Annotated in this window: 54 protein-coding genes and 1 tRNA gene (1 of these 55 only partly in view); 27 read left to right on the top strand and 28 right to left on the bottom strand. The window is 66.6% G+C overall.

The genetic code is table 11. The annotated features are described in order from the left end of the window. Positions 1 to 206 precede the first annotated feature (206 nt). The 5 genes from guaB to AB9O74_RS13620 all read left to right on the top strand — a co-directional run bounded on the left by guaB (position 207) and on the right by AB9O74_RS13620 (position 7,956). The gene (gene guaB, locus AB9O74_RS13600; RefSeq protein ID WP_123729717.1) at positions 207 to 1,664 is read left to right on the top strand and encodes an IMP dehydrogenase; all 1,458 of its coding nucleotides are present in this window, start codon (positions 207 to 209) and stop codon (positions 1,662 to 1,664) included. Positions 1,665 to 1,776: 112 nt separating this feature from the next. Beyond that, positions 1,777 to 3,342, top strand: coding sequence for a glutamine-hydrolyzing GMP synthase (guaA, locus tag AB9O74_RS13605; protein ID WP_282263967.1), 1,566 nt, complete (start codon positions 1,777 to 1,779; stop codon positions 3,340 to 3,342). Between the two features lie 635 nt (positions 3,343 to 3,977). Beyond that, positions 3,978 to 4,829, top strand: a complete 852-nt coding sequence (locus AB9O74_RS13610; protein ID WP_369349614.1) for an RHS repeat-associated core domain-containing protein — start codon at positions 3,978 to 3,980, stop codon at positions 4,827 to 4,829. 20 nt (positions 4,830 to 4,849) lie between these two features. Continuing rightward, positions 4,850 to 5,227 carry a hypothetical protein gene (locus AB9O74_RS13615; protein WP_369349615.1) on the top strand — a complete coding sequence of 126 codons (378 nt, stop codon included), beginning with the start codon at positions 4,850 to 4,852 and terminating at the stop codon, positions 5,225 to 5,227. 110 nt (positions 5,228 to 5,337) lie between these two features. Next, the gene (locus AB9O74_RS13620) at positions 5,338 to 7,956 is read left to right on the top strand and encodes a M20/M25/M40 family metallo-hydrolase (RefSeq protein ID WP_369349616.1); all 2,619 of its coding nucleotides are present in this window, start codon (positions 5,338 to 5,340) and stop codon (positions 7,954 to 7,956) included. Between the two features lie 180 nt (positions 7,957 to 8,136). Here AB9O74_RS13620 and AB9O74_RS13625 read toward each other — a convergent pair whose 3' ends face one another. Next, a complete protein-coding gene (locus AB9O74_RS13625) occupies positions 8,137 to 8,586 on the bottom strand; it encodes a helix-turn-helix domain-containing protein (RefSeq protein WP_346488996.1) in 450 nt (149 codons plus the stop codon). A gap of 229 nt (positions 8,587 to 8,815) precedes the next feature. On the opposite strand from AB9O74_RS13625, the gene AB9O74_RS13630 reads away from it, so the two are divergent. Both AB9O74_RS13630 and AB9O74_RS13635 read left to right on the top strand, forming a co-directional pair. Beyond that, positions 8,816 to 9,268 (top strand): hypothetical protein, encoded by a 453-nt coding sequence (locus tag AB9O74_RS13630; protein ID WP_369349617.1) that lies wholly within the window; start codon positions 8,816 to 8,818, stop codon positions 9,266 to 9,268. After that, complete coding sequence (locus AB9O74_RS13635; RefSeq protein WP_369349618.1) at positions 9,265 to 10,635, top strand: MFS transporter; 1,371 nt, start codon at positions 9,265 to 9,267, stop codon at positions 10,633 to 10,635. Before AB9O74_RS13630 ends, AB9O74_RS13635 begins: the two co-directional genes overlap by 4 nt. Before the next feature lie 131 nt (positions 10,636 to 10,766). Here the strand turns inward: AB9O74_RS13635 and lpdA are convergent, their stop codons facing one another. Genes lpdA through AB9O74_RS13655 form a run of 4 tightly spaced genes read right to left on the bottom strand, consistent with a single transcriptional unit; the run spans position 10,767 to position 15,811 of the window. Beyond that, on the bottom strand, positions 10,767 to 12,173 hold the full coding sequence (gene lpdA / locus AB9O74_RS13640) for a dihydrolipoyl dehydrogenase (RefSeq protein WP_369349619.1): 1,407 nt from the start codon (positions 12,171 to 12,173) through the stop codon (positions 10,767 to 10,769). Between the two features lie 3 nt (positions 12,174 to 12,176). Further along, positions 12,177 to 13,508 (bottom strand): dihydrolipoamide acetyltransferase family protein, encoded by a 1,332-nt coding sequence (locus AB9O74_RS13645; protein WP_369349620.1) that lies wholly within the window; start codon positions 13,506 to 13,508, stop codon positions 12,177 to 12,179. A gap of 3 nt (positions 13,509 to 13,511) precedes the next feature. After that, complete coding sequence (locus tag AB9O74_RS13650; protein WP_070427218.1) at positions 13,512 to 14,555, bottom strand: alpha-ketoacid dehydrogenase subunit beta; 1,044 nt, start codon at positions 14,553 to 14,555, stop codon at positions 13,512 to 13,514. A gap of 5 nt (positions 14,556 to 14,560) precedes the next feature. Further along, a complete protein-coding gene (locus tag AB9O74_RS13655) occupies positions 14,561 to 15,811 on the bottom strand; it encodes a 3-methyl-2-oxobutanoate dehydrogenase (2-methylpropanoyl-transferring) subunit alpha (RefSeq protein WP_369349621.1) in 1,251 nt (416 codons plus the stop codon). Positions 15,812 to 16,073: 262 nt separating this feature from the next. Here AB9O74_RS13655 and AB9O74_RS13660 point away from each other — a divergent pair, with 262 nt between their 5' ends. Next, positions 16,074 to 16,985: a LysR substrate-binding domain-containing protein gene (locus AB9O74_RS13660; protein WP_176989816.1), complete on the top strand. Its 912-nt coding sequence runs from the start codon at positions 16,074 to 16,076 to the stop codon at positions 16,983 to 16,985. Here the strand turns inward: AB9O74_RS13660 and AB9O74_RS13665 are convergent. From AB9O74_RS13665 to AB9O74_RS13700, 8 genes are all read right to left on the bottom strand, one after another. Further along, positions 16,955 to 18,151, bottom strand: coding sequence for a hypothetical protein (locus AB9O74_RS13665; RefSeq protein WP_369349622.1), 1,197 nt, complete (start codon positions 18,149 to 18,151; stop codon positions 16,955 to 16,957). The two genes, AB9O74_RS13660 and AB9O74_RS13665, sit on opposite strands and share 31 nt — an antisense overlap. Then, positions 18,148 to 19,152: a class A beta-lactamase gene (gene bla, locus AB9O74_RS13670; protein WP_369349623.1), complete on the bottom strand. Its 1,005-nt coding sequence runs from the start codon at positions 19,150 to 19,152 to the stop codon at positions 18,148 to 18,150. The genes AB9O74_RS13665 and bla overlap by 4 nt, the downstream gene beginning before the upstream one ends. After that, positions 19,149 to 20,192: a DUF1611 domain-containing protein gene (locus AB9O74_RS13675; protein WP_176989819.1), complete on the bottom strand. Its 1,044-nt coding sequence runs from the start codon at positions 20,190 to 20,192 to the stop codon at positions 19,149 to 19,151. Before AB9O74_RS13675 ends, bla begins: the two co-directional genes overlap by 4 nt. Before the next feature lie 159 nt (positions 20,193 to 20,351). Continuing rightward, on the bottom strand, positions 20,352 to 22,547 hold the full coding sequence (locus AB9O74_RS13680; protein ID WP_369349624.1) for a TonB-dependent receptor: 2,196 nt from the start codon (positions 22,545 to 22,547) through the stop codon (positions 20,352 to 20,354). A gap of 433 nt (positions 22,548 to 22,980) precedes the next feature. Continuing rightward, a complete protein-coding gene (locus AB9O74_RS13685; protein WP_369349625.1) occupies positions 22,981 to 24,312 on the bottom strand; it encodes a peptide MFS transporter in 1,332 nt (443 codons plus the stop codon). A 19-nt stretch (positions 24,313 to 24,331) separates the two neighbouring features. Continuing rightward, positions 24,332 to 26,332, bottom strand: coding sequence for a serine hydrolase domain-containing protein (locus tag AB9O74_RS13690; RefSeq protein ID WP_369349626.1), 2,001 nt, complete (start codon positions 26,330 to 26,332; stop codon positions 24,332 to 24,334). Next, complete coding sequence (locus tag AB9O74_RS13695; protein ID WP_369349627.1) at positions 26,329 to 27,327, bottom strand: dipeptide epimerase; 999 nt, start codon at positions 27,325 to 27,327, stop codon at positions 26,329 to 26,331. The genes AB9O74_RS13690 and AB9O74_RS13695 overlap by 4 nt, the downstream gene beginning before the upstream one ends. 33 nt (positions 27,328 to 27,360) lie before the next feature. Beyond that, complete coding sequence (locus tag AB9O74_RS13700) at positions 27,361 to 29,343, bottom strand: serine hydrolase domain-containing protein (protein ID WP_369349628.1); 1,983 nt, start codon at positions 29,341 to 29,343, stop codon at positions 27,361 to 27,363. 324 nt (positions 29,344 to 29,667) lie between these two features. On the opposite strand from AB9O74_RS13700, the gene AB9O74_RS13705 reads away from it, so the two are divergent. Continuing rightward, positions 29,668 to 30,303 (top strand): helix-turn-helix domain-containing protein, encoded by a 636-nt coding sequence (locus tag AB9O74_RS13705; protein ID WP_176989825.1) that lies wholly within the window; start codon positions 29,668 to 29,670, stop codon positions 30,301 to 30,303. Positions 30,304 to 30,390: 87 nt separating this feature from the next. On the opposite strand, the gene AB9O74_RS13710 is transcribed toward AB9O74_RS13705, so the two are convergent. From AB9O74_RS13710 to AB9O74_RS13725, 4 genes are all read right to left on the bottom strand, one after another. After that, complete coding sequence (locus AB9O74_RS13710; protein WP_369349629.1) at positions 30,391 to 30,852, bottom strand: SRPBCC family protein; 462 nt, start codon at positions 30,850 to 30,852, stop codon at positions 30,391 to 30,393. Between the two features lie 2 nt (positions 30,853 to 30,854). Then, positions 30,855 to 31,169, bottom strand: coding sequence for a helix-turn-helix transcriptional regulator (locus AB9O74_RS13715; RefSeq protein ID WP_176989827.1), 315 nt, complete (start codon positions 31,167 to 31,169; stop codon positions 30,855 to 30,857). A gap of 222 nt (positions 31,170 to 31,391) precedes the next feature. Then, positions 31,392 to 34,511 carry a discoidin domain-containing protein gene (locus tag AB9O74_RS13720; RefSeq protein ID WP_369349630.1) on the bottom strand — a complete coding sequence of 1,040 codons (3,120 nt, stop codon included), beginning with the start codon at positions 34,509 to 34,511 and terminating at the stop codon, positions 31,392 to 31,394. Between the two features lie 97 nt (positions 34,512 to 34,608). Next, positions 34,609 to 35,511 (bottom strand): LysR family transcriptional regulator, encoded by a 903-nt coding sequence (locus AB9O74_RS13725; protein ID WP_369349631.1) that lies wholly within the window; start codon positions 35,509 to 35,511, stop codon positions 34,609 to 34,611. A gap of 83 nt (positions 35,512 to 35,594) precedes the next feature. Between AB9O74_RS13725 and AB9O74_RS13730 the strand changes: the two genes are divergently transcribed. Beyond that, a complete protein-coding gene (locus AB9O74_RS13730) occupies positions 35,595 to 36,374 on the top strand; it encodes an NAD(P)H-dependent oxidoreductase (protein WP_369349632.1) in 780 nt (259 codons plus the stop codon). A 126-nt stretch (positions 36,375 to 36,500) separates the two neighbouring features. Then, positions 36,501 to 37,529, top strand: a complete 1,029-nt coding sequence (locus AB9O74_RS13735) for a phosphotransferase enzyme family protein (RefSeq protein WP_369349633.1) — start codon at positions 36,501 to 36,503, stop codon at positions 37,527 to 37,529. Positions 37,530 to 37,565: 36 nt separating this feature from the next. Here the strand turns inward: AB9O74_RS13735 and AB9O74_RS13740 are convergent, their stop codons facing one another. The 8 genes from AB9O74_RS13740 to AB9O74_RS13775 all read right to left on the bottom strand — a co-directional run bounded on the left by AB9O74_RS13740 (position 37,566) and on the right by AB9O74_RS13775 (position 44,855). Continuing rightward, a complete protein-coding gene (locus tag AB9O74_RS13740) occupies positions 37,566 to 38,435 on the bottom strand; it encodes a DMT family transporter (protein WP_176989909.1) in 870 nt (289 codons plus the stop codon). Positions 38,436 to 38,485: 50 nt separating this feature from the next. Next, positions 38,486 to 39,535: a UDP-N-acetylmuramate dehydrogenase gene (gene murB / locus AB9O74_RS13745; protein ID WP_176989834.1), complete on the bottom strand. Its 1,050-nt coding sequence runs from the start codon at positions 39,533 to 39,535 to the stop codon at positions 38,486 to 38,488. Then, on the bottom strand, positions 39,532 to 40,587 hold the full coding sequence (locus AB9O74_RS13750; RefSeq protein ID WP_346478032.1) for a quinone-dependent dihydroorotate dehydrogenase: 1,056 nt from the start codon (positions 40,585 to 40,587) through the stop codon (positions 39,532 to 39,534). The genes murB and AB9O74_RS13750 overlap by 4 nt, the downstream gene beginning before the upstream one ends. Before the next feature lie 9 nt (positions 40,588 to 40,596). Further along, a complete protein-coding gene (locus tag AB9O74_RS13755; RefSeq protein WP_369349634.1) occupies positions 40,597 to 41,367 on the bottom strand; it encodes a class I SAM-dependent methyltransferase in 771 nt (256 codons plus the stop codon). A gap of 7 nt (positions 41,368 to 41,374) precedes the next feature. After that, positions 41,375 to 41,659 (bottom strand): DUF4190 domain-containing protein, encoded by a 285-nt coding sequence (locus AB9O74_RS13760; protein WP_176989837.1) that lies wholly within the window; start codon positions 41,657 to 41,659, stop codon positions 41,375 to 41,377. 50 nt (positions 41,660 to 41,709) lie between these two features. Then, entirely contained in the window at positions 41,710 to 42,495 is a 786-nt protein-coding gene (locus AB9O74_RS13765; RefSeq protein ID WP_369349635.1) for an SDR family NAD(P)-dependent oxidoreductase, read from the bottom strand. Next, a complete protein-coding gene (locus tag AB9O74_RS13770) occupies positions 42,495 to 44,027 on the bottom strand; it encodes an aldehyde dehydrogenase family protein (RefSeq protein ID WP_176989839.1) in 1,533 nt (510 codons plus the stop codon). The genes AB9O74_RS13765 and AB9O74_RS13770 overlap by 1 nt, the downstream gene beginning before the upstream one ends. 183 nt (positions 44,028 to 44,210) lie before the next feature. Further along, on the bottom strand, positions 44,211 to 44,855 hold the full coding sequence (locus AB9O74_RS13775) for a phosphatase PAP2 family protein (RefSeq protein ID WP_369349636.1): 645 nt from the start codon (positions 44,853 to 44,855) through the stop codon (positions 44,211 to 44,213). A 147-nt stretch (positions 44,856 to 45,002) separates the two neighbouring features. Between AB9O74_RS13775 and AB9O74_RS13780 the strand changes: the two genes are divergently transcribed. Together AB9O74_RS13780 and AB9O74_RS13785 are read left to right on the top strand one after the other, a co-directional pair. Beyond that, positions 45,003 to 45,079, top strand: a tRNA-Arg gene (locus AB9O74_RS13780). Between the two features lie 226 nt (positions 45,080 to 45,305). Further along, the gene (locus tag AB9O74_RS13785; protein WP_369349637.1) at positions 45,306 to 45,596 is read left to right on the top strand and encodes a hypothetical protein; all 291 of its coding nucleotides are present in this window, start codon (positions 45,306 to 45,308) and stop codon (positions 45,594 to 45,596) included. A gap of 66 nt (positions 45,597 to 45,662) precedes the next feature. Here the strand turns inward: AB9O74_RS13785 and AB9O74_RS13790 are convergent, their stop codons facing one another. Together AB9O74_RS13790 and AB9O74_RS13795 are read right to left on the bottom strand one after the other, a co-directional pair. Then, positions 45,663 to 45,827 (bottom strand): hypothetical protein, encoded by a 165-nt coding sequence (locus AB9O74_RS13790; protein WP_369349638.1) that lies wholly within the window; start codon positions 45,825 to 45,827, stop codon positions 45,663 to 45,665. A gap of 16 nt (positions 45,828 to 45,843) precedes the next feature. Beyond that, positions 45,844 to 46,215: a hypothetical protein gene (locus AB9O74_RS13795; RefSeq protein WP_369349702.1), complete on the bottom strand. Its 372-nt coding sequence runs from the start codon at positions 46,213 to 46,215 to the stop codon at positions 45,844 to 45,846. A 156-nt stretch (positions 46,216 to 46,371) separates the two neighbouring features. On the opposite strand from AB9O74_RS13795, the gene AB9O74_RS13800 reads away from it, so the two are divergent. The 10 genes from AB9O74_RS13800 to AB9O74_RS13845 all read left to right on the top strand — a co-directional run bounded on the left by AB9O74_RS13800 (position 46,372) and on the right by AB9O74_RS13845 (position 52,910). After that, complete coding sequence (locus tag AB9O74_RS13800) at positions 46,372 to 46,860, top strand: DUF421 domain-containing protein (protein ID WP_369349639.1); 489 nt, start codon at positions 46,372 to 46,374, stop codon at positions 46,858 to 46,860. Positions 46,861 to 46,951: 91 nt separating this feature from the next. Beyond that, on the top strand, positions 46,952 to 47,191 hold the full coding sequence (locus tag AB9O74_RS13805; RefSeq protein WP_369349640.1) for a hypothetical protein: 240 nt from the start codon (positions 46,952 to 46,954) through the stop codon (positions 47,189 to 47,191). Positions 47,192 to 47,377: 186 nt separating this feature from the next. Next, complete coding sequence (locus AB9O74_RS13810) at positions 47,378 to 48,541, top strand: zinc-dependent alcohol dehydrogenase (RefSeq protein ID WP_369349641.1); 1,164 nt, start codon at positions 47,378 to 47,380, stop codon at positions 48,539 to 48,541. A 1-nt stretch (position 48,542) separates the two neighbouring features. After that, complete coding sequence (locus AB9O74_RS13815) at positions 48,543 to 49,535, top strand: acyl-CoA dehydrogenase (RefSeq protein WP_369349642.1); 993 nt, start codon at positions 48,543 to 48,545, stop codon at positions 49,533 to 49,535. Next, on the top strand, positions 49,523 to 50,281 hold the full coding sequence (locus tag AB9O74_RS13820; protein WP_369349643.1) for a PIG-L deacetylase family protein: 759 nt from the start codon (positions 49,523 to 49,525) through the stop codon (positions 50,279 to 50,281). The genes AB9O74_RS13815 and AB9O74_RS13820 overlap by 13 nt, the downstream gene beginning before the upstream one ends. Further along, positions 50,278 to 50,865 carry a class I SAM-dependent methyltransferase gene (locus AB9O74_RS13825; RefSeq protein ID WP_369349644.1) on the top strand — a complete coding sequence of 196 codons (588 nt, stop codon included), beginning with the start codon at positions 50,278 to 50,280 and terminating at the stop codon, positions 50,863 to 50,865. Before AB9O74_RS13820 ends, AB9O74_RS13825 begins: the two co-directional genes overlap by 4 nt. After that, a complete protein-coding gene (locus AB9O74_RS13830; protein ID WP_369349645.1) occupies positions 50,862 to 51,575 on the top strand; it encodes a glycosyltransferase family 2 protein in 714 nt (237 codons plus the stop codon). Before AB9O74_RS13825 ends, AB9O74_RS13830 begins: the two co-directional genes overlap by 4 nt. Continuing rightward, on the top strand, positions 51,575 to 51,844 hold the full coding sequence (locus tag AB9O74_RS13835) for a hypothetical protein (RefSeq protein WP_369349646.1): 270 nt from the start codon (positions 51,575 to 51,577) through the stop codon (positions 51,842 to 51,844). The genes AB9O74_RS13830 and AB9O74_RS13835 overlap by 1 nt, the downstream gene beginning before the upstream one ends. Positions 51,845 to 52,013: 169 nt before the next feature. Beyond that, positions 52,014 to 52,463, top strand: a complete 450-nt coding sequence (locus AB9O74_RS13840) for a PA2169 family four-helix-bundle protein (protein WP_019183020.1) — start codon at positions 52,014 to 52,016, stop codon at positions 52,461 to 52,463. A gap of 159 nt (positions 52,464 to 52,622) precedes the next feature. Then, positions 52,623 to 52,910: a hypothetical protein gene (locus AB9O74_RS13845; RefSeq protein ID WP_046272599.1), complete on the top strand. Its 288-nt coding sequence runs from the start codon at positions 52,623 to 52,625 to the stop codon at positions 52,908 to 52,910. Between the two features lie 54 nt (positions 52,911 to 52,964). Here the strand turns inward: AB9O74_RS13845 and AB9O74_RS13850 are convergent, their stop codons facing one another. Further along, on the bottom strand, positions 52,965 to 53,453 hold the full coding sequence (locus AB9O74_RS13850; RefSeq protein ID WP_176989864.1) for a GNAT family N-acetyltransferase: 489 nt from the start codon (positions 53,451 to 53,453) through the stop codon (positions 52,965 to 52,967). 89 nt (positions 53,454 to 53,542) lie between these two features. On the opposite strand from AB9O74_RS13850, the gene AB9O74_RS13855 reads away from it, so the two are divergent. The 4 genes from AB9O74_RS13855 to thrA form a co-directional block, all read left to right on the top strand. After that, positions 53,543 to 54,232 (top strand): helix-turn-helix domain-containing protein, encoded by a 690-nt coding sequence (locus AB9O74_RS13855; RefSeq protein ID WP_369349647.1) that lies wholly within the window; start codon positions 53,543 to 53,545, stop codon positions 54,230 to 54,232. A gap of 66 nt (positions 54,233 to 54,298) precedes the next feature. After that, positions 54,299 to 55,246: a DMT family transporter gene (locus tag AB9O74_RS13860; RefSeq protein WP_369349648.1), complete on the top strand. Its 948-nt coding sequence runs from the start codon at positions 54,299 to 54,301 to the stop codon at positions 55,244 to 55,246. A 129-nt stretch (positions 55,247 to 55,375) separates the two neighbouring features. Then, positions 55,376 to 55,504, top strand: coding sequence for a hypothetical protein (locus tag AB9O74_RS13865; RefSeq protein ID WP_275135822.1), 129 nt, complete (start codon positions 55,376 to 55,378; stop codon positions 55,502 to 55,504). Between the two features lie 89 nt (positions 55,505 to 55,593). Further along, positions 55,594 to 55,731, top strand: the 5' portion of a protein-coding gene (gene thrA / locus AB9O74_RS13870) for a bifunctional aspartate kinase/homoserine dehydrogenase I (RefSeq protein ID WP_369349649.1). Its footprint extends 2,385 nt past the window's final position; only the first 138 of its 2,523 coding nucleotides appear in the window; its start codon is at positions 55,594 to 55,596; its stop codon lies beyond the right edge, outside the window.

Consider the following 55,731-nt stretch of genomic DNA (forward strand, 5'->3'; position numbering starts at 1 on the left):
CGGCAACCCCGTAGCGCCGCCGAAGGGTCATGAGGTTGCCGGCCAGCGGCCGGTACTACCGCGGGTAGGCTTTGGCGGATTCATCGGTCGCCTGCCACCGTCCTGAACCGGCGTTTGCCGGCGCGACACAGCGTCGCATCCGACCCCTGCCAAAGACGCCCGAATCAGGGTAAAATGTCGCGCTTCCCCACATCTCGGGTATGCCGATGCTGCGCATCCAGGCTGAAGCTCTCACCTACGACGACGTCTCCCTCGTCCCCGCTCATTCCATCATCCTGCCCAAGGATGTCAGTCTGGAAACGCGCCTGACGCGCGACCTGCGGCTGAAGCTTCCGATCCTCTCGGCTGCCATGGATACCGTCACCGAAGCCCGCCTGGCCATCGCCATGGCCCAGCTCGGCGGCATGGGCATCATCCACAAGAATCTGAGCGTCGAGCAGCAGGCTGCCGAAGTCGCCAAGGTCAAGAAGTTCGAGGCCGGCGTCATCCGCGACCCGATCACCGTCGGCCCGGAAACCACCATCCGCGACGTGCTGGCCCTGACCCAGGCGCGCAACATCTCCGGCGTGCCGGTAGTGGACGGCGGCGGTCAGCTGGTCGGCATCGTCACCCACCGTGACATGCGCTTCGAGACCGAGCTGGACGATCCGGTCCGCCACATCATGACCAAGAAGGATCGCCTGATCACGGTCAAGGAAGGCGCGGCCTCGGATGAAGTGCTGCAGCTGCTGCACCGCAACCGCATCGAGAAGATCCTGGTCGTCAACGATGAATTCGCCCTGCGCGGCCTGATCACCGTCAAGGACATCCAGAAGAACACCGACTACCCGAACGCCGCCAAGGACACCGCCACCCGCCTGCTGGTCGGCGCGGCCGTCGGCGTCGGTGGCGATACCGACCGCCGGGTCGAGGCGCTGGTCGCCGCCGGGGTGGACGTGCTGGTGGTCGACACCGCGCACGGCCACTCGCAGGGCGTGCTGGACCGCGTCAGCTGGGTCAAGAAGCACTTCCCGCAGGTGCAGGTCGTCGGTGGCAACATCTGCACCGGTGAAGCCGCACTGGCGCTGCTGGACAGCGGCGCGGACGCGGTGAAGGTCGGCATCGGCCCGGGCTCGATCTGCACCACGCGCGTCGTCGCCGGTGTCGGCGTGCCGCAGATCACCGCGATCGACCTGGTCGCCGAGGCGCTGCAGGACCGCATCCCGCTGATCGCCGACGGTGGCATCCGTTACTCCGGCGACATCGGCAAGGCGCTGGCCGCCGGTGCCTCCACCATCATGATCGGTGGCCTGCTGGCCGGTACCGAGGAATCGCCCGGCGAGACCGAGCTGTTCCAAGGCCGCTCCTACAAGAGCTACCGCGGCATGGGCTCGCTGGCCGCGATGGAGAAGGGGTCCAAGGACCGCTACTTCCAGGACGCCTCCAGCGCCGACAAGCTGGTGCCCGAAGGCATCGAAGGCCGCGTGCCGTATCGCGGCCCGGTCGGCGGCATCATCCACCAGCTGATGGGCGGCCTGCGCGCCACCATGGGTTACGTGGGCTGCGGCACCGTCGAAGACATGCGCAGCAAACCGAAGTTCGTCAAGATCAGCGGCGCCGGCCAACGTGAGAGCCACGTCCACGACGTGCAGATCACCAAAGAGCCGCCGAACTACCGCGCCTGACGCGGCATGAGCAAAAGAGGAACGAGGAAGCTGATTCCCGTTCCTCTTTCTCTATCCGCCGCCGGTAACGAATCTGTGTTCCCCGTATTCACTCCTGCATTGCCCGGGCACCATGACCAACATCCATAACGACAAGATCCTCATCCTCGATTTCGGCGCCCAGTACACCCAGCTGATCGCGCGCCGCATCCGCGAGCTCGGCGTGTACTGCGAGATCTGGGCATGGGACCACAACCCGGCCGACATCGCCGCGTTCGGCGCCAAGGGCATCATCCTGTCCGGTGGCCCGGAATCGACCACGCTGCCGGGCGCGCCCGCCGCGCCGCAGGAAGTGTTCGACAGCGGCCTGCCGATCTTCGGCATCTGCTACGGCATGCAGACCCTGGCCGCCCAGCTCGGTGGTGCCACCGAAGCGGCCGACCAGCGTGAGTTCGGCCATGCTGAAGTCAACGTCGTCGCCCCGGATGCGCTTTTCAAGGGCCTGAGCGACCACGGTGGCGAGCCGAAGTTGAACGTCTGGATGAGCCACGGCGACCACGTCTCCGTCGCGCCCCCGGGCTTCACCGTCACCGCCGTGACCGATCGCATCCCGGTGGCCGCGATGGCCAACGAAGAGAAGCGCTGGTACGGCGTGCAGTTCCACCCGGAAGTGACCCACACCCTGCAGGGCCAGGCGCTGCTGCGCCGCTTCGTGGTGGACGTGTGCGGCTGCGAGACCCTGTGGACCGCCGCCAACATCATCGACGACCAGATCGCCCGCGTGCGCGAACTGGTCGGCGATGACGAAGTGATCCTGGGCCTGTCCGGCGGCGTCGATTCGTCGGTCGTGGCCGCGCTGCTGCACAAGGCGATCGGCGACAAGCTGACCTGCGTGTTCGTCGATACCGGCCTGCTGCGCTGGCAGGAAGGCGACCAGGTGATGGCGATGTTCGCCGAGCACATGGGCGTCAAGGTGATCCGCGTGAATGCCGCGGACCGCTACTTCAGCAAGCTGGAAGGCGTGAGCGATCCGGAAGCCAAGCGCAAGATCATCGGCAACCTGTTCGTGGACATCTTCGATGAAGAATCCACCAAGCTGAAGAATGCCAAGTGGCTGGCGCAGGGCACCATCTACCCCGACGTGATCGAGTCGGCCGGCAGCAAGACCGGCAAGGCCCACGTGATCAAGAGCCACCACAACGTCGGCGGCCTGCCGGAGCACATGAAGCTGGGCCTGGTCGAGCCGCTGCGTGAGCTGTTCAAGGACGAAGTGCGTCGCCTCGGCGTCGAGCTCGGCCTGCCGCGCAGCATGGTCTACCGCCATCCGTTCCCGGGCCCGGGCCTGGGCGTGCGCATCCTCGGCGAAGTGAAGCGCGAATACGCCGAACTGCTGGCCAAGGCCGATGCCATCTTCATCGACGAACTGCGCAAGGCGGATCTGTATGACAAGACCAGCCAGGCGTTCGCGGTGTTCCTGCCGGTGAAGTCGGTGGGCGTGGTCGGTGATGCGCGCGCGTATGAGTGGGTGATTGCGCTGCGTGCGGTAGAGACCATCGATTTCATGACGGCGCATTGGGCGCACCTGCCGTATGACTTCCTGGGCACGGTGAGCAACCGGATCATCAATGAGCTGCGGGGGGTTTCAAGGGTTGTCTACGACATCTCGGGGAAGCCGCCGGCGACCATTGAGTGGGAATGAGTTGAAAGAACGAGGGCGCCGAGAGGCGCCCTTGTCTTATGTGGCTGGCTTCTCCACTGATCCCACGTTCCGAACATCCGGAGAAGGGCGCTGTCGTGTAAGTGCAGCCAGGCGCAAGCACGACGAAGCGAAAAGGCGAAACTCCTCGGGTGGATTGATTTACGTCCTGGCAGACCTCGACGGCAGAGGTGGACAGACTTGGCTGCCGCGTTGCCGGGCAGGTTGGAGCGGATGTCGCGCACGCTGATGCCCCGGCATACATGCTCCTCTTCAACTCGTTATGCCCGGACACAGAATTCCTGACGTGCCCTCCTGATAGGCAGGCGCGGAGGTTTCCTATTTCGACAGCTATTCCTTCTGACTACTTTCTACACACAACTCCAATCCAGGGGCGTGGAAATGTGGTTTGGTCATTCGTCAACCTACCGTCACGACACTAACGATCTCGAGACGCCGGGGAAGCGCGCTTGCCGATGCATGGCGATATCCAGTACGCGGCGCAAAGTCCACTGGGCCATGTCGGGTGGATCTGCAGCAAGTCTGGCTGTCTGGCGTGGTGCAGCCCGGTCGAGCATCTTGTGGAACTCATCCCCACCGATCTCGATAGCGGAATTCGGATCTGACGAGTTGCAGTCATGAGCCGAGAAGCATGGCCCTACCTGCCGTGGCTGCTCCTGCTCGTGGGCACCGCGGCGCAAGCCCAGGTGCAGGAGACGGTCAAGTACACGCACACCGATGCATTGGGCTCCATCGTCGCTGTGACCGATAGCAGCGGTCGCATCATTGAACGACGAGAATACGAGCCGTATGGCATGCAATTACTGCCCGAGCTGCGCGACGGACCGGGTTATACCGGCCACGTGCAGGATGCAGTCACGGGACTGATTTACATGCAGCAGCGGTACTACGATCCCAGCATAGGGCGGTTCCTGTCTGTCGATCCGGTGATGGCTTATGAGACGGGCGACTGGCGGCAGTTTCACCGATATGCCTATGCATTCAACAACCCTTACGCATTCACCGACCCGGACGGTCGTCAGTCGAGAGCAATGGGCAAGAAGATCGGGCGGTGGATTCGCGCGATGGTGGACAACGGTGGCGATTTCGAGAAGGCCCAAGCGCAGGTGGATAGGCAGAACAGACAGGATCTCCAGATCGCCGGAACGATCATCGATTTTACGGCCGTGGCGCCAGTGAAAGACGCGGTTGAAGTAACAATCAAGGTCGCTAGCGGAGAGGACGCCACTGGGCAGGGGGCTGGGGCTGTATCGGGTGAGGTGGCTGGCCAAATTGCGGCGAAGGTTCTGGACGGAAAAATAGGTAAGGGTGCCGCCGACTTTGTAGGGGCGGCAGTCGGAAAAGCGGTAGGTGATACGGTCGAGGCTACAGTTGAGCGTTCTCGCGGGGGTAAGGATTCTGGAGATCCACACATAATGACTGAGTCGCCAGCACCCACCGACTGGCGTGATAAGGGCGGCGTGCCTTGACTTGGCTGCAGGGGGAATTCATGAACATTCCTAGAGTTGTCGTCTTCGCCATCGCTCTGCTTGTGTTGCGAATTTCCGTCAGTGCGTTGACTGACAGCCCGATGGGCAGTGAACTGCCGGCAGTGCGGCTGGCGCTTCGATTCTCGACCAACTATCTGCTGGACGCTGTCGTTGTGAGTGCGGTGTTCGTCAGGCTGGCGCTAGTACAGGCGCGATCGCTGTATCTCCATGCGTTCTCCGTGCTTGTACTTCATGAACTGCTTGGCGCTCTACTTCTATTTGCAATCGGTGATACAAATCCTCAGTCTCCGCTCTGGCTGCTGGATTGGGCTGTCACAGTGTTCTCGGTTCTGCTGGGGACTGAATTGGGGCGGCGATGGCGGATGGATTCTCGATGAAAGCACGAGTTGATCTTTCCCGGGGACAGATCCCGTTTCTACCCCCCCCCCAAGGTTGATCTTCACTAGCGATCAGGCTCACCTGTTACCCCGTGGACATCTGACGCCAGGTGAGTATTGAGTGCGTATGCATTTTAGGCGAATCAGAAAAATGTTTGACAGAACGGAAATGGCTTTGTAATCCTGCGAATGTCCCTCTTTTGGATTTGCGCCGTGTTCGGAACTCTTTTCTGCTTCACGCTGCTCGATTCAAAGGTGGTCGCATGAACACTTCGCGTGCCTCTCGGGTGGTCGCTCTCTACAGGCTGCCACTGCTGCTCCTCAGCATCGTCATCGCCGCATGGTCCGCCTGGAGCGCGCAGAAAACCCCGCCGCCACAGCCCGCCAGTATCGCCACCGCTGAGTTCTCGGCCGCGCGTGCGATGCAGCACTTGAGCTGGATCGCGGCCGAGCCGCATCCCACCGGCTCAGCGGCTGCGGCAAGGGTACGCGACCAACTGGTGAACCACCTGCAGCAGGCCGGACTGCAGGTGGCCGTGCACCGCGGGCACGCAGCCGCCGAGTACGGTTCGGGCGACGGACGTGGTGTGCGCGCGGCCAATGTCGAGAACGTGGTCGCGGTACTGCCGGGCCGCGATCGCAGCCTGCCGGCGGTGCTGCTGATGGCGCACTACGACACCGTTCCGCATTCGCCCGGCGCGGCCGACGATGGCCTTGGCGTGGCGGTGATGCTGGAGATCTCCCGTGCTCTGCAGCGTGACGTGCGGCAGCGTGACGTGGTGTTCCTGTTCACCGATGCGGAGGAGGCCGGCCTGCTCGGCGCACGTGCGTTCTTCGCGTCGCATCCGCTCGCGTCGCGCATCGGCACCGTCATCAATCTGGAAGCACGCGGCAGCAGTGGCCGTGCGGTGGTGTTCGAAACCGGGCCGGGCAACGCGGCGCTGCTGGGCACGTTCGCCAAACTCGCGCCGCAGCCGCTGGGCAACTCGCTGACCGGTTTCGTCTACCGCTACATGCCCAACGGCACCGACTTCACCGTGCCGGCGCAGAAGGGCATTCCGGGGCTCAACTTCGCGATCATCGGCAGCCAGATCGACTATCACGCCGCGACCGCGAGCGTGGCGAACCTCGACCCGGGCAGCGTGCAGCACATGGGCGCGCAGGTGCTGCCTATGGTGCGCCAGCTGGCGACCTCGGCGACGCTGCCGACCTCCACCCAGGAGGCGATCTACAGCGATCTTCCCGGCGGCTGGATGATCAGCGTGCCGACGTGGTCGGGCTGGTGCGTGCTGGCATTTGGACTGCTGGTCCTTGTCGTGGTCGCGCGCCGGGCCACGTTCAATCAGGGCGGCTGGCGGGGCATGGTCAGTGGCGTGGCGTGGTGGCCGTTGGCGCTGCTGTCGGTGGCGCTGGCTGTGCGTGTGTCGTACCGGTTGCTGGGCGGCGGCGACGCCACGCTGGTGAACAATCGTGACCTGCTGGCGGCGTTCTCCAAACTGGCGGCAGGCGAGGGGCTGTTGGCGATCGGCGTGGTGCTGGCGCTGGGCGCACTGACGCTTTGCAGGGCGGCGCGTAAGCCAGCGGCCGTGCTCGCCGTGCTGGCGGGCGCATGCGCCTCGCTGCGGGGTGGGTTCGATGCCATAGCGTTGGTGCTGGGCGTGGTGGTGGCGCTGCTGGCCTGGACCAGTGCAGGTGCCGCGGTGCGCGGGGAAAGCATGCGGCTGGGGGCGTTGCTGGTGGCCTGGATCATCGGCGCGGTCGTGCAGGTGCTCGCACCGGAACTGGCACCGTTGCTGCTGTGGCCGTTGTTGGCGGTGGCCGCGGTGGTCTGGCTGCTGCCGGCGCATGCGCCGCTGACCGCATTACGTGTCCTTGCCGCGGCAGTGATCACCGCATTCGCCTTGGCGCATGTCTTCCATTTCGCGCTGCAACTGTTCGAGGCGATCGGCTTCGGTACGCCGGAAGTATTGGCGTTGCCGTTCGCGTGGCTCGCCATGTTGCTGCTGCCGTGGGTACGGGTGGCCCATGGCGGACGCTGGTTTGCCATCGCCGCGTTCGTCACGCTGTTGTCTGCCGCAGGAGTACTGGCCGCCGCGTCGCTCACCCAGGCGGACCGCACGCGCTATCCCGAACTGTCCCAGGCGCTGTTCGTCGCCGATCCAGACAACCAGCAGTACCACCGCGTCAGTCCGTTGTCACAGCTGTCCGATTGGAGCCGCGGCGCATTGCGGGTAGGGCAGGGTGAGCCTGCCCGTCTGCCGATTCCGGCGTTGGATTGGGCAGGTGTCTGGGCGACGAAGGCCGACGCCATCGCGGTGCCGGAGCGGGTTCGCTTCGAGCCGTCGTTCGATGCCGCCACCGGCCAATCGGTGCTGCGCGTGCTGGCACCCGCAGGCACGCGCGAACTCCGTGTACGGCTGAAAAGCGGGGCGGTGGTACGCAATGTGCAGTTGCAGGGCGAAGCGGTGCCCCTGCTGGACGAGGCGGACCGCTGGTCGCGTCTGCGCTGGCAGGCACCGGGCCCGGACGGGATCGAATTGCGGTGGCCAGCGGACGGCGGTCCGGTCGAGGTGCAGGCCGCGGCGGGAATCGATGGCTGGCCGAAGGATGCGGCGCCACTGCCTGCGCGGTCTGCGCACATCGTGCCGTGGTCGACCTCGGACATGACCTGGATTCTTGGCGCGACGCGCGTGAGCCCGGAGGGCGGCGCGCACCAGGGTGGGCGCTGACGCCCGACGGGATGGAGGGCGGGTGGCCCCTCCGTCACGGCCAGCCTCCACTGCTGCCCGTTGCGATCTACCGGAACCGATGCAAACAAACGGCCCGCAGTGCGGGCCGTTTGTTCTGGTGCTGCAAGGCATCCGGCGACAGCCGGACCCCTACGATTTTCGGGTCGGTATCGAGTGAAGTTACCTGCTGCGCTGGAAAGCGGCAGTCGGCGACATTGGGTCGGACCGGTGTTTAGGCGAGGAAAGCCTGGCCGATCCTGCTGCGCGCAACAGGCCCTGGAAAGTAGGACAGTCAGCATGATTCTCGGCCGGGCACACGGCCGCGTGCCGCAGACCCTTGCTCAGCGCTTTTAGCCTTGCGACTGTAGCGTCCACCTCGTCGGCTTTCGCTGTCAGAGCGCTGCGGTTGATGTTTGTCCGCCCATCCGCGGAAAACATGACCTTGATTTCATCGAGGGAGAAGCCTGCAGATTGCCCCAGTGCAATCAGCGCAAGCTGGTCTACGACAGAAGGCGAAAAGATTCGCCGGAGCCCGGAGCGTCCCGTCGAGGCGATCAAGCCCTTCTCCTCGTAGTAGCGCAGCGCTGAAGCGGGCACACCAGACCGCTTTGCCACCTCGGCGATGTCCATGCGAAACCCCTTGACCTCAAGTTGACTTGAAGTTGCATAGTCCAACTCACATCTCATCACGTCAAGGAAAAGCAAATTGAACGACATACCGGTCAGCCCTGAACGTTCCCGGTCCACGCAGAGTCTGGAGGCAGACTCCATTCGTAGCTCGTTGGAGGTCGCGATGGAGGCCATAACGAAGGAATGGGGGCCACTCAGCACTACGGTTGTCGCTGCGTGTCGAGGCCACTTGGAGCATCTCCTCAAGGCGCCGGCCACTGAGGGTTGGCTGGAGGAACTGCATCGGGATGCGCCAGCAAACAAGGAACTGCACCGCGACTCCCTCAATGGGTTCGTTCTCTTGGCACACACCGAAACACTGGGGCTGTATAGGCCGCCTCACGACCACGGCCGGGGGTGGGTCATCTATGCACTTCAACAGGGTGAAATCGAAATGGGTACCTACGCCCGCGTGGTCAGCGCCGACGGCAGCGTTCAGTTGGTGCGGAGAGGGTCGACAACGGTGCGTCCAGGCGAGGTCCAGGTCTATCTTCCGGGGGATATCCACGACACACGTTGCGTGAGTGGACCCGCGTTGCTGTTCCGCTTCACGGAGCGTGACCTGAAGAAGGAGGACAAAGAAGAGCATCGCGTTACCCGGTACGTTGATCGCGATGGAACATGGATGCCGGAAGGCTCGTGACTGCCCCGCTCGCACCGGTGGCCGCGATGGAACAATGTCCAAAGCTGCCTGGGCGACGGAGGGCTGCCGCGATTGTTGCCGTGTTAATGGCCATGGTTCTCGCCGTCCTCGACGCAGCCGTGGTCAACGTTGCACTACCGAGCATGGCCCGCTCTTTACAGGTGTCCCCGGGAACATCGATCTGGATCATCACTGCTTACCAGCTCGCGGTGGTGATGGCCCTGCTGCCGTGCGCCGCGCTGGGGGATAGTCTTGGCCATCGTCGGGTTTTCACCGGCGGAGTTGCGCTGTTCACCGCCGCGTCCGTGTTGTGCGCAGTGTCGCCATCACTTCCTTGGCTCGTCGCATCGCGTTTCCTTCAAGGTCTAGGTGCTGCCGCGATCATGGCGCTCGGCATCGCCTTGCTTCGCGCCATCGTGCCCCAAGACCGGTTCGGAACCGCGATCGGCTGGAACGCGCTGGCCGTGGCGCTCTCGTCTGCGGCGGGCCCCACCATCGGCGCCGCGATCCTCGCTGGCGCAAGTTGGCCGTGGCTATTTGCTCTGAACCTGCCGTTGGGCGCAATGGTTCTTCTTGCCACGCGCGCACTACCTGACGTCAAGGGCACGGCGTGCCCCCTCGACAGGATCAGTGTCGTCTTGAACGCCGCCGCGTTTGCATCGCTCGTCGTCGGCATGGAACTACTGACTGCGCATTCCGTGCCAGCGGCATTGCTGATCGGTGCCGCAGCCATCACCCTGGCGGCCTTGATCCGACGGGAACTGCCGAAGGAGATGCCGTTGATTCCTCTGGACCTGCTGCGCACGCCTTCGTTTCGCACTTCGGTGGTCGCATCGTTCTGCTGTTTCGCCGGCATAACCCTCGGCTTGCTGGCGCTGCCGTTCTACCTGCAGCACAATCTCGGGCTGGAACCCTTGATGACGGCGTTCTACATGGCGCCCTGGCCCCTGACGGTGGCGATCGCGGCGCCATTGGTTGGCCGTCTTGCTGATCACGTCTCAACAGCTTGGCTGTGCGTCGTAGGCAGTGCATGTCTAGCGGCCGGGCTGTCTGCGACCGCAATGTGGGATCTACAGCAGAGCGCACGCCCCTTGGTGATCTTCATGGTGCTGTGCGGGCTGGGTTTTGGCTTTTTCCAAGTGCCCAACAATCGCAACCTGTTCCTGGCGGCGCCCCGCGCAAGAAGCGGTGCTGCCGGAGGCATGCAGGCCACGGCCCGTCTGGCGGGGCAAACCGTCGGCGGGGTCGTCATGACTCTGATCTTTGCCCGTTTCCCCGTCGACACGGCGCCGATGCTTGCTTTGGGGGTCGGTGCCACGCTGACGCTGGCAGCTGGTGTTCTAAGTGCACTTCGGGTGGACACGTAGGAAGGTGTTGATGGCGCTGCGCCGACGGTCTTCCCGTAAGCCTCCTGGGCGGCGGCGCAACATCCGGGCATGGCCCGGATCTACCATTACCCTCTAGAACAAACGGCCCGCAATGCGGGCCGTTTGTTCTTCTAGATATGCAGCGCATGCCCCAACGCACGCAATGCCGCTTCCTGCACCGCCTCACCCAAGGTCGGGTGCGGATGGATCGTGCCGGCGATGTCTTCCAACGTGGCGCCCATCTCGATGGACTGCACGAAGGCGATCGACAGTTCCGACACCTGCACGCCCACGGCCTGCCAGCCGAGGATGCGGTGGTCGCTGCTGCGCGCGACAACGCGGACGAAGCCATCGGTGGATTCCAGCGACATTGCGCGGCCATTCGCGGCGAACGGGAACAGCGCGACCTTGGCCTCGATGCCTTGTGCCTTGGCCTCGTCCGGCGACAGCCCGACCACCACGATTTCCGGATCGGTGAAGCACACCGCAGGAATCGCGGCCGGCACGAAGTGGCGCTTCCTGCCGCTGACGATCTCGGCCACCAGTTCGCCCTGTGCCATCGCGCGGTGCGCGAGCATCGGTTCACCGGCGACATCGCCGATCGCCCACACGTTGCGCATCGAGGTCTTGCACTGGTCGTCGATCTTGATCGCCTTGCCGGTCAGTTCCAGCTGCAGCGATTCGAGATTGAAGCCGTCGGTCTTCGGGCGACGGCCGACCGCGACCAGGATCTGGTCAGCATCCAGCGTGATCTCGGTGCCGTTGGCATCGCGCACGCGCAGCTGGCCGTTGTCGGCCAGGCCGAGCACGCTGTGGCCGGTCAGCAGCTTCACGCCGGACTTCTCCAGGTGCGTGGCCACCGGCTTGGTCAGCTCGGCGTCGTAGGCCGGCAGGATGCGCTCCTGGGCCTCGACCACGGTCACTTCGCAGCCCAGCTTGCGGTACACCGTGCCCAGCTCCAGGCCGATGTAACCGCCACCGACGACGATCAGCTGCTTCGGCAGCGAGGTCGGCGAGAGGGCTTCGGTCGAGGAAATGACCTTGCCGCCGAACGGCAGGAACGGCAGTTCCACCGGCACCGAGCCGGTCGCCAGCAGCAGGTGCTCGCAGGCGATGCGCAGCGTGCCGCCATCTTCCGCGGCACCGGCGATCTCGACGGTCTTGCCGTCGACAATCGTGGCCCAGCCCTTGATCAGCTGTGCGCCGTTCTTCTTCAGCAGTGCACTGACGCCGCCGGTCAGCTTCTTGACGATGCCGGCCTTCCACGCGACGGTCTTGGCCAGGTCCAGCGACGGTGCCTGCACGCTGATGCCCAGCGGCGAGGTGCCCGCCGCATACGCGGTGACCTTGGCGAACTCCTCGGCGGCATGGATCAGCGCCTTGGACGGAATGCAGCCGATGTTGAGGCAGGTACCACCCGGATTGACGCCCTCGACCACGATGGTCTTGACGCCGAGCTGGCCGGCGCGGATGCCGGCGATGTAACCGCCGGGACCGCCGCCGATGATCAGCAACTGGGTTTGAAGGGTATTGGACATCGCTTACTCCACGAACAGCAGGGCCGGGGTTTCCAGGCGGGTACGGATCGCCTGCACGAACTCGGCCGCATCCATGCCATCGACGATGCGATGGTCGAACGAGGACGACAGATTCATCAGCTTGCGTGCCACCACCTGGCCCTCGCGGAACATCGGGCGTTCGATGATGCGGTTGACGCCGACGATCGCCACTTCCGGATGGTTGATGATCGGGGTCGAGACCAGGCCACCAATCGCGCCGAGGCTGCTGATGGTGATGGTCGAACCGGACAGCTCCTCGCGGGTGGCCTTGCCCACGCGCACGGCACTGGCCAGGCGCGCGATCTCCGCGGCGGTCTGCCACAGGTCCAGCGACTCGGCATGCGCGACCACCGGCACCGACAGGCCGACCTCGCTCTGGGTCGCGATGCCCAGCTGCACGCCCTCGTAGCGGGTCACGATGTTGGCCTGGTCGTCGTAGCGGGCGTTCATCTGCGGGAAGTCGCGTGCGGCCAGCACGACCGCGCGTGCCAGCAACGGCAGCAGGGTCAGCTTGCCGCGTTCCTTGGCCCAGCGCTCATTGAGCCTGGCGCGCAGGGCTTCCACTTCCGTGACGTCGATCTCTTCCACATAGGTGATGTGCGGAATGGTCGACCACGACTGCTGCATCTTCTGCGCGATCTTGCGGCGCAGGCCCATGACCGGCACCTGCTGCTCGCCGGTACGGCGCGCGTAACTGCTGCCGCCGGCACTGCCACCGACCGGCTGTGCCTTGCCACCTGCGGCGGCGTAGGCATCCAGATCGGCCTGCAGGATGCGACCACCCGGGCCGGTCGCCGGCACGTAGCGCAGCTCGACACCCAGGTCCCAGGCGCGGCGGCGCACGGCCGGCGAGGCCAGCGGGGCTTCACCGGCGGTGAGCACGCCGTTGGTGACCGCGCCACGCGCGTCCTGCTTGGCGGCACAGGCGGGTGCGGATGCCGCGGCGGCCTTGGCCGGCGTCGCAGCCGGTGCAGGCTCCGTGGCGGCCGCAGGTGCGGCAGCCTTGGGCGCAGCAACCGGTTCGGCCGGCGCGGCAGCGGCCGGTGAACTGGCGGCACTGGCATTGCCGGCGCCGTCCACTTCCAGGCGGATCAGCTCGCTGCCGACGGCCATCATCTGGCCGGGCTTGCCGCCCAGCGAGACCACGGTGCCTGAGACGGGCGAGGGAATCTCGACCATGGCCTTGTCAGTCATGACCTCGGCCACGACCTGGTCTTCTGCGACCGGGCCACCGACCTCGACCTTCCAGGTGATCAGTTCGACTTCGGCGATACCTTCACCGATGTCCGGCATCTTGATGACGTGATGTCCCATGGTTCAATCCTCCAGCACGCGCTGCATTGCATCGATGACCCGGGACGGACCCGGGAAGTAGTCCCATTCCTGCGCGTGCGGATACGGGGTGTCCCAGCCGGTAACGCGTTCCACCGGTGCCTGCAGGTGGTAGAAGCAATGCTCCTGTACCAGCGCGACAAGTTCGGCGCCGAAGCCGCAGGTGCGGGTGGCTTCGTGCAGCACGATGCAGCGGCCGGTCTTCTTGACCGAGTTGACGATGGCGTCCAGATCCAGCGGCCACAGGCTGCGCAGGTCGATCACTTCGGCGTCGATCCCGGCATCTTCGGCGGCGGCCTTGGCCACCCACACGGTGGTGCCGTAGGTGATGATCGTCAGGGCCTTGCCTTCGCGGGCGATGGCGGCCTTGTCCAGCGGCACGTTGTAGTAGCCCTCCGGCACCAGGTTGTCCGGGTACTTGGACCACGCGGTGACCGGGCGGTCGTGGTGACCGTCGAACGGGCCGTTGTACAGGCGCTTGGGCTCCAGGAAGATCACCGGATCGTCGTTCTCGATCGAGGCGATCAGCAGGCCCTTGGCGTCGTACGGGTTGGACGGCATGACGGTGCGCAGGCCGGTGGCGTGCGCGAAGATCGCCTCCGGGCTCTGGCTGTGGGTCTGGCCACCGTAGATGCCGCCGCCACACGGGGTGCGGAACACCAGCGAGGACGTGAAGCTGCCACCGGAGCGATAGCGCATGCGCGCCGCTTCGGAGACGATCTGATCGTAGGCCGGGTAGATGTAATCGGCGAACTGGATTTCGGCGACCGGGCGCAGGCCGTAGGCGGCCATGCCGATCGCCGCGCCGGCGATGCCGTTTTCGGAAATCGGCGCATCGAACACGCGCTGCTTGCCGTACTTGGTCTGCAGGCCATCGGTGCAGCGGAACACGCCGCCGAAGTAGCCCACGTCCTGGCCGAAGACCACCACGTTGTCGTCGCGTTCCAGCATCACGTCCATCGCCGAGCGCAGCGCCTGGATCATGGTCATCGGCGTGCCGCCGGTGTTGTTCTGTTCAATCCCGCTCATGGTGTTCAGACTCCCAACTGCTGACGCTGGCGACGGAGATGTTCGGGCATGTCCTTGTAGACGTCTTCGAACATGAGGGCCGCGCCGGGACGGTTGTCGCTGCCGAGCAACCCGTGGGTTTCGGCTTCCTTGAGGGCACGCAGGACCTCGGCATCGAGTTCGGTGCGCACTTCGTCGTGCTGCTGCTCGCTCCACAGGCCGCGCTTGATCAGGTGCTGCTTCAGGCGGTCGATCGGATCGCCGAGCGGGAAGTGCTGGGCATCGTCGGCGGGGCGGTACTTGGACGGATCATCCGAGGTCGAATGCGGGCCGGCGCGGTAGGTCACCCACTCGATCAGGGTCGGGCCGAGATTGCTGCGGGCGCGTTCGGCGGCCCAGCGCGAGGCCGCGTACACGGCCAGCAGATCGTTGCCGTCCACACGCAGCGACGGAATCCCGTAGCCCACGCCGCGGGCGGCGAAGGTGGTGTTCTCACCGCCGGCAATCGCCTGGAAGGTGGAGATCGCCCATTGGTTGTTGACCACGTTGAGCACGACCGGGGCGCGGTACACGTGCGCGAAGGTCAGCGCGGCGTGGAAGTCGCCTTCGGCGGTCGCGCCATCACCCACCCATGCGGTGGCGATGCGGGTGTCGCCCTTGATCGCCGAGGCCATCGCCCAGCCTACGGCCTGGATGTACTGGGTGGTCAGGTTGCCGGAGATCGAGAAGAAGCCGTAGTCCTTGTACGAATACATGATCGGCAGCTGGCGGCCCTTCAGCGGGTCGGCCGCGTTGGACAGCACCTGGCAGATCATGTCGACCAGCGAGACTTCCTTGGTGATCAGGATGCCCTGCTGGCGGTAGGTCGGGAACTGCATGTCGTCATCGCGCAGCGCCAGGGTCTGGCCGACGGCGATGGCTTCTTCACCCAGGCACTGGATGTAGAACGAGGTCTTCTTCTGGCGCTGGGCGATCAGCAGGCGGGCGTCATAGGCGCGCGTCTTGAGCATGGCGTGCATGGCACGCAGCAGCACTGCGTCGTCGATGTCGGCGGCCCACGGACCCACGGCGTCGCCGTTGTCGTCCAGCACGCGGATCAGCTGGCCGGTCAGCGGCGCGGTCTGGCTGGCGCTCACGTCCACGGGCGGCTTGTCGACCGCGCCGGCGGGGCTCAGCTTCAGATAGGAAAAGTCGGTGGCCTGGCCGGGACGGGCGCTGGGCTCGGGCACGTGCAGATGCAACGGCTCGCTCGTGGCGGGAATCTGGGGTGATGACATGTCAGGGGCCTCGCTGGGCTTGGGTCATGGAGCTACAGGCATACCGCAGGCGGGGGGCAACGGTAATGGCGATGTTGGCGCGCCGACATCCGGGCGGGATCTCGTCGCGAAGCGGGTAAGGACCAGCGCTTGCAAGGCGGCTGGGGCCATGGCGCATTGCACCCAGTGTGAAGTCTAGAGGCACAGCGGCTTATCGTAAATTTGTTTAATTGCGTATGAGGTATTGTTTATTCAGATATCTTCATTCCGTGGGAGCCCGTGCATGCAAATCCCCGCCAACATGACCCTGCGCCAGCTGCGTTACTTTGCCGAAGCGGCTGAATTGGGGCAGTTCTCGCAGGCCGCGCGCAAGCTGCACGTCTCCCAATCCGTGATCACCACGGCAGTCGCCCAGCTGGAAGCCTCGCTGGGCCTGAAGCTGTTCGACCGCATGCCGCACGGGGTCGGCCTCACCGCCGAGGGGCATCGCTTCCACCAGCATGTGCGGCACATCCTGGATACGCTGCAGGACGCGCTCAGCGAGCCGATGTTCCTCGCCAATACCCTCCCGGGCCGGGTGCGGATCGGCGCGTCCTATACGGTGCTGGGCTACTTCCTGCCGAGCCTGCTGGCGCGCTTCAAGCGCTCCTACCCGCAGGTGGAGGTCGACCTGGTCGACATGGACCGCGCCGCGATCGAGCAGGGCGTCAGCAGCGGCGACCTCGACTTCGGCTTGTGCATCATTTCCAACATGGCCGAGCCCTATGTACTGCGGCGCCAGGTGCTGATCCGCTCGCGCCGCCAACTGTGGCTGGCCGAGTCGCACCCACTGCTGCAGCTGCCGGTGATCAGCCCGGCCGACGTGGAGCCGTATCCGTACATCATGCTGATGGTCGACGAGGGCCAGGAGTCGGCGATGCGCTACTGGCGCTCGGTCGGGCGCGAACCCAACGTCGTGTTCCGGACCTCGTCGCTGGAAGCGCTGCGCGGCATGGTCGCCTACGGGTTCGGGGTCAGCATCCTGTCGGACATGGTCTATCGGCCGTGGTCGCTGGAGGGGCGCCGGATCGACGTACGCACCCTCACCGACGCGGTGCCGCCGATGGAAGTCGGCCTGGTCTGGCGCCCGGACGAAGACCTGTCCGCGCCGGCACGCGCACTGCATCAGTTCCTGGTCTTCGCCTGTGGCGGATGAGCGCCGATGGCATCGGCCAACGCGGGACGCGGATCGGGCAGGTCGCCCACGGGCGCGGTGAAGGCCTGGCCACGGCGTGACCAGATCTGCCACGCCGAATAGGCCAGCAACGGCACCACGTAGGTGGCCAGGATCGCGTACGCCAGCAGCCGGTATCCCTTCGCGATCAGTGCCACCAGGCCGATTCCATCGGCCATGAACACGGCCATCAGCAGGATCGCCACGATGATCGCCACGCGGACCCCGCGCTTCGGTGCGGCACCGGTGCGTTCCTTCCAGTTGACGCTGATGCGGCCATCCACGGAGGCCATCAGCGTGACCCCGGTTTCCACCAGCGCCACCATGATCATCAGGCGGAACAGCCACTGGAACCACGGCAGGCCGAGCTGGCCGAGCATGAGGTCCGACGGCAGCGGCGCGTCGGCGATGTCCGGCAGGAACGCGATCATGCAGACATAGAAGACGATCGCCGGCAGGATCGCCAGCGGGCCGGCCAGCGCACCGGCGATCACCGCATCGCGGCGGCACAGCAGGTGGCGCACGACCAGCAGGATCGAGACGGCGGCGAACATGTTGTAGCCGGCGTAGGTGACCCCGTTGAGCACCCAGTCCTTGCCCAGTTCATGGGTGTTGGAGAGCTGCGCCATCGCGCCGCCACCGAAGCGGTACAGGATCAGGCACGCCGCGATGGCGTACACCAGGTACATGAAGGCCGACATCAGCTTGAACATGCGTTCGACGGCGGTGGTGCCGGCCTGCACCACGCCGGTGATGATCGCCACCAGCACCAGCGTGCCGACCAGCCGCGGCCAGCCGAACATGGTCGCCGACAGTTCGCCGGCGGCCGCGCCGAAGACCGCCAGCACCACCACGATCAACGCCAGGTAAGCGACTTCGAAGGTCCACCAGCCACGGCCCAGCAGATGCCGGAAGAAGGTGCGGTAGTCGTTGGCACGGATCGCCCGTGCCAACAGGAACGTCAGGATGCAGATCACGCTCCAGATCAGCATCGACAACACCATCGCGGCCAGGCCACCCCACGGGCCCGATGGCAGGAAAAACTCCGCCAGCTCACGGCCGGTCGCGTATCCGCCGCCGATCACGGCCGACTTGAACGCCAGACCGGGCAACAGATACCGCTGGAACCGGCTGGCGGCGGCGGTCACTTGCGGGCGGCCGTGGGCTGCAGCAGGTAGAAGTCGCGCACCGTGCGCGCGATCTCGGCGATCACCCGCTCACGTTCACTGCGCGGGGCATTGCTCGCTTTGACGAAGACCGAGATCGCGAACTGGTTGCCGTCGGGCAGGGTGACCACGCCGACGTCGTTGACGGTGCCGGCGACGGTACCGCTCTTGTCGGCCACCTTGGTGCCCGGCGGCAGGCTGCCGCGCAGGCGTGCGCTGCAGGTCCGGCAACGCTCCATGATCTGCACCAGCACCTCGGTGCTGGCCGGGCTGAGTGCCTTGCCGGTGAACAGCTGGGTCAGCAGGGTCGACATCGCACGCGGCGTGGAGGTGTCGCGCGGATCCTTGTCGAAGGCCTCGCTGCCGGACTTGGTGCGCTTGACGACCTCGGGGTCGAGGGTCAGTTCCGCGACGCGTTCCTTGGTCAGCGGCTCATCGCCGAGGCCGAAGATGTCGCTGAGCAACTGCCGGGTGTTGCGGTCCAGGCGCTGGCCTTCGATGCCGTGTGCGCGCAGCCAGGCGGTGACCGCGGCCGGTCCACCGGCCTGGGCCACCAGCACGTCGGTGGCGGTGTTGTCGCTCTGGGTCAACATCACTTCGAGCAGGTTGTGCACCGACAGGCTCACGCCGTCGTGGATGAAACGGTCGGCGATCACTTCCGAATCGACATAGAAGGATTTCGGTACCGGCACCATCGTGGTCAGCGCCAGTTCGCCGGCATCCACCTTGCTCAGGATCACGGCGGCGACGGCGACCTTGAACGTACTGGCCATCGGGAAGCCTTCATCGGGATTCAGATGCACCTGCTCGCCCTTGCCATCCAGGCGCCATGCCGAGACACCGACCTTGCCGTCGATCAACGTGGCCAGGCGTGCGACTTCGGTTTCCACCGGACTGGTCCGGCTGGCGCTGAAGGCGGCAAGCGGGCTCAGGCCCATCACAGCCGCGACGCACAGGCTCAAGGTACGGGATGTCATCTTCATGCGATGCAGGCCTCCAGCAAACGATTGAATTCCCCATCTTGCCGCATCGGGTCGGCCACCGGCAGACCCAGGCGCGCGCTGACCTCCGCACAGGCGGCCGACGCCGCGGCTTCGGTCATGCCATGGGTGTTGAGACTGACGCCGACGCAGCGGATGTCCGGGTTGGTACGGCGCCCCAGCTGCACGGTCAACGCGATCACTTCCTCGATGGAGGGCAGCGGATAGTCCGGATAGCCGAGCACATGCTTGCGCCCCGGCTGGTGGCAGACCACGAACACATCCGGCTGGCTGCCGTGCAGCAGGCCGAGGCTGACGCCGGCGTAGGCGGGATGGAACAGCGAGCCCTGGCCTTCGATGACATCCCAGTGGTCGTCGGCTGCATTCGGGCTGAGCAGTTCGGCGGCGCCCGCCGAGAAATCGGCGACCACCGCGTCCATCGGAATCCCGCTGCCGGCGATCAGGATGCCGGTCTGGCCGCTGGCGCGGAAGTCGGCATCCACGCCGAGCCCGCGCAGGCCGCGGGCCAGGGCCAGTGCGGTGTACTTCTTGCCCAGCGCGCAGTCCGTGCCGACCGTGAGCACGCGCTTGCCGGTGCGCTTGCGCCCGTTGCCGACCGGAATGCCGCGCGGCGGCACGCGGACGTTGATCAGTTCGCGCCCATGGCGTTCGGCGGCGGCGGCCAGTTCCGGGATGTCACCCAGCTTCTGGTGCATGCCGCTGACCAGGTCCAGGCCGTTTTCGAGGGCGTCGACCAGCGCCGGCAGCCACTGCGGGGGAATCACGCCGCCGCCGTTGGCCACGCCGATCACCATCGCACGCGCACCGGCGGCGCGCGCCTGGGCCGGCGTCATGGTGGGCAGGCCGGTGGTGATCGGGCAGCCGGGCAGGCTCCATTCGGCGACGCACACTTCCGGCGCCCAGTCGTGCAGGCCGATCGCGGTCTTGGCGAAGCCGGCTTCGGTGGTGTCGCCCAGGAACAGCAGGTACGGCTGGGGGAGGGCGGCGAGGGCCTGTACGGCAGCGGTGGGCGTCGGGCTCATGAGGGTTCCAGTGGTCGCGGGAGAGAAGAGAGGAGAGGCGTTCACGGCGAGGACTCGCTGTTGGTTGACCTGGTTCGATCTGTATAAGTCCTAATCAGAGAATATGCAACCTAATCAGGATAATTCTCCGTTCTCTTCTGTCGGTCTGTTCCACGCCCCTCAATAGCGATAGTCGATCGACATGCCGATGGTGCGCGGCTGCAGGGGAACGCCGGTCACGGCGACGTAGCGGTTGAGCGCGTCCCGCACGGCGCCGGTCGAGACGTAAGCGCGCTCGTCGGTGGCGTTGCGCGCATACAGACGCACGGTCCACGTCATGTTGGTCAGCTCGGCGTGCAGGTCCAGCGCGTTGTAGCTGTCGATGTCGTACGCACCGGCCACCCGCTCGCCGGTGACGCGATAACCGGCGCCGATCCGGCCCTGCCACTGGTCGCTCACATCGATGTCGTAGTCGATGGTGCTCGACCAGCTCAGCCGCGGCGTCATCGGCATGCGGCTGCCGGAGACCAGGCCGCTGGACGGCGGCACGTCACCGATCTTCGAATCGATGTAGGCGGCATTGAGGCCGATCGTCAGGCGCTCGGCCGGCCGCACCATGAAGCTCAGTTCCGCGCCCTGGCTGCGCGCGCTGCCGGCGTTGCCCATCCAGCTCAGGCCGTTCTCCGAAACGCGCACCTGGATGTCGTCCCAGTCGATCCGGAACAGCGCCATGTCGATCATCGCGCGACGGTCCCAGAAGTGCGATTTGAAACCGAGTTCGAGGTTGTCCAGCGTATCGGCCTTGGTCATCGGCACCACGCCGGAGGTCGATACGTTCGGCCCGCCCGGGCGGTAGCCGGTGGCGTAGCGCGCGTAGATCATCGAGCTGTCGTTGAGGTGCCAGCGCGAGGCCAGTTTCCACGTCGTCACGTTGTCATCGGCGGAGTCGGCCAGATCGATCGGCCGCGGGCCGTACAGCAGGCCGATGCTGTGCTGCTCGAAATCCTGCTGGTTGCGCGCGTGCCGCACACCGGCGGAGACATCGAAGCGGGGGCTGAACTTGTAGGTGACATCGGCGAAGATCGCCTGCTCGTCATAGGTGCCGGGCAGGCTCGCGGTGCCGGGATTGAAGGGCAGCGGGATGCCATTCGCATCGTAGGCGCTGACCTGCTGGCGGTTGGTGTTCTTCTCACCGGTGAAGAAGGTGCCGAGCAGCCATTCGAAGCGTTCGCTTTCCTTGGAGCTGAGCCGGAACTCCTGGGTCCATTTGCGTGTGCCGAGGAACACATCGAACTGCGCCTGGCCGGCCGGGTACGGCGTCAGCAGGGGCCATGCCGCGCCGTACACCAGCGTGGAGTCCTGCACTTCATCCATGCGGGTTTCGGAGAAGCTGGTGGCCGACACGAAATCGACGTTGCCCAGATCCCAGTCCAGGATCGCCGAGTAGTAGTCGGTCTCCATCCGGTACGGCGTCGCGCGCTGCAGGATGCCTTCCAGCGGGCCGCGGATCGGCTCCAGCGTGGGATAGGTCAGGCCCACCGCGCTGGAATTGTCGGCGTCCACGATCTGCGACAGTGCCTGCACGCGCAGGTTGGCGGTGTCGCTGATGCGCCAGGTCAGCGCCAGGCGCGAGGCCAGCTGGTAGTAGCCGTTGCTGTCCTTGGCATCCTCGCCGCTGAGGTCGGGCTGGTCGACGTAACCGGGGGTGCCCTGGCGCGACAGACTGGCGCGCATGCCCAGCTTGCCTTCGATCAGCGGCACGTTGAAGGAGGTGCGCACGCCGGTGCCCACGTCGCCGGCCTCTTTGGTGGCGTTGACGTCCATGCCGGCGCGGAACTCGAAGCCGTCCGGATCGGCCGCCTTGGTGATGTACTTGAACAGGCCGCCCATCGAGCTGGCGCCGTACAGCGTGCCCTGCGGGCCGCGCAGCACCTCCACGCTCTGGATGTCATACGGCAGCAGATCCAGCGCGTAGGTGGTCGCGCGCTGCTTGTTGCTGCTAGGGCCGATCGGGGTGTCATCGATGTAGGTGCCGATGATCGAGCCGCCGCCAAGCGGTGCCACGCCGCGCAGCGCCATCGTGGTCTGGCCCGGTGCGCCGCCACTGTCGACCTGGAAGCCGGGCACGTAGGCGGCAAAGTCGTTCAGGCGCGTCGCACCGAACGCTTCCAGCCGCTCTTCGCTGATCACGCTGACGCCGGCCGCCACCTCCATGACGTTCTCGCTGCGCTTCTGTGCGGTGGCCACCACGCGATCGAGCTCGACGACATCGGGCGTGCTGCGGCCGCCTTCGGCATCGGCGTTCTGGGCCATCGCCGCAGTGGCGAGGCTCATGCAGCACAGCGTGACGGTGGAGGCGAGGATCGAACGTTTCATCGGCTTGCGCATGTGGCGGGCTCTCTGGAATCAGGAACGAAGTCGGGCAATAGGCACAACAGTCATCCACGGCTGGGGCAGCCGTGTGGTGAGGTGACGCGGGGGAATGGCGACACCCGTGCCGTCGAAACCGAGGCGGGAGGTCAGCGCGACCAGAGGGCCAGATCGGCGGTGGTCGGGGCGGTGCGGAAGCTGATCGGGCATTTCGACATCCCTACAAATCCTATGCAAGGAATATTTAGCCTGATCAGGTATATGTCAAGCGCAATCAGAAAACATCGTCCCGTTCAGGGCTATCGCATTGCAGCATTACGTTTGCGCGCTCGGGGCGCGTCGGCGCCTCTGACCCGCGCCGGGTGGCGTACACCGGCGAACGGGTCGGCATCGACCGCGATCCAGGTCGCGGCCGATGGCAATGGTCAGTGCCGCAGCCTCACCGTGCGGTGGCCGTGCCGTCAGCCGGGGCGGCTTCCTGCGGTGCAGGTGCAGCATTGCCGGCAAGCAATGGTCGGGCGCGTCGTTCCAGACGCAGCAGCAGCACGGCGACGATCATGCAGGTACCGGCCATCAGCGAGAAGAACACCGCGCTGGAGAGCGTCGACCACAGCGTGCCGACCGCCCCGGCCAGCAGGTTGCCGCCGAACGATGCCAGGAACCAGAACGCGATGATCGTGGCGCCGAAGCCGACCGGGGCCAGGCGGGCGAACAGACCCAGTCCGACCGGCAGGATGAAGAGCTCGCCGAAGGTGAAGATCGCAAAGAACAGCGCGGCCCACAGCCAGCCGACCTTGGCCGTTGGTTCGCCACCGAGTATCGCCACCAGCGCGAACGACAGTCCGACCACGGCGGCACCTATCGCCATCTTGGTCAGTGCGGCCGGCTCGCGGCCGTCGCGGGCCTGCCGCATCCAGCGCCGCACCAGCAGCGGGGTGATCAGGAAGACCAGCAGCGGATTGAGCGAGAAGAACCACGTCATCGGAAGGGTGAAATCCGCGGTGAGCACGCGGTCCACGCCGGTGTCGAGCCAGATCGCGATGGTGTTGCCGATCTGCTCGTAGGCAAGACGGAACACCACGATCAGGCCGGCAATCATCGCCATCAGTTGCAGCAGCGGGCGATAGGCCGGTTGCCACAGCGCGGAGAAGGGCAGCGTGGCGCGCTCGCTGCGCGGCGGATCCGGCGGCAGGTGGCGGCGGCCGGTGATGTAGATCACCAGCCCCAGCAGCATGCCGATGCCGGCCGCGGAGAAGCCAACATGCCAGCCATACACCTCCCCCAGCGTGCCGCAGACCAGCGGGGCGAGGAACGCACCGAGGTTGATGCCCACGTAGTACACATTGAACGCCGAGCCACGGCGCGGATCATCGCGCTGGTAGAGATCCCCGACCTGGCCGGGCAGGGTGGGCAGGAACAGGCCATTGCCGAGCACGATCGCCAGCAGTGCGGGATACAGCAGCGCATCGAAGGCCATCAGGAAGTGCCCGAACGCCATGATCGCGCCGCCCAGGATCACCGCACGTCGCTTGCCCAGCCAGCGGTCGGCGAGCATCCCGCCGAACACCGGGCTGAGGTAGGCCAGCGCGGTGTACAGGCCATAGACCATCGAGGCCTGTTCCTGCGAGAACAACAGCTGCTTGGTCATGTAATAGACCAGCAGCGCCCGCATGCCGTAGTAGGAGAATTTCTCCCACATCTCGGTGAGGAACAGGATGGTCAGGCCTGGCGGTTGCCCGAACCAGGCCTTGCGCGGTGCATCGACGGTCATCGGGCGGGGCGTCCGGGGGTCAGAGCTGCAGGCCGGTACTGATCAGGCGCTGGGTAATGGCGACGAACGCCACCACCAGGCCCGACAGGGCGACCACCCAGGCGCCGTAGCGGCGCACGCGCGGCCAGCTGGCCGGCGCGCGGACGGCCACCCAGACCAGTGCGACCGCGGCAATCACGCTCAGCCAGGACACCGCCTGCACCAGGATCAACGGTCCGTTGGTGTAACTGGAGATACCGCCCGGCGCGGACATCGACTTCACATACGCCACCCAGGCGATCACGCTGCCCAGCAGCACGGTGATCGACAGCGTCTGCAGTCGACGCAGGCCACGGCCTTCGGCCGGCGCGGGAACCCGGTAGTAGCGACGGACGAACACGCCACCCACGCGCAGCACCGCCGACAGCGTCAGCAGCCCCAGCGCGACGATCAGCGCAGGACGCAGCCACGCCGGCGAACGCCAGCCGGGGATCGGTTCGAAGCCGAACACCGAGGCGAACGGGCCGCCGGAGAAGTACACCGGCCGGCCGTCCTTGACCTTCACTTCCAACAGGCCGCGACCGTTTTCCTGCTGCCACAGCCAGGGCGACACCTCGCGCCAGCGCAGCAACTGGCCGTTGAGGCCCTTCTGGCCATCGACGGTGATCGTGCCGTCTTCCTGCGGGTGCACGCGGATCGGTGCGAACAGGGTCAGCATGCGCAGATACGAACTGTCCGAGCGGCGCGTGCTCTGCCAGCTCACCCCCGCCAGCGCCGCGGCATGTTCGCGCGCGGTTGCCGCATCCACGCCCGGGCCGGCGGCCTGGATCGGCAGGGTCGGCAGGAAGTTCTCGACGAAGCGCTCCCACACCTGGGCACGCAGCGCCGAGCCGGCCGCATCACGCCCGACGCTGTTGGTGGAGACGAACACGCCGATGTTGCGCTCCGGGATCATCCACAACCACGAGTAGAAGAACAGCATCGTGCCGCCGTGCGAGCGGGTGTCGTAGCCACCGGTGTCCGAGGCCATCCAGCCGAGCGCCATGCGCGGCAGATGCGGCAGGATCGCCGGCTGCGGGGTCAGCATCTGTGCGTTGGTCTCGGCGCGCATGATGCGCTGGCCGTCGAGCTCACCATGATTGAGCGTGGCCATCATGAAACGGGCCATCGCCGACCCCGAGGCATACAGACCGCCCACGCCCGGTGCCGTGTTCTTCTCGGCCGGGTAGCTTTTGCCCGAGCCCAGCAGATAGCCCTTGGCAGCGTGTGGCAGCAGCTCGGCCGGCAGCTTCTGTTCGAAGCTGGCGTACTGCATGTCCAGCGGCTGCAGGATGTGCTGCCTGGCGTAGTCCTCGAAGCGTTGTCCGCTGACGCGCTCGACGATGTACGAGGCGATGCCGGTGGCGTAGTTGGAGTACGCCGGTGTCGTGCCCGGTGTGGAAATCTGGTTGGGCACCCATTCCTTGAGGTAGTTGTCGCGGTTGGCCGGATGATCCGGACCCAGCACGATCAGGTAGCGCATGCGCTCTTCCAGACCGCTGGTGTGGGTCATGATCTGGCGCAGCGTGATTGGCTCACCCTTGGCCGGGACCTTGATGTCCAGGTAGGTGTTGATGTCGGTGTCCAGGTCCAGCTTGCCCTGTTCGACCAGCTGCATCACCGCGGTCCACACGAACAGCTTGGAGATCGAGCCGGGGCGGAACAACGTGGTTTTGGGGTCGACCGGCGTGCGCTTCTCGACATCGGAAAAACCAAAGCCGCGTTCGGTGACGACCTTGCCGTTCTCGACCACGGTGACCACGGCGCCGGCGAGATCGCCCTGGGCCATCAGGTAGGGCACCAGGCCATCGAGGAAGGTGTCCACGCGTGCGGCATCCAGCGTGCCGGTGGGTGTCTGCGCGGGTGCGATGCTGTCAGCCGCTTCGGTTGCGGCAGGTGCCGCCGGCGCCGCGACGGGGACCGGTGCCTGTGCATGCACTGGCGAGAACGCGGCAGTCGAGGCCAGCAACAGGCCGGAGATCAGCGGGCGCCAGATGCTCATGCGTGCACTCCCTTGCCCCACACGGCGTCGTCGCAATGCACCAGTCCGTCGTCGTAGCGCAGGCCCGGGGTCCGGTCGTCGCGCAGGAACAGCGGGCCATCGAGATCGACCACGTCGCAATGCTGGCCCACGATGAACGCCGGGCCCATCGCCCAGCTGCTGCCGATCATGTTGCCGACCATCACCTGCATGCCCAGCGAGCGGGCCTTGCCGACCATCGCCAGGCTTTCGGTGAGCCCGCCGGCCTTGTCGAGCTTGATGTTGATGACGTCGAACAGACCCGCCAGCGCCTCGATTTCCGAAGCATCCTGCACGCTCTCGTCGGCGGCGAACGGCAACGGCCGCGCGAAGCCCTTGAGCTCGGCTTCGCGGCCGCGCGGCAAGGGTTGTTCCAGCAGCTTGATGCCGTTCTCCAGCAGCACCGGAATCAGCGCATCGAGCACGTCCACGCTGTAGCCCTGGTTGGCGTCCACGCCCATCCACACATCCGGGCGCACCTTGCGCACCGCACGCACGCGCTCGATGTCGATATCCAGATCACCGCTGAGCTTGAGCTTGAGTGCCTTGGCCGGCGCATAGCGTCCGGTCGCGATCGACTGCATCGTCGCCGGGTCATCGGCGCCCAGGGTCCAGGTGGTCAGCAGCGGCCGCGTCTGTGACAGCCCGGCCAGCGCCCAGGCATGCGTGCCGTTACGGCTCGCTTCCAGATCCCAGAGCGCGCAGTCGAGTGCGTTGCGCGCGCCGCCGCGGGGCAGCAGCTGCTGCAGCTCGTCGCGGGTGATGCCGGCTTCGATGCGCGCACGCAGCAGTTCCAGCGTCGCCAGCATCTGCTCGGGCGTGTCATCGAAGTAGTACACACCGCTGGCTTCGCCGCGGCCGCGATGGCCGCCGTCTTCCAGTTCCACGCGCAGTACCGGGGCGTGTTCGAACACGTAGCCGCTGATCCGGAACGGGGCCAGCAAGGCAAGCGTATCGATCTGCAGGGTCAGTTTCACAGGATGTCTCCAGCCCCGTGGCGGGGCCATGGGTCAGTAGTTGAGAGCGAAGTCGGCCAGGCCCATCAGGACCAGGGCGTAGGCGAGCACGCAGGCCGCGATCAGCAGCAGCGCGGCCCAGAGGCGGGCGAGCCAGCCGCGACGAACGCGTACCGTCTCCACCAGATTCCAGGCCGTCGAGCCGATCCCGCCGACGATCGCGATCACCGTGGCGATGCCGAGGCCGATCACTGCCGGATCGAGGCGGTCATCGAGGCGGGCGAAATCCGCCGATGCCCAGGTCATCACCGCCATGGCCGCGGCAGGCACCAGCAGCATGAACCAGCACGCGAAGCGGCTCAGGCGATAGGCCAGCAGCGTCCTGCGCGGCCAGCCCAGCACGCGCCCATGACGGCGGCGCACGAACGCGGCGATCGGCCAGGCCAGCGCGGACAGCGCCAGCACGGCCACTGCCCCGGTCAGTGCCGGCTTCAGCCACAGCGCCGAGCGGTAGCCTTCGGCACGCAGGAACACGTTGAACGGCGAAGACGAATCCACCGCAAAGCCGACCGGCACGCCGTCCTTGACGATGGCGGCCAGGCGCAGTTCGCTGTTGCTGGCCTGCCACAGCCACGGCGCGATCGGCTTGAAGATGGTGGGCTGCCCGTTGGGCTGCTTCAGGCGCGGCAGACGCAGGCTGCCATCGTCGAGGGCTTCCAGGCGGGTCTGGGTGAGGATGCCGGTGCGGCCGATGCCGGTCTCCGCACGCCGCGAATCCAGGTAGCTCGGCGCAGCCAGCAGGCGCGCCTGCTGCTTGGCCAGTGCCGCGTCCACGGGCGGTGCCGGGGCGGGTGCCGCGGCAGGGAAATAGCGGTCGGCGAAGTTCTCCAGCAGTTCACGCCGGATCGGGCCGGTGATGCCGTTGGCACCCGCGCTGTTGAGCGAGACGAACAGGCCGACGTCGTGATCGCGGAACAGGAACAGCTGCGAGTGGAACGAGTAGGTGTCACCGGCGTGAGACACCACGCGCTGGCCATTGACATCGATCTCGTAGAAGCCGAGCGCCATGGTGTTCAGCGGCGGCGCGAAGCGCGTCTGCGGGGTCAGCATCAGCTGGCTGGTCGCGGCTTTCAGAATGGCGGTGTCGTGGCCGCCCGCCGCGCTCAGGTGCGCGATCATGAAACGCGCCATGTCGCTGCCGGTGGCCGACAGTGCGCCGGCCGGAGCGGCTGGGGTGACTTCGAAGTCGCGCGGCTTGCCCGATCCCAGTGCATAGCCCTTGCTGACCAGTGCACGCAGCGCCGGCGGCAGCGGCTGGCGGAAGCTGGCGTGCTGCATCTGCAGCGGCACGAAGATGTGCTGCTCGACGTACTCGGCAAACGGTTGGCCGGACACGCGCTCGACGATGTAGCCGGCCAGGCTGGTGCCGTAGTTCGAATAGGCGGGCACGGTGCCCGGGGCGAAGATCTGCGCCGGCACCCGTCGCTTGAGGTACGGTCCCAGCGCGATGTCACCGGCTTCGGCCACCGCCTCGCTGGTCCACATGTACTTGATGTTGGCCTCGAAACCACCGGTATGCGTCATCAGCTGGCGCAGCGTGATCGGCAGGCCGCGTTCGGGCACCTTGAAGTCCAGGTACTGGTTGATGTCCGCGTCCAGATCCAGCTTGCCGGCCTCCACCAGCTGCATCACCGCGGTCCAGGTCATCAGCTTGGAAACCGAGGCCATCCGGAACAGGGTGCGGTCCGGATCCACCGGGGTCTGTTTTTCCACATCCGAGACGCCGTACCCGCGACGGACCAGGATCTGGCCGTCCTTGACCACGGTCACCACCGCGCCGGCGATGTCACCGCGCGCGATGGCATACGGCATGAACCCATCCAGCCAGGTGGCCGCGTCATCCGCGGTCAATCGGGCCACGGTGTCCACGCGGGTGGGCGCGGCCTCCGGAGGCGGGGACGACGGCCGCTGTGCATCGGCCTGGAAGGACAGCAACAGCCCACAACACAACGCGACAAGCCCTGACAACGCACGCATGTGACGATCCCCTCTGGAACTGGAAGACGAGGCACCCCGCACAAACGATCGGAGGGCCCAAAACCATCTCAATCAGACAACAATATTCCTGATCAGAGAAATGTCAATTGCGCGTGATCTCGTCTGGCGGCCACCGAGCAAGGGTGATTGCGACCGTTACATGCCCTGAATACGCCATTCCGGGGCGGATGAGAACGATTACACGGCGTTGAGAGGCGCCATATGAGGCGAACGCGACAAGAAACCATCCTGATCAGGATGGCATTCATCTCTACGTAGTATCGTATCGGCAACTTCACCAGCAATAGCCCAAAGGTCCTGTCGATGAGCCCCAAAAGCCCGACGCTCGGAACCCTGCTGCGCGGTCTGCGCACGCGCCAGGGTTGGACGCTCAAGGAAATGAGCGAGCACACCGAAATTCCCCTGTCCACGCTGTCCAAGATCGAGCACGACCGCCTGACCTTGACCTACGACAAGCTCCAGCACCTGGCGCAGCGCCTGAACCTGCGCATGTCCGATCTGTTCTCCGAGCCCGACGCCGACAGCGCGCCGAAGCCGGTCACCGCACGGCGCAGCCTCGGCTCGCTCGACAAGGCGCTGCGGGTCCAGACCGACAACTACGATTACTACTATCTATGCACCGAACTGCGCCGCAAGCGCATGATCCCGATCCTGACCAAGGTGCGGGCCAAGACCACCGCCGAGTTCGGCGACCTGGTCCGCCACCCGGGCGAGGAGTACGTGCACGTGATGGAAGGCCGCATCCAGGTCCACACCGAGTTCTACGATCCGGTGGTGCTGGAGACCGGGCAGGGCATCTACATCGACAGCCAGATGGGGCACGCCTACATCGTCGATACCGGCTGCGAGGAAGCGGTGCTGCTGGCCGTGTGCGCGAGTGCGGACGAAGACCTGATGGAATCGCTGATCACCCTGCATGAGCATGAGGGGAGCGTCTGAGCGCGTTGTCGCGTACAGCGGTCGAGCGAGATGTGTTGAATGAAAAGGGCGCCCAAGGCGCCCTTTTCTGTGATCTTCCCGCCCGGATCAGGCCAGTGGCATGGCGAAGACGTCCATTCCCCTGCCGGTCTCCAGCAGTGATTTCAGGCTCGACAGGACAAGCGGCCAGCCCTGGCGGATGCCAGTGTCCATGCCGCTGCCCGGCTCGAGCTGGTCATGGGTCACGGTGAGCCGGACCATGCCGTCATACGGCACGATATCGAACGTCACGCGGCTGTAGGCCTGCGCGTCATCGGCCTGCGACGCGGCGGCCCAGCTGATGACCAGGCGCGAGGGCGGGGTGCTTTCGACCACCTCGCCGACCAGCTCGACCTTCCTTGCCGCGTCGGCACGGACGTGCTGCCAGCGTGAACCGGGCTGCCAGTCCGATACGTTCTCATGGCCCCAATAGGTGCGGGCGATCTCTGGCCGGGTGATGGCCTCGAATACGCTTTCGGCGGTGGAGGCGATATAGATCACGTGGATGAAGCAGGTAGACACCGTGGACATCATCATTCTCCTTCGAGTTCTTTTTTCAGGTCATGCAGCAGGCTCAGCCGTTGGTGCTCGAACTTGCGTACCCACCGCTCGTAAACCTCGTGCAGAGGCACGGGGTTGATGAAGTGCAGCTTCTCGCGGCCGCGCCTGACGGTGCTGATCAGGTTGGCGTCTTCCAGCAGTCCCAGGTGCTGGGTGACCGATTGCCGTGCCATCTGCAGGTGCGCGCAGAGCTGCCCCAGCGACTGCCCGTTGGTCTGGCAGAGCGCATCCAGCAGCGCCCTGCGGGTTGGGTCGCCCAGCGCCTTGAACACCTTGTCTGCGTCCATCCGCGTTCCTCGCTGCTCGTGATCCAGGTAACGCCCTGTGCATGTGATGGCGCCCGTCGACGATCCGATAATATGCAGGTAAATACCTGCATGTCAATGCCGGTCATGCCAGGCACCGCCACGACCGGAACAAGGCTTGCGTCGTCCCGTCGACCGGCAGGGCTGACCGGGTTCTAGCCCTTCATCGGCCGACAGAGCATCGCCATGCCGGCGGCGTCGGGCTCACCACGTCGCCTCCAGCCGGCGGAACGGCTGCTTCAGCGTCACCCCGCGCGCGTCGTAGTCACTCACGACGCGGCCATCCACCCGGACCGAGGTCGGGCGCGTACGGCTCGGCCACCACACACGGACCGCGGTGTCCGTGCGCAGCCCCTTGCCCAGCGTTACCTGCAGCGTGCCGTCGCGCTGCCGTGCCTGTAGGGCCAGGATGCCGTAGGCGGTCGGCAGGCGATCCACCGCCAGCCCGTCGCCGGCCACCCACGAGGGCGGGGTGCCCGGCAGCAGCGACAGCGCGTCATCGTCTTCGCGCATCAGCATCCCGAACAGCGTGCGTCCGTATTCGGCGCCGATCCAGGTATGCGGCATGTCGCCGAGATAACGCGGGAAGCGCAGCCGCGAATGGACCACCTCGGCGAGCACCTGCCATTCCAGCGGGCGGCGGTCATGCAGCAGGCCCTGCAGCAGTTCGTCGGCGGCCTCGGGCTGGTCCAGATGCACGTAGCTCAGCACGTTGCGGATTTCGTACGGGGTATAGGCATACAACGCGCCCGGCTCGCCGCGCTTGCGGACATCGTCCAGATAGCGGGCGAACGTGGTGCGCAGCGCCTCGGCCGGCAACACATCCTGTGCGCCGGTGGGATCGAGCGCGATCGACACGCCGGTCGGATCACCATCGCCAAGGTCGGCCGAAGAAGGAATGAAGTCGATGCCCTTCCACGCCATCGTGGCGCGGATCGAGGCAGCCAGTGCATCGTGCAGGGCGGTGTACTGTTCGCGCGCCCAGGCGGCGGTTTCATGATCGCCCAGCGACTCGGCCAGCCACGCACCGTCATGCCAGCCCTTCAGGCCCCAGTAGTCGTCCCAGTAGCTGTGCGTGGGCGAGGGATAGCCCTCATGGCTGATCGACGGCGCCATAATGCCGGCGAAGCGTTCCGGCGAAGGCTGGCTGGCCATGTAGCCGGGCACCAGCGTGCGCTCGCGCAGTTCCTGCAGGAAGCGCATCGCGGCTTTCACCTTGGGCAGATAGGCGCGTACTGAGTCCGGTCCGCCATCCAGGCGCGCGACATCGGCAACCAGGCTGATGTACTGCCCCTGGCTGTCGTACTCGATGTCCGAGCCGAAGCCGGTGTTGACGCTGCCGTCGTCGTTGAGGATCGGCGAGACCAGGCCGTTGGCATGCACGCCGTGCTCGCTGTACCAGGCCAGGTAATCGCGCGCGACCCTGGATTCGCCCATGCGCAGCAGCACCGCGGAGGTGGCCATGCCGTCGCGGATGAAGGAGCGGTTGTAGTTGCGCGGGCCGGGCTGCATGGCCGGGCCAGTCTGGTTGATCAGCATGTACGCCGCCTGCGCGCGCAGCATGTCCACCAGCGAGGGATCGGGCAGGCGCAGGCCGACCTGGCCCAGGCGTGCCTGCCAGTCGTCGGATGCCCGCTTGGCAAGTGCGTCGTACGCCGCATCGGGTGCACGCGGGACGCCAGGCAGCGCCAGTGGCGGTGCATTCGGCAACGAACCGTCCTTGGCCGAAGCGGCGGTGCCCAGCGGGAAGGCGACCACCACCGAGCGGCTGGCACCCGGCGCGAGCTGCACGCGGTAGGCCAGCGCCGCGGACGCGAGACCCTCGGCATCGCGTGCCTGCGTGGCCGCGGGCAGAGTACCGCTGGCGATGGCCGCGGTGATCTCGGTACTGCCCTCCGTGCCGAACGGCGCCGCACCCGCGGCATCGACCGGGGTCAGCGACTGCAGCAGGGCGCGCCCGTTGATGCGCACCTGTCGACCTTCCACGGCCACCTCGCGGATCGGCGAGAGGCCGCCGTTCTGCCACGGTGGATTCATCTGCATCGGCCGTACCGCCAGTGTCAGGGTGCCCTCGAGAGGGGCGCTGCCGGTGTTGCGCAGTCGATGGCGCACGAAGGTGACCGGCTGTCCCCCCACCTCGACCGCGAACGCCTCGCTCTGCAGTTCCAGCCCGGGTTGTGGCGACCACGTCGCCGAGGGCATCGGCTTCCAGCCATCGCGCAGCGCGTGCTGCACCGGCTGGTCGGCGGCCCCTGCGGCAACACCGTTCGCGTTGCGCCAGATCGGCTGCACCAGCGGCGCACCCTTGAAGGCTTCGATGTTGCCGTACTCGTCGAAGATCGATTTCTGTCGGCCGGCGTGGATGCCGACCGCGGTCCAGTAGGTCTGCTGCATGTGCAGCGAGGCCGGGAACAATGCGCGCTGCGCGCCGCTGGCGGCGATCTGGTAGCGCTTCATCGGCGTCATCACTGCCTTGGGGCCGAGCAGGCGCAGGCGCTCGACCCGGGGGGCGCCACCGTCCACCGTCAGCCGCAGCGCGGTGGCGGTCACGGCAGCAGTGCCCGCCAACCAACTCTGCTGCCGTGTACCGGCCTGCGGATCGCGTGCGAGGTCCATCCAGCGGCCCTGCGCATCGCGTGCCTGCAGCCGTGCGGCACCGTGCTCACCTTTCCAATCCACGGACAGGCCGGTGGTGGAGACGGCACGCGGCAACGCGATCTCGAGCGTGTGCGTACCGTCCTTGCCACGCGGAACGTCGATGGCACTGCCACCCTGCCACAGCGCCGCGGCCTGGGTCGCATCCACGCCGGACACGCGCGCGCTCGTGGTGGAATCCAAGGGCTCCAGCTCGAAGATCGACACGCCCCAGTCCGAGGTGCGCGCCGGGCTGGCCAGGCGCAGATAGCGGGCGTTGCGCGGCGCAAAGAACAGCGTCTCGATACCGCCGAGCGAATCGCGCATGGTGTAGGCCGGCTGCCACTGTTGGCCGTTCAGCGAGGTCTGAAGGGTGTACCCCTCCGGATTGGAGACGTCCCAGGTGATCTGCGCGCCGCTGAGCATGCTCGGCCTGCCCAGGTCCACCTGGAACCAGTGGCCCGGGCTGAAGGCGCCGCCGGTGACTGTTTTCGGGTCGCCGTCGATCAGATGCCCGACCGCCATCGCCGGCACCTGCTGGGAGGAACTGCTGGCCTGCCACTGGCTGCGCGGTGGCAGGTCCTGGGCGGCCGCGGTGAGGCTCAGCGCGAGGGCGGAGAAGAGCACGCTGCCGGCCATGATGCGGCGCGGTCGGTGCACGACGGTCGAACGGTCAGCCTGCAGCCCCATCAACGTGCTCCTGATCTGAAACGACCCCGACGGCGGGGTGGGGACACGCTAGCAGGGGATGTAATCGTTTACATGACGCGTCGCAATATGCGCCGGATCATTCCTTGACCGCTTGGGCGATCTGGTCCCGCAGCCAGCGATGCGCCGGATCGCGGTGCACGCGCTCGTGCCACAGCATCATCATCTGGTAGCCGGGCACGTCGATCGGCGCCTCCACTACACGCAGTGACGGGTCATCGGCGACCAGCCGCGCGGGCACCATCGCGACCATGTCGGTCCGGCTGATCACACTGCGCAGGTACAGGAAGTGCGGCACTGACAAGGCCACCCTGCGCTGTGCACCCACCCGGGCGAGCGCCTCGTCGGTGACGCCGTGGAAGCCGCCGCCCATCGGCGAGACGATGACATGCTCGAGCGCGCAGAACTGGGCCAGGGTGGGGCGACGCTTCAATTTTGGATGACCGGCGCGGCCAGCCAGTACGTAGCGTTCGGTGAACAGCGGGCGGTGATGCAGGGCGGGTGGCGCATCGGAGGCAATGTGGAACGCCAGGTCGATATCGCCACGCTCGGCCTGCTCCACCATGCGCCGCGGTGCGAGTTCGACCACGGCCAGGCGCGTGCCCGGTGCGGCGCGACGCAGGCCGGGCAGAGCCGGCAGCAGCACGGTGGACTCGCCGTAGTCGGAGGCCATCACCTGCCAGGTGTTGCTGGCCTGCGCCGGGTCGAACGCCCGGGTCGGCGCCACTGCGCGCTCCAGTGCGGCCAGCGCCTCGGCCAATGGCGCGCGCAGGGCGTCGGCGCGCGCCGTGGTCCGCATGCCGCGCGGGCCGGGCAGCAGCAGCGGATCGTCGAACAGATCACGCAGCCGCCCCAACTGCACGCTCACCGTGGGCTGCGCCAGATGCAGGCGCGCGGCGGCGCGGGTGACGTTCTGCTCGTCCAGCAGGGCATGCAGGGTCACCAGCAGGTTGAGGTCGATGCGACGCAAGGTATTGTCCATGGCAATGTCAGCGATTGCGGGAATGCATTTCCACTATAGCGCTGCCATCCCTACCGTGGCGGCATCTCCTCCGTGGAACTGCCATGAACGTCCTGATCGTCTACGCCCACCCCGAACCGACTTCGCTCAGCGGCTCGCTGAAAGCCTTCACCGTCGAACGTCTGCAACAGGCCGGCCACACCGTGCAGGTCTCCGATCTGTATGCCATGCAGTGGAAATCGCAGGTCGATGCGGCCGACCATCCTGGCCGCGATCCGTCGGACCCGTTCCATGCCTCGCTGGACTCGCGGCAGGCGTACGCCAACGGTGCGCAGAGCGCGGACATCGCGGCCGAGCAGGACAAACTGCGCTGGGCCGATGCGGTGATCCTGCAGTTTCCGCTGTGGTGGTTCTCGATGCCGGCCATCCTCAAGGGCTGGGTCGACCGGGTGTACGCCTATGGGTTCGCGTATGGGGTGGGCGAGCACTCGGACCGTCACTGGGGCGATCGCTACGGCGAGGGTGCCATGAGCGGCAAGCGGGCGATGCTGGTGGTCACCACCGGTGGCTGGGCGTCGCACTACGCACCGCGCGGCATCAACGGTTCGATCGAGGATGTCCTGTTTCCGATCCAGCACGGCATCCTGTTCTATCCCGGCTTCGACGTGCTGCCGCCGCATGTGATCTACCGCACCGGCCGCGTCGACGACGCATCGTTCCCGGCGCTGCTGGAGAACCTGGGCACCCGGCTGGACGGCCTGGCGACCGATGCCCCGATCGCCTACCGCCGCCAGAATGGGGGCGACTATGAGATTCCCGCCCTGCAGCTGCGGCCGGAACTGGCGCCGGGTGAAAGCGGGGCGGGCATCCACATCATCGGCTGAGTTCACCGCCATGGCGGCCCGCGCGACCACGCCAGCAGCGCGTGGCCACTTTCGTGATGGACTGCGCTGCGCTGCAGGGTATCGATCTGCGATAGTCGATACGTATTCATTACATCCGTTGGATTGATGCTCCATCCACAAGAGTTGTCCTCGGCGCAGATCACCCAGGTGCTGGGGGAGGCCTACGGCGTACGAGCCACCGCGGTGGTGCAGCGCCCCTGTGGCGCTGACGCGGGTGCGACCGTGTACCAGGTGGGTGCGCCTGATGGCATGCGCTGGTGGCTGAAGTGCCGGCGTTACGCGGTGGATGCCGTGGTGTGGGACGTGTTGCACCATCTGCGTGACCATCTGGGACTGCGCGAGATCATCGCGCCGCTGCCGACCCGCGACGGTGCGGCGGCGGCAACCTGGGCGGGCCTGCAGTGGACGCTGTTTCCCTATGTCGATGCGTTCTCCGGGTTCGAAGAGGCGCTGTCGCGTGGGCACTGGGAACGCCTCGGGCACGTGCTGCGAAAGGTTCACGACGCGCGGTTGCCGGAGGCGCTGTCCGGGCGTCTGCGTCGCCCTGGATTCGACGACGACACTGCGGTGGAGCGCGTCGGCGCATGGCTGCAGCGCGCCGACGCGCGCATACCGGTGCGCGATGCATTGGGCGAGGAGTATCTGGCCCTGTGGTGCCGGCACCGTCAGCGCATCGAGGCGATCTGGCAGCGCTGCGGCGCGCTGCGTGCGCGCATCGGCGATGGTCGCCCCCGCCGCGTGCTTTGTCACGCCGATCTGCACGCGGGGAATGTGCTGGTCGGGCCAGATGAGGGCATCCATCTGATCGATTGGGACGAGATGGTGCTGGCCCCGCGCGAGCGCGACCTGATGTTCATCGGCGCCGGCATCGGCGGGCGCTGGGGGCGTGAGCAGCCGCCGGGGTTCGCCGAGGGCTACGGGCCGGTCGAGGCGGATCCGTTGTGGGTGGCGTACTACCGCCACTGGCGGATCCTGCAGGACCTGCAGGAGTTTCACGATCTCCTGCTGGAACCCGGCGCTACGGCGCGCCCGCCTGCACAGCGGCGCCAGGCGCTGCGCTACATGGCCGAGCAGTTCCCGCCCGGCAACGTGGCCGACTGCGCGACCCGTGCGTGGCAGGCTGCGCAGGGGTGAGGCAGCGTGTCAGCGACCACGTTTGACGGCGCCCGTTTACTCCCCGGGCTTCGCAGCCGCCGTGACCGCCTGCGATTTCGCCCGCCGTGCCAGCACCGCTTCGCGGTGGGCGATATAGGCGTTCGCGCCGAGGATGATGCCGGCGCCGATCACGGTCCAGCGGTCAAGGGCTTCATTGAACAACAGCCAGCCCAGCAGGCTGACCAGCGGCAGCTGCATGAAGCTGATCGGGGTCAACGCGGAGACCTCGCCCAGGCGCAGGGCGCGCGTCCACAGCAGCTGGCCCAGCGTGCCGAGCACACCGGTCGCGACCAGCCAGACCCAGGCCAGGCCAGTCGGCCAGACCCAGACGAACAGCGCCGGCACCAGCGACAGCGGCACCCAGAACACATAGGTGTAGAACACCACCGTATCGGCGCTGTCGATGCGGGTGAGCTGCTTGATCTGGATCGCCACCAGCGAGCTCAGCACCGCGGCACCCACGGCGACCAAGGTGCCGGGCGTGAAGCTGGTCGAGCCCGGGCGCACGATGATCAGCACGCCGATGAAGCCGATGATCACCGCCGCCCAGCGGCGCATGCGCACGGTTTCGCCCAGCCACAACACGGCAGCGATGGTCACGAACAGCGGTGTCGAATAGGAGAGCGAGATCGCCTGGGAGATCGGCAGGTGCCCGATCGCCCAGAACGCGCACAGCATCGAGGCCAGCCCGATCGCGCTGCGCAGGAAGTAACGCGGCAGCTGCTGCGTCTTCAGCGGCGCGCTGCCGGGGCGGATCAGCATTGGCAGCAGTGCCAGCAGGCCGAACGCGTTGCGGAAGAACGCCACTTCCTGGGTCGGCACGTAGCGGGTGGCGTAGCGGATCGCGATCGCCATCAGGCCGAAGGCCAAGGTACTGCCGAGCATCAGCAGGCCGGCCCGCAACGGCGTGGCCACCGGTAACGCGGGGGCGGGGTTCACCACTGTGCGCCGATCAGCCTGGGTTCCGGTTCGATCGGCACGCCGAATTTCTCCAGGACCGAGGCGGAGATCCGCCGCGCCAGTGCGAGCAGTTCTTCGCCGGTGGCCTGGCCGTGGTTGACCAGCACCAGCGCATGACTTGGGGCAACGCCGGCATCGCCATCGCGGTAACCCTTCCAGCCACAACTCTCGATCATCCAGCCCGCGGAGATCTTGCGGCGGCTGTCATCGTCGGCCGGGTACACGGGCAGCTCCGGGAAGTGCTGCAGCAGCACCTCCACCTGTTCCAGCGGCAGGATCGGGTTCTTGAAGAAGCTGCCCGCATTGCCGAGCACGTCCGGATCCGGCAGCTTGCGGCGGCGGATGTTGATCACCGCGTTGGCCACATCGGCGGCCACCGGCAGTTCAACGCCCATCGCCTCCATTTCCTCGGCGATCCCGGCATAGCCCAGGCGCAGGCCATGCAGCAGCGGCAGGCGCAGCTCGATCGCGGTGATCAGGTAACGGTCCGGGTCGTGCTTGAAGATGCTGTCGCGGTAGGCGAACTGGCAGCCTTCCGCATCGAAGCGCACCCAGTCGTTCTCGTGTCGGTCCCAGGCATCGACCGCCTGGATGAACTCGCCGACCTGCGCACCATAGGCGCCGATGTTCTGGATCGGGGAGGCGCCGGCGGTGCCGGGGATCAGGGCCAGGTTTTCCAGCCCGGACAGGCCGTTCTGCAGCGACCACATCACCAGCCCATGCCAGTTCACGCCGGCACCGGCACGCACGATCGTGTGGTCGGCGCGGTGCTCCAGAATCTCGATGCCGCGATTGGCGAACACCAGCACGGTGCCTTCCACGTTGTCCGCGATCAGCACGTTGCTGCCGCTGCCCAAGACGAGTAGCGGCTGCTCTGCGACGCGTGGCAGGGCCAGCACCTCGGGCAGCACGGAAGGATCGAACACCTCCAGCAGCTGCGCAGCGGTGGCGTCGACATGGAAGGTATTGAGCGCCTTCAGCGAGGCGTTTTCAGTGATGGCCCAGGCAGTCATGGCGTCGTTCACAGCGGTGCCACCGCGCCGCGGCTGGGCGCCTCTCTGCGGCGGCGGATCGCCTCCACGCAGTCATGTACCAGTTCCGGGCCACGGAAGATCAGGCCGCTGTAGCACTGCACCAGCGCGGCGCCGGCGGCCATCTTGGCCACCGCATCCGCGCCGGATTGAATGCCGCCCACGCCGATCAACGGCATCGATTCGGGCAGGCGCGCACGCAGGCGGCGCAGCACCAGGGTCGATTGGCCCAGCAGCGGCGCACCGGACAGGCCGCCAGCTTCGTTCGCGCGCGGGTCACCGGCCACGGCACTGCGGTCGATGGTGGTGTTGGTGGCGATCACGCCGTCCACCTTGAGTTCGCCGAGCACGCGCGCGGCCGCATCGATGTCGCGATCGCTCAGGTCCGGGGCGACCTTGACCAGCATCGGCACCCGCTTGCCGTGCTTGGCGGCCAGGCTTTCCTGGCTTTCGCGCAGCTGCGAAATCAGCTGGCGCAGCGCGGTCTCTTCCTGCAGCTCGCGCAGGCCGGCGGTGTTCGGCGAGGAGATGTTGACGGTGATGTAGTCGGCCAGCGGATACACCTTCTGCAGGCAGTGCTGGTAATCGTCGAACGCCTGCTCGTTGGGCGTGTCCTTGTTCTTGCCGATGTTGATGCCGAGCAGGCCGGTGCGGCGCTTGGCGCGTTCGACATTGCGCACCAGCGCATCCACGCCCAGGTTGTTGAAGCCCATGCGGTTGATGATGGCGTGGTGCTCCGGCAGCCGGAACAGGCGCGGCTTCGGGTTGCCCGCCTGCGGACGCGGGGTGATCGTGCCGATCTCCACGAAGCCGAAGCCCAGGGCCAGCAGCGCATCGATGTGCTCGCCGTTCTTGTCCAGGCCGGCGGCCAGGCCCACCGGATTCGGGAAACTCACTCCGAACGCGTTGGTCGGCAGCGGGTCGATGCGGCGGCCCATCAGCGGCGTGGTGCCGGTGCGATAGGCCAGGTCCAGCGCGCTCAGGCCAAGGCCGTGGGCGCGTTCTGCATCAAGGGCGAACAGGAAGGGGCGGGCAAGCGAGTACATGGCGTTCAGTCAGTCCAGCGTGCCGACAAAGGCACGGGTTTGGTATTCAAAGGCGATCTTGCCGTCCACCGCGTGGGCGTCGAACAGCTGTTGCAGTGCCTCCAGCATCGCCGCGTGGCGCGGGTGACCGGCCTGCGGTGCATACGAGGAGGACAGCAGGCGGCCGCGCAGGCCGTCGTAGTCCATGCGCTGCACATTCGGCAGCCGGGCCATGCCACGCAGACCCTCGCCGAACCACGCGCGCATGGTGTCATCGTCCTGGTAGCGCTCCGCGACCTCGGTGTAATCGGTGCCGAACTCCAGCAGCAGCTGCTCATAGCCGATCAGGAACGGCGAGGCATCGAGCAGGCGCGAGTTCCAGAACACCAGGGCCATGCCCTCGGGCTGCAGGATGCGCGCCCATTCGCGGCGCACCGCAGTGGTATCGAACCAGTGGAAGGCCTGCGCTGCGGCAACGAGGCCAACGCTGTTGTCGGCGAGGCCAGTGGCCTCGGCGGTGCCGTCGGCGACCTTCAGGCGCAGATAGTCGGGCGCGAGCAACTGCTCGGCGGCCTCGCGCATGGCCGCATTCGGTTCCACCGCGATGACCGGGTGGCCGGCGGCCAGGAACAGCCGGGTGGAAATGCCGGTGCCGGCGCCGATATCGGCGACCAGGGTTTCGGTGGGCACACCGATGTCCTGGTGCAGCCAATCCAGCAATGCCGGGGGATAGTCGGGACGGTAGCGGACGTAGTCGGCAACCCGACTGCTGAAGCGTTCGGTCGAATCCGAGCGGCTCATGTGCACCTCACGATTGGGTAGCGGCAAACCAGGCCAGTCCGCCGAAGAACAACAGCACCACTACCAGGGCGAGCAGGCTGCCGATCACCACGATCCAGCCCAGGATCAGGCCGGCCAGCGCCATGCCGTCGCCTTCCAGTTCCAGCGGCCGGCGGCGGATCTCGGCACGGGCCAGGTGGCCGGTGACGATCGCCGCGATGCTGCCGATGAAGGGCAGGGCGGTCCAGCCGAGGATGCCCATGATCAGGCTGACCACGGCCATGGCACTCGTTTGTCGGGGCGGAAGGCTCATGCAGGTCCTGGTCGCGGTGGGAGGGTTCGATGATAGGGCCAGCGGCGGGTTTATCCCATCAGGACCTGGCCACCATCGACATTCAATGTATGCCCGGTGATCCAGCCCGCCAGCGGCGAGCACAGGAACAGCGCGGCGTTGGCGATGGCCGCCGGCTCGCCGAAGCGGCCGAACGGGATCTTCGCCAGGGTGTTTCGATACAGCTCGGGGTCCTGCTCGCGCCGGCGCGCCCACAGGCCATCCTCGAACTCGATCGAGCCCGGGGCGATGGCGTTGACGCGGATGCGCTGCGGCGCCAGGGCCAGGGCCTGCGAGGTGGTGTAGTGCATCAGCGCGGCCTTGGCGGCCGCATACGGCGCGCCACCCGGGCGCGGCTGCTGGGCGGCGATCGAGGCCAGGTTGAGAATGCAGGCATCGCTGGACTGCTGCAGCCAGGACAGGGCCAGCCGCGAGGCGCGCACGGCCGACATCAGATCGACGTTCAAGCTGGCTTCCCAGCCCGCCTCATCGTCGGTCATGCCGTACCCGGTCGCGTTGTTGACCAGCACGTCGATGCCGCCGAGGGCCTGCGCGGCATCGGCCAGCCAGCGGCCGATGTCGTCCAGCCGGGAGAGGTCGGCACTGGCCGTATGCACGGCCAGGCCGAGCGCCCCGGCATCCGCACGCAGCGCGGCCAGACCGGCCTCACCGCGTGCGCAGACCGAGACGCGGGCGCCTGCCGAAGCAAACGCCAGCGCCATCGCGCGCCCGATGCCCTTGCTGCCCCCGGCGATCAGCACCCGGCGCCCGGTAAAATCCAGGCGCGGGCCGGCCGGCAGGTGGGGCGCGGCGTCCATCACAGGTCGAACTTGATGCCCTGGGCCAGCGGCAGCGAGTCGGAGTAGTTGATGGTGTTGGTCTGGCGGCGCATGTAGACCTTCCAGGCGTCCGAGCCGGACTCACGGCCACCGCCGGTGTCCTTCTCGCCACCGAACGCACCGCCGATCTCGGCGCCGGAGGTGCCGATGTTGACGTTGGCGATGCCGCAGTCCGAACCCGCTGCCGACAGGAAGCGCTCGGCGGTTTTCAGGTTGGTGGTGAAGATCGAGGAGGACAGGCCCTGCGGCACACCGTTCTGCATGTCGATCGCTTCGTCCAGCGTGCTGTACTTCATCACATACAGGATCGGGGCGAAGGTCTCGTGCTGGACGACCTCGTCGCTGTTCTTCAGGCCGGTGACGATGGCAGGCAGCACGAAGTTGCCCGCGCGGTCGATGCGGGTGCCGCCGGTCTGCACGGTGCCGCCGCTGGCCTTGGCCTTCTCGATCGAAGCCAGGAACTGCTCCACTGCGCCTTCGCTGTTGAGCGGGCCCATCAGGTTGGCCGGGTCGGTCGGATCGCCGATCTTGCCTTCGACCTGCTTGTACGCCTTGATCAGCGTGGCCAGCACGTCGTCATGGATGGATTCGTGCACGATCAGGCGGCGCGTGGTGGTGCAGCGCTGGCCGGCGGTACCGACGGCGCCGAACACGATGCCCGGGACCGCCAGCTTCAGGTCGGCGGTTTCATCCAGGATGATCGCGTTGTTGCCACCCAGCTCCAGCAGGCAGCGGCCCAGGCGATGCGCGACCTTCTCGGCGACCTGGCGGCCGACCTGGGTCGAGCCGGTGAAGCTGATCAGCGGCACGCGCTTGTCGGCCACCATCTTTTGCGACAGTTCGGTGCCGGCATCGTTGATCAGGAAGAACAGGTCCGGGAATCCGCCCTCGCGCAGCGCCTCATTGCAGATGCGCATCGAAGCGATCGCGGTCAGCGGGGTCTTGTTGGACGGCTTCCACAGGCAGATGTCGCCGCAGATCGTGGCCAGGAAGGAGTTCCATGCCCATACCGCGACCGGGAAGTTGAACGCGCTGATGATGCCGACCAGGCCCAGCGGCTGGTACTGCTCGTACATCCGGTGGCCCGGGCGCTCGGAATGCATGGTGTAGCCATAGAGCATGCGGCTCTGGCCCACGGCGAAGTCGGCGATGTCGATCATCTCCTGCACTTCGCCATCGCCTTCGGGCTTGCTTTTGCCCATTTCCAGCGCGACCAGCGAGCCCAGGGCATCCTTGTTGGCGCGCAGGGCGTTACCGCACAGGCGCACGGCTTCGCCACGGCGCGGGGCCGGGGTGGTGCGCCAGACCTTGAAGGCCTCCTGGGCGCGGGCCACGATGGTTTCGTAGTCGGCGTCGGTGGTCGCGTAGACCTGGGCGATGGCTTCGCCGGTCGTCGGGTTCACCGGGGTGATCACACCGGCGTCGGTGGCCGAAGACCACTCGCCGTTGCCAAGGTAGGTGCCAGCGTTGGTCGCGTCGAGGCCGAGGGCCTTGAGCAGGTCAGAGGACATGCAAACTCCTGTTGCGTTGCGTTTGTAAGGCGCTGGCCGCTGGCAGGGTGGGGGGCGGCAAGCTGAACCCCGAATGGTAACAGAGGGGGGCAATGCCTTATCGGGCGGTGCGGCGGCCTCGGCGCGTCCATTGCCCGGCGTATGGCGGACGTCGCACTGACTCCCTTCGCCCCGCCAGGGTGCTCAGCGCTTCGGCTGGCAGGCAGGCGCCGCATGCGAGGCCGGGTGGCTGCAGGCGCTTGCGCGGGTGAATACCTCGCCGCGTCCGGACAAATCGGTCGCCAGGCGCATCACCAGGTCGTGCGTCCGCACGCCCGACAAGAGCACCAGGGTCATCGCTGCGCCAAGCACGGCGGCGGCGATGGCAGGCAGTGGCGTCCTGGCGGTGTCATCCCGGGCCCGCAGGGCCATGGCGCTGACGGCGATGCCCAACAGCGATCCGCTGACGACCTCCGACACCGAGTGGGCGTTCAATGGCAGCCGTGAGTAAGCGATTGCGGCGGCGAGCAGTGCACCGAGCACCGCGCCGGCGAGCGGCCACCGCACCCGCCCCTGGAGCATCAGGTAGAAGACGACCGGATACACCGCCGCCGTCATCGTCGCGTGGCCGCTGAATCCGGTGAAATCCAGCCGCGCCCAACCGATGCCCCACCCCAGGAACGCCAATTTAGAGGCGAGGGACAGCCCGCCGACAACGACCAGGCCGACCGCCCATCGCACGCGCAGCGCACGGTTTGCCCGGGCACCGAAGAGAATCAGCACTCCGCTCAACGGCAGCAACCAGCGGCTGTCGCCCAGTTGGGACAGCAGGACCCACAGGGAATGCACTTGCGTCACTCATCGTGGGGGGGCACAGGAGCATAGGGCAGTTACCGCTGTCGGGGATGAGTGGCGGGCAACGGGGCATTCGTGGTGCTCGCGTCGCGGGTGATTGGATGGAATGCGCGGTTTGCCTGTATCCTTTACGCCCTCCGTGGCCCCGTAGCTCAGCTGGATAGAGCGTCCCCCTCCTAAGGGGAAGGTCGCCCGTTCGAATCGGGCCGGGGTCACCAGATTTCAAGCACTTACGCGACTGTTTCTGCGTCGGATACTCCATGTTTATCCGTTAACCACACGATTTGGTCACGGCTGTCACAGTCAGAAAGCGCCTGGCCGGAGTTTCTTCGCGGCGCTGCGCGATCCCGTCCGGGCAGTGCATCCTCTGCGCTTCTATGGCTCCGATCCAGTTTCGCGATGTCTTGATGCTTGGCGATAGGGACCGGGTATGACCTTGTGCCCATGACGCCCGGCGTACCGCATGGCACCGTGAATCCATTGGCTGATCACGGAGGTGCAATGGCGTACAACAGGGATATTCTCGGCTACAGCCTGGTGGTCTCCGCGGTCGACCTGGGCCCTTATTGCCAGGGCGTCGTGCATATATTTTCACCTCACCGTAGCCATCTGCGGACGATCGAAACATCGGTCCGTCATGCGACGCTGGAAGACGCGGAATCCTTGGCCGACCAGCTGGGCGAAGAGTACGTCCGCAGCATTGCTGCGCAACCGACCGGCGCCGCGGCTGGCTGAAACTGCGGCATCAGGCGGTGTTCACGGCCTCGCGGCAGTAAGGACCGTCGCCCGGAGAGCTGATGCTCAGGGCCTTTCTGGACGCTCGTAGTCGTCAGGGGTGGCCGTATGCTCCGCCTCCGGCATGTCCTTGTCCTTCCACCGGGCGTCGTCGTTCCTCAGCTTGTCCGGCGTGTGGCTCTTCTGCTGGTCGTCTTCTTTCGTGGCCGGTACTCGCGGGCTCGTGGTCATGACATGTCCTCGTTGATCAGTGATCCAGCGTCTGTTTGCCGGCCGTGCCGTGCTGGCCGAAGTTGGGCTGGGTAATACCGTCGTCCTCTCGCACCCCGTCCGGCTCACCTTCACCGGCTTTGCCACCCTTGCCGTGGCCGCGCTGGTTGTAGCCCTCGTTTTCGGTCTTCAGATGCTCCGCGTCCGGATCTTTCGCATCCTGGTCGTCCTTCGGCGGCTTGGCCGCGACGAACGGCGAGATGGGATCACTTGCCGGGAAGGTCTCTTCCAGCGCTTCGTCGTGGTTCTCCGAGGTGCGCTTCCTGTCGACCTTGCCTTCCGCCGGCGGCAGGTTGTGCGTGGCGTGGGCGTCTTCGGTGGAGGCGGGCGGTGTCTTGTCGTGCTGCATGGCGTGGCTCCTGCGCGAACGGGTTGGGCGGTTATGGCTCGACGCTAGCCCTGCGGCTGTTACGAAGGAGCGGGGGTGCCGTGAAGGGCGGGTGCTCCCACCGGCTTCACTTCGAACTTCCTATCGTCCAGACCTCGCCACACGGAGGCTGCCGCGATGCATGAGATGTTCGAGTTGGGGATGGAATGGTGGGAGTTCGTCGTCCGCGCAATCGCGGTGTATGTCGTGGTCCTGCTGCTGACCCGGATGAGTGGCAAGCGCTCGGTGGGGCAGTCCACGCCCTTCGATATCCTGGTGATCGTGCTGCTGGGCACGGCGGTGCAGAACTCGCTGATCGGCGAGGACACCTCGCTGGCCGGTGGGCTCATTCTTGCCGCGACCCTGATCGGGCTGAACTGGTTCGTCGGGTTCGTCGGGGCGCGCAGCAAGCGACTCAACCAGATCGTGGAAGGCGTGCCGGTGGTGCTGGCGCGGCACGGCACGATCTACTGGGACCAGGTGAAGCGCTGCAATGTCAGCCCGGCCGACCTGGAGGTGGCGATGCGCGCCAATGGCTGCGAGGGCTTCGGGCAGGTCGAGCTGGCGGTGCTGGAAACCTCCGGCGAGATCACCGTGAACAAGCGCCGCTCCGAGGGAGATGACTGAGCCAGAGCGTTCGCCCGGCAGTTCGCCGTCGCCGTATGTTGACGGTACGCCACGTAGCGTTGGGCGCAGCCCCTCAACAGGAACACGCGCGATGTACATGACACTGGACAGTGAAACGATTGCCTCATTCGATGATGTGATCGCCCAGGTGCCGGATCCGACCCCGGACCCGGTGCCATCCGCGCCGCCGGTGGAAGAACCGGGCCGTGGCGATCCACCGGCACAGGATCCCCCGCAGGAGATTCCGCCGGAGGGTGATCCTGCGCCGGCGTCGCCGCCGCAGGAACTGCCGCCGGATCCAGAGACGCCGTCGGCGCCCTCGGTGGAGTAAGCGACGGGCGGGGCACGGGCCGCGCCTGCAGAATGAATGATTCAGTCCTCACGCACTACGGAGCGCCATGCGTTCCGGTGCTGCCGCGCTGCGCATTGACCCGGATAGACACCCCGCACACGGTGCGGTCACGACGCTGCCACGCCGTACCACGTACCAAAGAGGTACCTGGACACGGAGTTTGCTATGCGCGCACTGACTTACCACGGCAGCAAGGATGTACGGGTCGATACCGTGCCGGATCCTGCGCTGGCCGCCCCGGACGACATCATCCTGCGCGTCACCGCCACGGCGATCTGCGGCTCGGACCTGCATCTGTACCGCGGTAAGATTCCCGATCTGCACACCGGCGACGTGCTCGGCCATGAATTCATGGGCGTGGTGGAGGAGGTCGGCGCGGGGGTGATGGACCTGCGCCCGGGCGACCGCGTGGTGATTCCCTTCGTGATCGCGTGCGGCGAATGCTTCCATTGCCGCCTGGCCGAGTTCGCGGCCTGCGAGACCACCAATACCGGCAAGGGTGCTGCATTGAACCAGAAGGGCATCCGCCCGCCGGCGGCGCTGTTCGGTTACAGCCATCTTTACGGCGGCGTGTCGGGCGGGCAGGCGGAGTTCGTGCGCGTGCCGAAGGCCAACGTCGGGCCGCTGCGCATTCCCGATGCGCTGTCCGATGAGCAGGTGCTGTTCCTGTCCGACATCCTGCCGACCGGTTATCAGGCCGCGATCAACGCCGGCGTGAAGCCCGGCTCCACGGTGGCCATTTTCGGTGCCGGTCCGGTCGGGCTGATGAGCGCGGCGTGCTGCCGCCTGCTGGGCGCGGAAACGATCTTCATGGTCGATCATCTGCCGTATCGCCTCGCCTTTGCGCAGCAGACCTACGGCGTGGCCCCGATTGACTTCACCCAGGTTGAGGATCCCGCCGAGTACATCATCACCCAGACCAACGGACGCGGCGTCGACGCCACGATCGAGGCGGTGGGTTTCGAAGCGGAGGGCAGCGCACTGGAATCGGCGCTGACCACGCTCAAGGTGGAAGGCAGCAGTGGCGTGGCGATCCGGCAGTGCATCGCAGCCACCCGTCGCGGGGGCACGGTGAGCATTCCCGGCGTGTATGCCGGCTTCATCCATGGCTTCCTGCTCGGCGATGCGTTCGACAAGGGCCTCACTTTCAAGATGGGCCAGACTCATGTGCAGAAGCTGATGCCGGAGCTGCTCGACCACATCGGCGAAGGCCGCTTGGACCCGGGCGTGATCGTGACGCATCGCCTGTCGCTCGAAGACGCGGTGCGTGGCTACGAAATCTTCGACCGCAAAGAGGAGGATTGCCGCAAGGTGATCCTGACGCCCTGACATGAGTGCCGTAGCTCCCGTTGCAGTACCGGCCGCTCCACAGCCGGTGACCGAGGCCGATGACCTGCAGGCGCAGGCCCGCGCGTGGATCGAACATCAACCCTCGTTGCCGCGCCCCGGCAGCGGGGACACGCTGTTGCGCTGGCAGGCGCTGGCGCATATCGCGGCACGTGATCTGTGCCTGGCCAAGGTGCTGGAAGCACATTACGACGCACAGGCGATCCTGGATGAACTGGGCGCGGCGACACCGGGCCGGGATCGGCTGGGGGCGGTTTGGGCGGCCGAAGGGCCGGCAGCGACCCTGCGCTTTGATCGGGCCAGCGGCACCCTCTCCGGTGACAAACCCTGGTGCTCTGGCGCCGGCTGGGTCGACCACGCATTGGTGACGGTGCGCGATGACGGGCGCTCGCGCCTGTTCCTGGCGCCGGTGCGCCGCGCCAGTGTGAGTTTCCTGCCGCAGACCTGGCAGGCGACAGGGATGGGGCGCGTGCCGAGTGGAACCGCGCGCTTCGATCAGGTGCCGGCCATCGAGGTCGGCGCGGCAGATGCCTACCTGCAGCGCCCCGGGTTCTGGCACGGCGGCGCCGGTATTGCCGCCTGCTGGTTCGGTGGCGCCAGCGCCTTGGCCGAGCCGCTGCTGCACAACGCGCGGGCCGACGAGCCGGGCACGGTGGCCGGCCTGCTGGGCGAGATCGATCTGGCGCTGTCGCCGTGCGCGTCACTGCTGCGCGAGCTGGCCGCGCTGATCGATGCACAGCCCGAGCTGCCTCACCAGAAGGAAATCGTGCGGGCGCGCAGCGCGGTTGAACGGGCTGCCACCCTGACCCTGGACCGGGTGGGGAGGGCGCTCGGTCCAGGGCCGATGTGCATGGATCCGGCCCACGCGCGGCGCTGGGCCGACCTGACCGTCTTCATCCGCCAGAGTCACGCTGACCGCGACTGGCAGCATCTCGGCAACCTGATGCACCGGGAGGGGCGTGCGTGGACGCTGTGAATCGCCAGATCGCAGGCGGCGGCGTGACGGAAGCGCAATGGTCGGCATCGCCCTGGTTGCAGACGCTGCCCGTTGGGTCGCCTGCGGCCTTGTTCGGCACTGCGCGGCGGCTGGTGGTGGTATCGCCGCATCCCGATGATGAAGTGCTGGCCTGCGGCGGGCTGATGGCGCTTGCCCACCAGCAGGGCCTGGGACTCGTGGTGGTTTCGGTGACCGACGGCGAGGCCTGCTATCCGGATCACCCCGCGTGGACGCCGGAAAGGCTGCGCGCGGGCCGCGCCGCCGAACTGGATGAGGCGCTTCGCCGCCTGGGTCTGGCGAGTGCCGAGCGGTTGTCCTGGCACATCGACGACGGCGCGGTGACGGCCAGCGAAACGTGGATTGTCGAGCAGCTGGCGGACGTGCTGCAGGCCGATGATCTGGTGCTCGCGCCGTGGCGCTTCGACGGACATCCGGACCATGAAGCGGTCGCCCGCGCGTGTCTGCAGGCCTGCGTCACGCGAGGTGCGGCACTGAAGGAATATCCCGTCTGGGGTTGGCATTGGCTGGACCCGCAGGTGGCGCCGACGGCATGGGTGCCGGCCACGCGCTATGCGCTGGATGACGCCATCGTGGCGCGCAAGCGCGAGGCCATCCTGCAGTTCGTGACCCAGACCGGTGCGGTGGAGGGGCTGGACTGCGACCCCATCCTGCCTGCCACGGTGCTGCAGCGGTTCGAACGGAATTACGAGGTACTGATCGGATGAGCGATGTCGCCTACTTCAACGCGCTGTACCAGGAAGAGGATCCCTTCCAGTACCGCACCCGCTGGTACGAGCGCCGTAAGCGCGCGCTCACGTTGGCAAGCCTGCCGCGCGCGCGCTTTGCCCGGGGTTGGGAGCTGGGTTGCTCCAATGGCGTCCTGACGGCGGCCCTGGCCGAGCGCTGTGACCAGCTGCTCGCCACCGATCTGAGCGAAGGCGCGGTTGCCGCCGCGCGCGTGATGACGCGGGGCCACGCGCACGTCACCATCGAACAGGCACGACATCCGCAGTCATGGCCGGCCGGCAGGTTCGATCTGATCGTGCTCGGCGAGATGGGTTACTACCTGACCCCGGAAGACATGCAGCAGACCGCCGCGCAGGTGGTCACCTCGCTGGCGCCGCAGGGTGTGGTGGTCGCCTGCCATTGGCGCGTGCCGTTCGAACAGGCGCGGTGCAGCGCGGCGTTCGTGCACGCGCAGTTGGATGCCTGTCTGCCTCGCCTGTTTTCCTATCGTGACGAGGACATGCTGCTGGAGGGGTGGTCTGCCGATACCACGTCCGTCGCCGAGCGCGAGGGCCTGCGATGATTGCCGTGACCCTTCCCGCGCACAACGAAGAACAACTGATCGCTGCCTGCCTGCAGTCGCTGCAGGTAGCCGCCCTGCATCCGGCCCTGCGCGACGAGCCGGTGGTCATCGTGGTGGCGCTGGACCGCTGTACCGATGCGACCGGCTGGATCTGCCGGCGCATGGGAGTGGAGGTGGTCAGCGTGGAGGCGGGCTGCGTCGGCGTCGCCCGCGCGGCGGCCAGCGAGCGGGCGTTGGCGCTTGGCGCCCGCTGGATCGGCTGCACGGATGCGGACAGCGTGGTGCCGCCGGATTGGCTGGCGCGGCAGCTTCACTGCGGCGCGAGTGCTTTCTGCGGCGTGGTGGCGGTGGGCGACTGGCTGGACTATCCGCAGGCTGTGCGCGAGCAGTTCCTGCAGGGTGAGCATGCGGTGGACGGGCATCCGCACGTGCACGGCGCCAACATGGGCTTCAGCGCGGCGGCGTATCGGCAATCGGGCGGCTTCGCGCCACTGGCGACCGGTGAGGACGTCGCGCTGATCCAGACCATGCAGGGCGCGGGCATGCGGGTCGCGCGCCTGGCCAGACCGCGGGTGATGACCAGCGCCCGCCGGCAGGCGCGTGCGCCGCATGGCTTCAGCGACTTCCTGCGTCGGCTGGAGCAGCGCGTTGCGCTGGCGACGGATGACGTGATGGGCGACGTTGCGCCGTCGTCATTGCTGGCGCGATGATGGAGCCGATCGACCTGCTCGGTTGGGCGGCGACCGCCGTGTTGATCGCCACGCTGTGGCGGCAGATCTGGAAGCAGTGGACGGCCGACGACGCGCAGGCGGTATCGACGTGGTTGTTCGTCGGCCAGATCACCGCCTCCGTGCTGTTCATCGCGTACAGCGCGGCCACCGGATCGATCGTGTTCGTGGTGACCAATTCGCTGATCCTGCTCACTGCGGTTGCGGGGCAATGCCTGTCATGGATGAAGCGGAAAAGGGCAGGGAAGTAACACGCATTTCGCACGCCGACGACGCGCCGTGCACATCGATCACGCAGTGCGTTGAGCTCGCTGAACACTTGTATTTCAGTGTCACGCCGACTTCATGGCCGATGCGGAAAAGTCGACTCACCCCGACAACAACTCACGGGCCAAACCGGACCAACAGGAGTACATCGCAGTGAATACCGAATCGAAGACCGCGCATAACTTGAACGACCTGATCGAAATCGCCCGCGATGGCCAGGAGTTCTACACCGAGGCCGCAGGCAAGGTCGAAGATGCCGAGTTGGCGGCGCTCTTCACCCGTATTGCCGGTGTCAAGAATGAGATCGTCCGCTCGCTGAGCGCCACCGTTGTCGCCGCAGGCGGCAAGCCGGCCGACCATGGCACCTTCGTCGGTTCCATGCAGCAGTTCTACGGCAAGGTGCGCGCCACCCTGGGCGACAAGCAGTACGGCTACGTGGCCGAGCTGGAAGAATCCGAGGATCGCCTGCTGAAGGCGTTCAAGGACACCCTGACCGACGCCGACACCTCGCCGGCCGCCCGTCAGGAAGTGCAGCGCCTGCTGCCGCAGGTGCAGGAATGCCATGCGGTGATGCGCGACCGCAAGCACGCCATGAAGCACTGAGTTCCAGTCGCTTCCTGAAGCGGTACCAGAACAGCCCCGGCACTGCCGGGGCTGTTCGTTTGTGCGTGGCAACCCTGGCGTTGGCCAGGCCCCGCACGGCGCCGAACGGTGGTGCGGGAATTGGTGCATACTCGGGACAAAGAGCCGCTTGGATTTGTCATGGAACACATGCGTTGGCTGACGCTTCGTCTCAGCAACAATCAATCCATCGGCCCGAAGGTGCTGATGGACCTGTGGGCCAACGCGTGCGAGACCAATCAGTCCTCGGTGACCCGCGAAACGCTGCCCGGGAAATCAACCTCGTACGCGCTGCATGCACCGACGTCGCTGGCGTATCCCAAGCGCGCCGAGCTGCGCATGCGCAAGCTGCTGGAAGAAGCCGGTTACACCTTCACCCTCGGCTCGCTGGCCGACCGCCCGGCGCCCCAGCCGGTGCGCTTCCGCTGACGCCGTTCAACGGCGTCGCATTCATCCCTGCGGCCCGCGGCCGCCACCGCGCGTTCAGTCGACCGGATCGGCGGCCACGCTGCGGACCATGATCCGCACCGGCATCCCTGCGGCATGCGGCACGGACTCCAACGGGGCCCAGCCCAACCGGCGATACAGGCCGCCATCATCGGCTTCGGTCTGCAGGTAGATATCGCGGACGCCGAGCGCCCGGCCGCGCACCACCAGTTCAGCGATGACCTTCTCGGCCAAGCCGCGCCCGCGGTGCGCCGGATCGACATACACGCCGCCCAGCCAATGCAGGCGTTCGGGGCGTTCCGTGCGTTCATGGAACTTGAGCTGCGCGGCGGCGACGGGAACCTCACCGTCCAGCGCGATCAGCAGCAGCGGCAGCTCGTCGTCCTGGAGGAAGACCTCCAGCCGTTGCTGCTCATCCAACAGCGCCATTCCGGGAACATGGTGTCCCCATTCCTGGAAGTACCAGCCGGCCACGAGTGGCAGCAGGTCGGGGCGATCACTCAGCGGAACGATGGTGCAGGCCACGGTAAACGCTCCATGTTGTACGGGTCGGCCGCCATGGTACGCGCATGCGCGGCTTGCGGTGCCCTTTGCCCTGCGCGCAGACTATCGGCATGCCTGCCAGCGCCTGCCACCTGCGGTGTTACGGAACCTCCAGCGACGTGGACCGGCACGACTTTGCGCAATGGGTGCTGCCGCTGCGCGGAGACCTGGACGTTGAAGTCGATGCGTTTGGCGGCCGCCTGGATGTGCTGCAGGGGGCCTTCGTGGCGCCGGGCGAGGGACATGCGCAGACCGGTGATGGCGACCACCTGATGCTGATCGTCGACTGCCCGGCCGGGGTGATCGATGACGATACGCTCGACCACCTGCGCCGCCAGCGCTGGCTGGCCCTGCCCAAGGGGTTGCGGCAGCGCCTCACGGGTGCGGCGGAGCACGCCAACCACGATCTGCTGGCCGTGCTGTTGCAGCAGTACGCGCCCGCCGGCAGCGCAGCGCGGCTGCATGCGCTGTGCACCCGGCTGACGGCCAATCCTGGCGCGGACTGGAACGTGGCCCGCATGGCGGCGCTGGTCGGCATCAGCGGCAGCCGCCTGCACGCGGCCTTCGTGCAGGAGTTCGGGGTACCGCCGCAGGCCTGGCTCAGCGCCTGCCGGCTGCGCTGGGCCAAGCGTCGCCTGCTCACCAGCACCGACAGCATCGCCACGATCGCACTGGATGCCGGGTATTCCGAGCACAGTGCATTGTCCCGCGCCCTGCGCCGGGAAACCGGGCTGACCCCGCAGGCATTCCGGCGGCAGTAGCCTCGGTCAAGACGCCGCCGCCCGCGGCTCCTACACTGCGCGGCCAATGCACAAGCGCGAGCCACAATGAAACGATCGATGGGCGTGGGCATCGCCAATGGCATTGCCGCCGGCGCGCTGTGGGGCGTGGTGTTCCTGGCCCCGGCGATGCTGCACAGCTTCAACGCCGTGCAGCTCTCGGCCGGCCGGTACCTGGTCTATGGCCTGATTGCCGTGGTGCTGCTGGCACCGCGCTGGCGGCAGCTCAAGGACCGCCTCGGCTGGGCCGAGTGGCGGGGCCTGTTGTGGCTGAGCCTGGCCGGCAACCTGGTCTATTTCCTGCTGCTGGCCAACGCGGTGCAGTGGGCCGGCGGTGCCGCCGCTTCGCTGATCGTCGGGTTGATTCCGGTGGTGGTGACCCTGGCCGGCGTGCGCGAGGAAGGCGCCGTGCCGCTGCGACGCCTTGCCCCTGCGCTGCTGCTGTGCCTGCTCGGCGTGGCGCTGGTGGGCTATGAGGCCTTAATGGCCGAACACGCTGAGGGCTCGGCCGGGCGAAGGCTGCTGGGCCTGCTGTGCGCGGTCGGTGCCTTGTTGTCCTGGGCGGTGTATTCGATCGGCAACAGCCGTTGGCTGGCGCGCCGGCCGGACCTGTCCGGGCACGACTGGTCGCTGCTGACCGGCATCACCACCGGCGGGCTCGCCCTGGTGCTGGTGCCCAGCGCCTTCCTGACCAGCACGACGGTACATCCCCCCGGCGAGTGGCTGAACTTCTGGCTGATCAGCGCAGGCGTTGCCGTGGTGGCCTCGGTGCTCGGCAACGCGTGCTGGAACCGCGCCAGCCGCAACCTGCCGCTGACCCTGACCGGGCAGATGATCGTGTTCGAAACCCTGTTCGCGCTGCTCTATGGCTTTGCCTGGCAGCAGCGCTGGCCGACGCTGATGGAGACGGTGGCGATCATCTGCCTGGTGTCCGGCGTGCTGATGTGCGCGCATGCGCATCGGCCGCCCGCGGCGGTGGCCGAGCACGTTGGCTAGGGCAGCCGTTGTGCCGCCTGGATGGTGTCATTCGCAACTTGTTGGCCGACGATCAGTGCAGATGACGTGCGGCGATCTTTTGCGATGCAGCACTTGACAAGCAGGGCGGCGGCGTAGTTTTCTTGGCCCATGGTCATCACCGTCGCCCACGCCTACCTGCTCGTTCCCGCCTCCGCGGGCGGCCAGGCCGTGTTGACCGGTACCACCATCATTACCACCGCCACCACTCGCCCGGTGCGGCCCGTCGTCTTCGCGTAATTTCCGAAAACCACGGCCCCGCACCCAGATCAGGTGGCGGGGGAGACTCTCGAACCTGATATGACGCGGGGCCTCCCATCGAGGTCAGCATGTCTTCTGTCGCCGCTTCCGCTCCACCTTCCGCCCTGCCTGCCGTCTCCGTCGCGTCGCGGGCCGGCGTGGCTACCGTGGTCCACAAGTTCGGCGGCACCTCGGTCGCCGATGCCGAGCGCTATCGCCACGTGGCG

The organism is Stenotrophomonas sp. JAG2, from assembly GCF_041080745.1.
GTDB classification, from domain to species: Bacteria; Pseudomonadota; Gammaproteobacteria; order Xanthomonadales; family Xanthomonadaceae; genus Stenotrophomonas; species Stenotrophomonas maltophilia_AA.

What these genes read in the sequence shown, in the direction of transcription:
- guaB (WP_123729717.1), top strand. Translation starts at nt 207, where the DNA reads ATGCTGCGCATCCAGGCTGAAGCTCTCACCTACGACGACGTCTCCCTC.
- guaA (WP_282263967.1), top strand. Translation starts at nt 1,777, where the DNA reads ATGACCAACATCCATAACGACAAGATCCTCATCCTCGATTTCGGCGCC.
- AB9O74_RS13610 (WP_369349614.1), top strand. Translation starts at nt 3,978, where the DNA reads ATGAGCCGAGAAGCATGGCCCTACCTGCCGTGGCTGCTCCTGCTCGTG.
- AB9O74_RS13615 (WP_369349615.1), top strand. Translation starts at nt 4,850, where the DNA reads ATGAACATTCCTAGAGTTGTCGTCTTCGCCATCGCTCTGCTTGTGTTG.
- AB9O74_RS13625 (WP_346488996.1), bottom strand. Translation starts at nt 8,586, where the DNA reads ATGGACATCGCCGAGGTGGCAAAGCGGTCTGGTGTGCCCGCTTCAGCG.
- lpdA (WP_369349619.1), bottom strand. Translation starts at nt 12,173, where the DNA reads ATGTCCAATACCCTTCAAACCCAGTTGCTGATCATCGGCGGCGGTCCC.
- AB9O74_RS13645 (WP_369349620.1), bottom strand. Translation starts at nt 13,508, where the DNA reads ATGGGACATCACGTCATCAAGATGCCGGACATCGGTGAAGGTATCGCC.
- AB9O74_RS13650 (WP_070427218.1), bottom strand. Translation starts at nt 14,555, where the DNA reads ATGAGCGGGATTGAACAGAACAACACCGGCGGCACGCCGATGACCATG.
- AB9O74_RS13655 (WP_369349621.1), bottom strand. Translation starts at nt 15,811, where the DNA reads ATGTCATCACCCCAGATTCCCGCCACGAGCGAGCCGTTGCATCTGCAC.
- AB9O74_RS13660 (WP_176989816.1), top strand. Translation starts at nt 16,074, where the DNA reads ATGCAAATCCCCGCCAACATGACCCTGCGCCAGCTGCGTTACTTTGCC.
- bla (WP_369349623.1), bottom strand. Translation starts at nt 19,152, where the DNA reads ATGAAGATGACATCCCGTACCTTGAGCCTGTGCGTCGCGGCTGTGATG.
- AB9O74_RS13675 (WP_176989819.1), bottom strand. Translation starts at nt 20,192, where the DNA reads ATGAGCCCGACGCCCACCGCTGCCGTACAGGCCCTCGCCGCCCTCCCC.
- AB9O74_RS13680 (WP_369349624.1), bottom strand. Translation starts at nt 22,547, where the DNA reads ATGAAACGTTCGATCCTCGCCTCCACCGTCACGCTGTGCTGCATGAGC.
- AB9O74_RS13685 (WP_369349625.1), bottom strand. Translation starts at nt 24,312, where the DNA reads ATGACCGTCGATGCACCGCGCAAGGCCTGGTTCGGGCAACCGCCAGGC.
- AB9O74_RS13690 (WP_369349626.1), bottom strand. Translation starts at nt 26,332, where the DNA reads ATGAGCATCTGGCGCCCGCTGATCTCCGGCCTGTTGCTGGCCTCGACT.
- AB9O74_RS13700 (WP_369349628.1), bottom strand. Translation starts at nt 29,343, where the DNA reads ATGCGTGCGTTGTCAGGGCTTGTCGCGTTGTGTTGTGGGCTGTTGCTG.
- AB9O74_RS13705 (WP_176989825.1), top strand. Translation starts at nt 29,668, where the DNA reads ATGAGCCCCAAAAGCCCGACGCTCGGAACCCTGCTGCGCGGTCTGCGC.
- AB9O74_RS13710 (WP_369349629.1), bottom strand. Translation starts at nt 30,852, where the DNA reads ATGTCCACGGTGTCTACCTGCTTCATCCACGTGATCTATATCGCCTCC.
- AB9O74_RS13715 (WP_176989827.1), bottom strand. Translation starts at nt 31,169, where the DNA reads ATGGACGCAGACAAGGTGTTCAAGGCGCTGGGCGACCCAACCCGCAGG.
- AB9O74_RS13720 (WP_369349630.1), bottom strand. Translation starts at nt 34,511, where the DNA reads ATGGGGCTGCAGGCTGACCGTTCGACCGTCGTGCACCGACCGCGCCGC.
- AB9O74_RS13725 (WP_369349631.1), bottom strand. Translation starts at nt 35,511, where the DNA reads ATGGACAATACCTTGCGTCGCATCGACCTCAACCTGCTGGTGACCCTG.
- AB9O74_RS13730 (WP_369349632.1), top strand. Translation starts at nt 35,595, where the DNA reads ATGAACGTCCTGATCGTCTACGCCCACCCCGAACCGACTTCGCTCAGC.
- AB9O74_RS13735 (WP_369349633.1), top strand. Translation starts at nt 36,501, where the DNA reads ATGCTCCATCCACAAGAGTTGTCCTCGGCGCAGATCACCCAGGTGCTG.
- AB9O74_RS13740 (WP_176989909.1), bottom strand. Translation starts at nt 38,435, where the DNA reads ATGCTCGGCAGTACCTTGGCCTTCGGCCTGATGGCGATCGCGATCCGC.
- AB9O74_RS13750 (WP_346478032.1), bottom strand. Translation starts at nt 40,587, where the DNA reads ATGTACTCGCTTGCCCGCCCCTTCCTGTTCGCCCTTGATGCAGAACGC.
- AB9O74_RS13755 (WP_369349634.1), bottom strand. Translation starts at nt 41,367, where the DNA reads ATGAGCCGCTCGGATTCGACCGAACGCTTCAGCAGTCGGGTTGCCGAC.
- AB9O74_RS13760 (WP_176989837.1), bottom strand. Translation starts at nt 41,659, where the DNA reads ATGAGCCTTCCGCCCCGACAAACGAGTGCCATGGCCGTGGTCAGCCTG.
- AB9O74_RS13765 (WP_369349635.1), bottom strand. Translation starts at nt 42,495, where the DNA reads ATGGACGCCGCGCCCCACCTGCCGGCCGGCCCGCGCCTGGATTTTACC.
- AB9O74_RS13770 (WP_176989839.1), bottom strand. Translation starts at nt 44,027, where the DNA reads ATGTCCTCTGACCTGCTCAAGGCCCTCGGCCTCGACGCGACCAACGCT.
- AB9O74_RS13785 (WP_369349637.1), top strand. Translation starts at nt 45,306, where the DNA reads ATGACGCCCGGCGTACCGCATGGCACCGTGAATCCATTGGCTGATCAC.
- AB9O74_RS13790 (WP_369349638.1), bottom strand. Translation starts at nt 45,827, where the DNA reads ATGACCACGAGCCCGCGAGTACCGGCCACGAAAGAAGACGACCAGCAG.
- AB9O74_RS13795 (WP_369349702.1), bottom strand. Translation starts at nt 46,215, where the DNA reads ATGCAGCACGACAAGACACCGCCCGCCTCCACCGAAGACGCCCACGCC.
- AB9O74_RS13800 (WP_369349639.1), top strand. Translation starts at nt 46,372, where the DNA reads ATGCATGAGATGTTCGAGTTGGGGATGGAATGGTGGGAGTTCGTCGTC.
- AB9O74_RS13805 (WP_369349640.1), top strand. Translation starts at nt 46,952, where the DNA reads ATGTACATGACACTGGACAGTGAAACGATTGCCTCATTCGATGATGTG.
- AB9O74_RS13810 (WP_369349641.1), top strand. Translation starts at nt 47,378, where the DNA reads ATGCGCGCACTGACTTACCACGGCAGCAAGGATGTACGGGTCGATACC.
- AB9O74_RS13815 (WP_369349642.1), top strand. Translation starts at nt 48,543, where the DNA reads ATGAGTGCCGTAGCTCCCGTTGCAGTACCGGCCGCTCCACAGCCGGTG.
- AB9O74_RS13825 (WP_369349644.1), top strand. Translation starts at nt 50,278, where the DNA reads ATGAGCGATGTCGCCTACTTCAACGCGCTGTACCAGGAAGAGGATCCC.
- AB9O74_RS13830 (WP_369349645.1), top strand. Translation starts at nt 50,862, where the DNA reads ATGATTGCCGTGACCCTTCCCGCGCACAACGAAGAACAACTGATCGCT.
- AB9O74_RS13835 (WP_369349646.1), top strand. Translation starts at nt 51,575, where the DNA reads ATGGAGCCGATCGACCTGCTCGGTTGGGCGGCGACCGCCGTGTTGATC.
- AB9O74_RS13845 (WP_046272599.1), top strand. Translation starts at nt 52,623, where the DNA reads ATGGAACACATGCGTTGGCTGACGCTTCGTCTCAGCAACAATCAATCC.
- AB9O74_RS13855 (WP_369349647.1), top strand. Translation starts at nt 53,543, where the DNA reads ATGCCTGCCAGCGCCTGCCACCTGCGGTGTTACGGAACCTCCAGCGAC.
- AB9O74_RS13860 (WP_369349648.1), top strand. Translation starts at nt 54,299, where the DNA reads ATGAAACGATCGATGGGCGTGGGCATCGCCAATGGCATTGCCGCCGGC.
- AB9O74_RS13865 (WP_275135822.1), top strand. Translation starts at nt 55,376, where the DNA reads ATGGTCATCACCGTCGCCCACGCCTACCTGCTCGTTCCCGCCTCCGCG.